This window comes from Desulfobacterales bacterium (assembly GCA_034520365.1).
Lineage (GTDB): Bacteria > Desulfobacterota > Desulfobacteria > Desulfobacterales > Desulfosalsimonadaceae > M55B175.
In genome coordinates, this window is the sequence record JAXHNP010000004.1 from 1 (window position 1) to 57,671 (window position 57,671).

Genomic DNA, 57,671 nt, shown 5'->3' on the forward strand with positions numbered 1-57,671 from the left:
CGGGGCATCATCGCCCTGGTGTTAAAAGTGGTGAATAACCAGTCCCCTGAAGCGGTGGCAGACGCCGAGCTTTATTTTCTGGATACCATCGGGCTGACCTCCAATTTGTCGCCCGCCCGGGCCAACGGCCTGGCCTCGATTCTCAAACGCATTAATCAACTGGCACATCAGCATACAAGTTGCTGAAAAAACCATAAACGGCCTTTTAGGCAGACCCGGGAGGCGTGCATGAATTTCGATTTTATTTATCATTTTCTGGCAGATTTGGGGTATACGCATCCCCTTCATCCGACGCTGACCCATCTTACCATCGGCCTTGTCATCGCTGCGGTGATTTTCCGGGCAATAGCGCTCTTGCCGGCATATGGCAAATATGGGCAAACCGCAAGGCACTGCAGCACCCTGGCTTTCCTGGCGATTTTTCCCACCGTGGTTCTGGGCTTGATGGATTGGGCCTACTACTATGGCGCCAATTGGATGTTTCCGATCAAAATGAAGATGATCCTGGCCGGCGCCCTTATGGTGCTCCTGCTTTTGGCTATCATCCTGAACCTTAAGCTTTCCAAGGGCTCCGGAGCACTGCTGGTGATTTACCTGCTCGCCTTTCTGACCGTGATCGGTCTCGGCTATTTTGGCGGTGAAATAGTGTACGGCAAAAGGAGTGCCCCGGGAGGTAATGGGGAACCGGCCGCCGAAAAATCGGCAGCCATCGGTACCCCCTCCGACGCTGCGGCCTTTGCAGAGGTGCAAACCATATTCCGGAATAATTGTACAAATTGCCACGCGGGCGCCAATCCGCCCAGCAGTCTGGATTTAACTTCATACGAAAATGTCATGAACGGCGGCCAAAACGGGCCGGTGGTGGTTTCCGGCAAGCCCGGAAAAAGCGAACTGATCAGGCGTGCAAGGGGCATCTCAACGCCTCAGATGCCGCTTGCCGGCCCTGCTTTGGCCGAAAGCGCCATCCGAACGCTTGAAAAATGGATTGCGGCCGGCGCGCCGGCGCCAAACAGATAAGGTACGGCGTTAAGTAACCTTAATCGATTTTATGAACACCGGGCGGTCAAACTTTAATACAAGAGATGAAAGGGCATATCATGCGACCGATTTCTTTTATAGCCATTATTGTGTGTTTTTCTGCTTGTGCGCCGTTGCTTTTCGCACCAATCGGCCTTTCAACCTACCAGGCCGGCAAGGCCATGGCCGAGGGCGCTGCCGCCCTGCCGTATCTGGCGCGATCCACGGTCGATATTAACGAGATCAATTTGAAGCAAGTCAACCAGAAGCTTAAGATCACCGTTGCCGACACCTACCGCTGGGCATATGGAAAAAATTTCGATGAAGTGCCTTCCGACGGCGATACCGGGCATCAATTCAAAAATATGCGCCAGGCCACCCAACTGCTGCAGAAAGTTCTGGCCGGTTATGGCATCGAAAATCCTGACAAGTATGTTTTCACCAGTATTGACACCGCAAAATCCGAAGGCCTGATTCTGTTTGCCGCGGTTAACCGGCAGAGGGAGAGATTTGCGGTGGACGGCGGCGAAGAGGGCAAAAAAGCAGTTCGCGTGACTAAGAATGATCCGGCATTCTATTCTCCTTATCAAAAGGATGCCGCCGGGAGGTCCCTGGATCGGGTCGTCGATTGGGCGGCGCTCACCACGGAGTGTTATCAGCAACAGATACACCAGGCGATGCTGCTGACCATGGAGGCCAACAAAATTATAACGGAGCAGGCCAAGCCCGGATTCTGGCAGGCCAGGGAAAAGTGGCTCGCCGGCGGATATATGGAAATTTTTGAAACGCAGGATCGGCAAACCTGCGCCGCCCTGGATATCGAAGCGGGGCAAGTCGAGCCGCCGCAGTAAATGAATAGGAACATCACTTTGAGCGGACAGGCAGGAAAAAAACACCGGTTTTCACTCTTATCCGTATGGTGCTCCTATCGGTCGCTGCCGTTATGGGTTCAAATATGGGTTGGGGCCATACTGGTTCCCGTCAACGGGGCCGCTTTTTTTCTTATAAAACGAGGAGGACCAAGTGAACAAAGCATTTGACGCTCACGAGCAGCTCAAAGCCTATTACGGAAAAATCCTTGAGAGCTCACAGGACCTGAAAACAAGCGCCTGCTGCTGCAGTGAGGAATCCGTGCCGGCTGAAGTGAGGGCCGCCCTGAAGGAAATAGACGATGAAATCGTTGCTCGGTTTTATGGATGCGGGTCTCCCTTGCCACCGGTTCTGGAAGGCTGCACGGTTTTGGATCTCGGATGCGGAACGGGCCGGGATGTGTATGTGGCCTCGAAACTGGTGGGCGAAAACGGCTTTGTCATCGGCGTTGACATGACCGATGAGCAACTTGCCGTTGCCAAACGGCATGTGGACTCTATGCGCGAAAAATTCGGCTACAAACATCCCAACGTGGATTTCCGCAAGGGGTTCATCGAGGATCTAAAGGCGCTTGATATCGCCGATAATTCCATCGACGTCGTAATTTCCAACTGCGTCATCAATCTGTCGCCGGATAAACCTTCCGTGCTCAAAGAAATTTTTCGCGTGCTCAAACCCGGCGGAGAGCTGTATTTCGCCGATGTTTTTGCCGGTTGCAGGGTGCCGGAACACCTCGCCGATGATCCGGTGCTGCACGGGGAATGTCTGGCCGGAGCCATGTATATCGAAGATTTCAGAAGGCTTCTATACAGCTTGGGGTGTCCGGATTACCGGGTGGCGGCCGGCAGAAAAATCAGCCTCGAAAATCCGGAAATTGAAAGTAAAGTCGGCATGATCGATTTTTATTCCATGACCATCCGGGCGTTCAAGTTGAGCGCGCTGGAGGATATTTGCGAGGATTACGGGCAGGTTGCCGTTTATCAGGGGACGATTCCGAATCACCCGCATGATTTCGCCCTCGATGACCACCACCGGTTTATCACCGGCAAACCCATGCTGGTATGCGGCAATACCGCTGCCATGATTCAGGAAACCAGATTTTCCAGGCACTTCAGCGTTTGGGGGGACCGGTCCGTCCATTACGGCCCGTTTGATTGCGCACCGGCATCTGTTAAAGCCGAAACTGAACAGGCGGGGGCCGGCGGCTCCTGTTGTTAAAGGGGTTCACCGTGTCTTTTTCGGTTGAATCCGCCAACCAAAAGCATCAAGGAGAAACGAATGGAGACCTATTACAACCCGGAGGACCTTTCCAAGTTTGAGGAAATCGGCAAAAACGCACCGGATCTGGCCAAAAAATTCTTCGACTATTATAACGCCGTGTTTGCCGACGGCGCGCTCACGGAGCGGGAAAAAACCCTGATTGCGCTGGCAGTGGCGCACGCGGTCCAGTGCCCGTACTGCATTGATGCCTACACGACAGATTGTCTTGAAAAAGGTTCCAATCTTTCCGAGATGACGGAAGCCGTACATGTGGCCAATGCCATCCGCGGCGGCGCCTCCCTGGTGCACGGGGTACAAATGCGCAATATCGCCGAAAAAATATCCTTGTAACGAAAATGGATCATTTCAATAAAACCCTTACCAGGCATGACCTCCGGTTGACACGGGATGAGACGGCGATTCTGCAGATCAATGTCGGCCTGCTGTGCAACCAGAAATGCCGTCACTGCCATCTGGATGCCGGGCCGCACCGATCGGAAAACATGGACCGGGCCACAGCCGAGCAGGTCATTGCCTATGCCGAAAGAAGCGGTTTTGACATCGTCGATATTACCGGCGGCGCACCGGAGTTGAACCCGAACCTCGAATATCTCGTCGAAAGGCTTTCGGAAATCGCCTCTCACGTCATGCTCCGCTCCAACCTTTCCGTGCTCGGCAACGGTCAAAAGGACCGATTGATCGAAAAGCTGGCATCCCGCCGGGTCGCCGTCGTTGGCTCCTTTCCGTCGATTGACGAATTGCAGGCCGATGCCCAGCGCGGGGAGGGGGTTTTTGCATCGAGCATTGCGGTGCTTCAGAAATTGAATCGGATCGGGTACGGCCAGGAGGGTACGGGGCTGGAACTCAATCTTGTGGTCAATCCCACCGGGGCGTTTCTGCCGCCTTCCCAGGAGCAGTCGGCGAAACGATACCGGGATGTCCTCAAGAGGCGATGGGGGATCACGTTTAACCAGCTCTTCAGCTTTGCCAACGTGCCGATCGGCAGATTTCGCCGGTGGCTCATGGATTCGGGAAATTTCGAAGCGTATATGGAAAAACTGGCCAGGGCCTTCAACCCTTGCGCGGTCGAGGGGGTGATGTGCCGCACACTGGTGTCTGTGGCATGGGATGGATATTTCTATGACTGCGACTTCAATCTGGCCAGGCGCATCCCCATGGGCGGGAAAAAAAAAGTGCATGTATCGGAGATGCCAGAAAAGCCGGCGCCGGGCATTCCCATCGCCACCGCCGATCACTGCTATACCTGCACCGCCGGCGTAGGGTTTACATGAGCCGGCGCGATTGAAACCTGAGTTCAGGTTTGCTTTTCTTTTGAACGGGAGTCCGGATGGATAAAGCCCAGTCACAAAATCAGAAACGAAGCTGGAGCAGATGGATCATACTCTCCCGCCGCCGCGGAATGGAAAAAGGCAGGTGCTCCCGAAAAGGTGCTTGGCTAAATGGGGCGGCTTTTCAAATGGCTGCGGTCATAGATGCAATAAGGAGAAACGCAGATGATGCCCAATCGACTCAAAATAATTTCCATGATCGTTTTTTCCGCAGTTGTTTTTCTGTCCGGTGCGGGAAACACCGAAACCGGGGAAAAAAACAGCGAGGTCCTTCATATTGGCAAATTTTCCGAGGCCGACCCGGGCGAAACGATCCCTTCCGGCTGGGAGCCGCTGACCTTTGAAGATATCGATCAACATACGGACTATCAGCTGGTCGAGGACGACGGCGCCACCGTCGTGCGGGCTGAAAGCGATGCTTCCGCATCCGGCCTGATTCGTAAAATACGTATCGACCCCGGAAAATACCCGGTCATCGAGTGGCGCTGGCGGGCCACCGGCGTTTACAAAGGCGGCGATGTCAGCCGAAAAGACGGGGACGACTATCCGGCCCGCATCTATATTGCTTTTGAATACGACCCGGACAATGTCGGATTCTTCGAGCGGGCGAAATTCAAGGCGATCAAGATGATTCATGGCGAATACCCCCCGATCGGGGCGATCAACTACATATGGGCCAGCAATGCACCCGTCGGCAAAATCGTGCCGAACGCTTATACGGACAGGGTCAGGATGATTGTCGTGGAAAGCGGCGGGGAAAATACGGGCACCTGGGTTTCCGAATCCCGGAATATTCTCGAAGACTATAAAACGGCATTCGGGCAAGACCCGCCGATGATCCGGGGAATTGCCCTCATGACCGATTCGGACAACACCGGTGAATCGACCGTTACCTATTACGGCGATATCGTGATGAAATCAGCCGAATAATCAATGCTTGGAGCATCATCATGCAAAATGCCGAACAGGAGCGACTCGCAGCGCATGGCACGCGAAGCGCCAACTGGAAAAAATGGGGGCCGTATGTGAGCGAACGGGCCTGGGGGACCGTGCGGGAGGACTACAGCGCCGACGGCAATGCCTGGGACTTTTTTCCGCATGATCATGCCAGAAGCCGGGCCTATCGCTGGGGCGAAGACGGCCTGGCGGGCATTTGCGACCGCTATCAGTATATCTGTTTGGCCCTTGCCTTGTGGAACGGAAAAGATCCGATACTAAAGGAGCGGCTCTTCGGTTTAAACGGCCATGAGGGCAATCACGGCGAGGATGTCAAGGAATACTATTTCTACCTGGACAACACGCCGACCCACAGCTACATGAAAATGCTTTACAAGTATCCCCAGGCCCCCTTTCCATACTCGGATCTGGTCGAAGAGAACCGGAAGCGGGGGCCGCAGGATTTCGAATACGAGCTCTGTGATACCGGGGTTTTTAATGAAAACAGGTCTTTCGATGTGTTCGTGGAGTATGCCAAGGCCGGTCCGGAGGACATCCTGTCCCGGATCACGGTTATCAACCGCGGACCGGACCCGGCGGATTGTCATATCATGCCGACGCTCTGGTTCCGAAATACCTGGTCCTGGGGCTATGAAGCCGGTCCCATGAAGGATGTCCCCCAAAAGCCGGTTTTAAAAGAAGTTCCCGGTCCGTCGGGGGCAGTCGCGGTGGCGGCCGAGCATCCGGCTGCCGGTGAGTATTTTTTCTATGCGCAAGATGCCCCGGAAATTCTGTTTACGGAAAACGAAACCAACAATGAGCGGCTTTTTGACACCGAAAATTCGGGGCCGTTTGTTAAAGATGCCTTTAACCGGTACCTGATTCAAGGGGACCGCCAGGCGGTCAACCCGGATCAAGCCGGAACCAAATGCGCCGCCCATTACCGGGCCCGGCTTGAAAGCGGGGCTTCACAGACCTTTCTGCTTCGTCTCTGCAATGAAGAAAAAAACCGGCCATTTGCGGATGTCGAAGAAATTTTGGAAATGCGCCGTACCGAGGCGGATGCGTTTTACGACACATTGATGCCGCAGTTCTCGGGCACGGATGCAGCCGATATATCCCGTAAGGCCCTGGCCGGCATGCTCTGGAGTAAGCAGTTCTATTACTTTGATATTGAACAGTGGCTGCTCGGGGATCCGGCGATGGCCGCGGTGCCGGAAGGTCGCGTACGGGCCCGGAACAGCGACTGGACGCATCTTCAGAATTTCGATATTATTTCCATGCCGGACAAATGGGAATACCCGTGGTATGCGAGCTGGGATTTGGCGTTTCACTGTATCCCCCTGGCAATGGTGGATGCGGCGTTTGCCAAGCGCCAGCTGGCGCTTTTGGCCCGGGAGTGGTACATGCACCCCAACGGCCAGCTCCCGGCTTATGAATGGAGCTTCGGCGATGTCAATCCCCCGGTTCACGCCTGGGCGGCCATGCGGGTCTATGAAATGGAACAGGAGCGCTCAGGTCGATCGGATGTTTCCTTCCTGGAAGACATTTACCATAAAATGCTGCTTAATTTCACCTGGTGGGTGAACAAGAAGGACGCGGAGGGCCACAATATTTTCCAGGGCGGTTTTCTGGGGCTGGACAATATCAGTGTGTTTGACCGGAGCCAGCCGGTGCCCGCGGGTGGCCACCTGGATCAATCCGATGCCACGGCCTGGATGGGGTTTTACTGCCTGGGCATGATCAAAATGGCCCTGACCCTTTCTGAAACCAACCCGGTCTATCAGACAACGGCCACTAAATTTTTCGAACATTTTCTGCGCATCGCCCGCGCCATGACCGCGGAAGTCCGGCACGGCATGAGCCTGTGGGACCCGGAGGACGGATTTTTCTATGATGCGCTCCATCTGCCGGACAACCGGGTGGTTCCACTAAAGGTCCGGTCCATGGTGGGGCTGATGCCATTGATCGCGGTGGAAATTCTGGATGCCGGGCAGCTGGACCGCCTGCCGGATTTCAAGCGCCGCATGCTGTGGTTTTTTGAAAACAGGATCTATTTGCGGGACCAGGGGCATATGGCCTGCGTCAAAAGCCCGGGCGTGGGGGAGCGCCGGATTCTGTCCATCGTCACCCGGGAGAAATTGATCAGCATTCTGGCCTACCTGCTGGATGAAGCGGAATTTCTTTCCCCTTACGGGATTCGGTCCCTGTCAAAGGTTCATGAAAAACAGCCCTACCGGTTGGACATCGGCGGCCGGACCCAGGAGATCAATTACCAGCCGGCGGAATCCGAAAGCGGGCTCTTCGGTGGCAACTCCAACTGGCGGGGTCCCATCTGGTTTCCGATCAACTTCCTGATCATCGAAGCCCTGCAGAAGTATCACCTCTATTATGGGGATGAATTCAAAGTGGCCTTTCCCACGGGCTCGGACCGGATGCTGACCTTAAAACAGGTCGCGGAGGAATTGTCCAATCGGCTGATTCGCCTGTTTCAGCAGGACGCTGACGGCCGGCGGCCGATATTCGGGGGCAATCATTTGTTTCAGAAAGATCCCCAATGGCGGGATCTATTGTTTTTCCCGGAGTATTTTCACGCTGATAACGGGGCGGGCCTGGGCGCCGGGCATCAAACCGGCTGGACCGGGCTGGTGGCGGAGCTTGTCCGCCAGCAAAACAGCTGAAAAAAGGATCGGTTTTTTCATGAAAACAGCGTTTGTTTTTGCCGGCGGCGGCAGTTTGGGGGCGGTTCAGGTCGGCATGCTGAAGGCCGTGACCGAGGCCGGAGTTTTTGCGGACATGCTGGTTGGCGCCTCTGTCGGGGCGATTAACGCGGGGTTTTTTGCCTCTGACCCAACCTACGAAGGGGCGCTGCGGCTCGAAAACATCTGGAAGGGCATTAAGCGAAGCGATGTATTTCAGGTGGCAACCATCACCGGCCTCTTGGGCCTCTTCTTGTGGCGGGAGTATATCTGCTCGCCGAAACCGCTTCGCCACTTGATCGAATCCAACGTAAACCGGGAATTGCTGGAAGACTTGCAGCTGCCCTGTCATATCGTGGCCACGGATTTGTTTACCGGCATCGAGGTGTCTTTATCGCGGGGATCGATTGTCTCGGCATTGCTTGCCGGTTCCGCTATACCCACGGTGTTTCCGCCGGTAAAAATCGGCAATCATTATCTGGTGGACGGCAGTGTGACCAATAATACGCCGATTTCCGTTGCCGTGGCCAAGGGGGCAGAGCGCATTATTGTTTTCCCAACAGGCATGAGCTGTGCGTTGAAGCGGCCGCCCAAACGACTGATCGAAATGGCCATGCAGACGCTGAACCTGGCGACATCCCAGCGGCTGGTCGTGGATATTGAAAATTACAGCCGAGATTATGAGATCATCGTGCTGCCGCCGTTGTGTCCGCTGGATGTATCGATTTTTAATTTTTCGCGCACAAGCGAGCTGATAGACCGGGCTGAAAGCAGCACCCACCGGTGGATTTCAGAGGGCGGGCTTGAGAGCCAGACGGACGCCATCGCGGCACTGCGCCCGCATTATCATTAGCCTGACCGGCACAATCCAAAAATCCGACCCCCGGCATTGCTGCCGAAAGGCAAGGATACCGGGACGGGACAATCAATATAGCATACATCGGCGGCGCCCCTATAGCGGTGGGTTACTGACCGCTGGCGGATTTAGCGGCTGTGTACAGCCGCCGGATCGACGGCCAGACGTTGACCATCGCCCCGTCCGGATGGACCTATGATGATGTGTTCGTCCTATACGACCGGGAAACCGGAACGCTCTGGTACCCTTACAGAAAAGGCCTGAAGGGCATCCAGGGCGAATACTTTGAACGGTGGCTTGAAAAATTGCCGTCAACCGATACCGAATGGGGGGAGTGGCAGGACAGGCATCCGAATTCATTGATTCTTGAGTAATACTTTTACGGGAGGGGGACATGAAAAAAATTATCATCCGAGCAGCCTTGTTAAAATACCTGGATTATGACTGGTCGCTGAATGATTAAGGCTCCCTTTATTTGACAGCTCACAGGAATGCCGTAATACTAAGTATTATTAATTTTTGGGATATAATTGAATAAGCCCGGGTGTCTGAGATGTATTCAGATGTTAAAGACTTCGGTGAACCGGCTAAACCGGCCTGGATCCGGGTCCGCCTGCCGAGTGGAGCGGCTTACGATGCTGTTCGGGATTTAAAACATCGCAAGCTGCTGCATACCGTTTGTGAATCCGCGCTTTGCCCGAATATCGGCGAATGCTGGCAGATGGGGCATGCCACGTTTATGATTCTGGGTGATGGGTGCACGCGCAACTGCCGTTTCTGTGCGGTGGGCGATCAACCGGAACCGCCGGATCCGGACGAGCCGCGGCGGGTGGCGGAAGCGGTTCGAAGTATGGGACTCAAGCATGCGGTGATTACCTCGGTGACCCGGGATGATCTGTCCGACGGCGGGGCCGGTCTGTTTGCGGAAACTATTGCCGCCATCCCCAGATTAGTACCGGAAACAACGGTTGAGGTCCTGATCCCCGATTTTCAGGGCAGCCGATCGGCCCTTGATAGCGTCATGGCGGCTGGACCGGATATTTTAGGCCATAACGTTGAAACCGTCCCAAGGCTTTATCCCCGGGCCCGGCCGAAAGCGGATTATCAGCAGTCCCTGACGCTTTTGAAAAATGCAAAAACGATCGACCCGGAAATGATAACCAAATCCGGCATCATGCTGGGGCTGGGGGAGACGGAAAGCGAACTTCTTGAAACAAGCGCGCAGATCCGCGCGGCCGGAGTGGATATTTTAACCCTGGGCCAGTATCTGAGGCCGGGGCCGGCCCATCTCCCGGTGCGGCGGTATTACCCGCCGGCCGAGTTTGAATCATTGAAAGCCAGGACGAAGGATATGGGGTTTTCATGGGTGGAGGCCGGCCCCCTGGTCCGCAGCTCCTATCGCGCGGAGCGGCAGGCAAGGGCGCTGTGCAAAGGAAAGCAGGGAGAGAGGAGGAAAGTATTAAATGACATACGCAGGGCCATGGAGCGCTGAATATATTGAATCCCAGTATGAACGCTGGAAAAATGACCCGGAACAGGTGAGCCGGGAGTGGCAGTTTTTCTTTCAGGGTTTTGAGCTGGGCTATGAACGGCCGCAGGCGTCGGCCGAAGAGATGACCTGCGATGAGGATATGGTCAGAAAGCAGTCCCGGGTGGAGGCCCTGGTCTACCGGTACCGGGATATCGGGCATCTCCTCTCCTGTCTGGATCCCCTGGTGGCGTGTCCAACTTCCCATCCTTTACTGGAGCCTTCCGCCTTCGGCCTGGCAGATGCGGACATGGATACCGCGTTCTACGTGCCGGGGGTCGGCGAAACCCGGACCATGACCCTAAAGGAGATCCTGCAGTGGCTGCGGCAGACCTACTGCCGGTCCGTGGGCGTTGAGTATATGCACCTGCAGGACCCGGATGAACGGGAATGGCTGCGCGAGCGGATGGAATCCGTAAGCAACCGGCCGAGCCTGGACACCGATGAAAAGGTAAGGATTTTAAACAAGCTCAGCCAGGCAAGGCGGTTTGAGCAGTTTATTCATAAGAAATACCTGGGCCAGAAGCGGTTTTCCCTGGAAGGCGCGGATGCGATCATCCCCATGATCGACAGCCTTTTCAATCATGCGGCGGGCTACGACTGCACGGATATCGTGATCGGCATGGCCCACCGCGGCCGTTTGAACGTGGAGACCAACATCCTCGGCAAGCTCTATGAGGATATATTCCGGGATTTTGAAAATCAGTACAACCCGGATGCCGAGGTGGGCGCGGGCGACGTGAAATACCACAAGGGGCACAGCGCCACAATCAAAACAAAAACCGGCGCGGAAATCGGGGTGACGCTGCCGAGCAATCCCAGTCACCTGGAGTCGGTGAATCCCGTGGTCGTCGGCATGGTCCGGGCGCTTCTGGATACCCGGGAAAACGGCAGCCACCATAGCGCCATGCCGGTGCTCCTGCACGGGGATGCGGCCTTTGCCGGTCAGGGCATTGTGGCGGAGACGCTTAACATGGCCCAGCTGGACGGCTATCGCACCGGCGGAACCATCCATATCATCATCAACAATCAGATCGGCTATACCACGCTGCCCGAGGACGCCCGCTCCACGCGCTATTCCACCGATATCGCCAAGGGATACATGGTCCCCATTTTTCACGTGCACGGCGAGGACCCGGAGGCGGTGATCCATATCACCAAGCTCGCCTGCGACTACCGGATGAAATTCGGAAAGGACGTGGTGATCGACGTGGTGGGCTACCGCCGCTACGGGCACAATGAGGGGGATGAGCCCTATTTCACCCAGCCTGAGATGTATGGGCGCATCAAGGCGCGGCCCTCGCTGGATGAAATCTACGCGGGGCAGCTCGCCGGCGACGGAATGATTTCCAATGAAGCGCGCGAAAAGATTGAGTCGGATATCAATGACTGCCTGCAGGCCGCGTTTGACACGGCAAAAGAGGAAAAGCAGGCCGCCGGAAAGTCCGATAAAACGGCCGGAAAAACCGATAAAACCGCGCCGGCTGAAGGGTTTTCAACGGATACCCCGGTTGAAAAGGATGCACTGCTGGAGATCTCCGAAAAACTCGTTCAGCTGCCCGAAGACTTTCACCTGCATAAAAAGCTTCAGAAGCTTCATGACAAGCGCCGGAAAGCGGTAGGCGCCGGCGAAGGCATTGACTGGGCCGCCGCGGAACTTCTGGCATTCGGCTCAATCCTGACAGACGGCATACCGGTGCGGCTGAGCGGCGAGGACAGCCAGCGCGGGACCTTCAGCCAGCGGCACAGCGTGCTGTTTGATGTTGAGAGCAACGCGGAATATATCCCGCTGAACCACCTCAGCGAAAATCAGGCGCCGTTTTATTCCATCAACAGTCCGCTCTCCGAGCCGGGCGTGCTCGGGTTTGACTACGGCTATTCCCTTAAACGGCCGGATGCGCTTACCCTGTGGGAGGCCCAGTTCGGCGATTTTATCAACAACGCCCAGGCCATGGTGGATTTATATATCGCCAGCGGCGAGACCAAATGGGGCAACCGAAGCGGGCTGGTGCTGCTTTTGCCGCACGGGTATGAGGGGCAGGGGCCGGAGCATTCAAGCGCCCGGTTTGAACGGTTCCTGCAGCTTTGCGCGGAAGACAACATCGAGGTCTGCTACCCCACCACCCCGGCCCAGTATTTCCATCTCCTGCGCCGCCAGGCTGTCGGGAAAATCCTGAAACCGCTCATCGTGATGACCCCGAAAAGCCTGCTCCGCCATCCCCGGGCGGTCTCCGTTATGGCCGATTTTACGGACGGCGGGTTTTATCCGGTGCTGGATGCCGGGCTTTCCAATAAAAAGGTGAAAAAGGCGATATTTGTCTCAGGCAAGCTCTATTACGAGCTCGCCCAGGCGATTTCTGAGAGCGAAACAAAAGATATTGCCCTAATCCGGATCGAGCAGTTCTATCCCTTTCCCGAAGAAGAGATAAAAGAGGTGATGTCCCGCTATAAGTCGGCGGAAAATTGGCTCTGGGTCCAGGAGGAGCCGGAAAACATGGGCGGCTGGTGGTTTATTGACGGGCGTTTCAGGAACCGGCTGGATACCCGGCTCAACTATATCGGGAGAAACGCCTCGGCCAGTCCGGCCACGGGCTATCCCCAGGTGTTCAAGCAGGACCAGGAGCGGATTGTCAAAGACGCCGTGTCCGGATCATAATCGACTGACCCCCAGGAGGTGTTATGCAGGTTGAACTGAAAGTGCCCGAAGTCGGCGAATCGGTGAAGGAAGCGATCCTTGCCGAATGGTATAAAAAAGAGGGCGACTACGTCAAAAAGGATGAGCCGGTCTTTGTCATCGAAACCGACAAGGTGACCCTGGAGGTGCCGGCGGATGACAGCGGCACTTTGCATATCCTGGTCCAGGAAGGTGAGACCGTGGACATCGGAAAAGTCGTCGGCACCCTGGACACGGAAGCGGCGGGAAAGGCGCCGGAAGCCGGGGAAAAGCCCAAGCCGGAAGCGGCTGAACCCAAAGCGGCAGAATCCGAAAAGCCGGCGGCAGCAGCGGAGAAGGCGGAAGTCCGGCCGAAAGAAAAGCCGCCGGAACCGAAGCCGGCCGAAAAGGCGGCGCCTGAGGAAAAAGAAACCGCTGAAAAGGCGCCTGCTGAGGAAAAGCCCGCTGAAGCGGCAGAACTGATGCCCTCTGTCCGCCGCCTGATCCGGGAACATGACCTGGATCATACCCAAATCCAGGGCTCGGGCCCGGGCGGGCGGCTTACCAAGGGCGATGTGCTGCTTTACCTGGAATCCGGCGAGGCGAAAGCCAAACCCGCGGCGAAAGCCCCGGCCGAACCGGAAAAAGCACCGGCCGGTAAAGCGCCGGCAGGGGCCGAGGAAGTGACCCGCAAACGCATGTCGCCCATCCGCAAGCGCATTGCCGAGCATCTGTTAAACGCCAAGCAGAATACGGCCATGCTCACCACCTTTAATGAAATCGACATGAGCCGGGTGGCCGAGGTCCGGAGCCAGTTCAAGGACGCTTTTTTCAAAAAATACGACACCCGCCTGGGCTTCATGTCCTTTTTCATCAAGGCGGTGGTGGCGGCTCTCAAGGAGTTTCCCGAGGTAAACGCCCGGATCGAAAATGAGGAGATCGTCTATCACCACTATTACCATATCGGCATTGCCATCGGCGCCAAAAGGGGCCTCGTGGTGCCGGTGATCCGGCACGCGGATCAGAAAAGTTTTGCGGAGCTTGAATCCGAAATCATCGCGTTTGCCGGCAAGGTCAAGGAAAACAAGTTAGACATCTCGGAGCTTGAGGGCGGGACGTTTTCCATTACCAACGGCGGCATATACGGCTCGCTTTTAAGTACGCCGATTCTCAATATGCCCCAGAGCGCGATTCTCGGCATGCACAAGATTGAGGACCGGCCGGTGGCGGTTGACGGCGAGGTGGTCATCCGGCCGATGATGTATGTGGCGTTAAGCTACGATCACCGCATAGTCGACGGCAAGGACGCGGTCACCTTTCTGCGGCGCATCAAGGAGTTCATTGAAAACCTGGAACGTATCATGATGGAGATATAAAATGGCGGATGAAAAACAATATGACCTGGTCATCATAGGGGCCGGCCCCGGCGGCTACGTGGCCGCGGTCCGCGCGGCCCAGCTCGGCATGAAAACCGTCTGCGTGGACAAGGAAGCCCGTCTCGGCGGTATATGCTTAAACTACGGCTGCATTCCGAGCAAGGCGCTCTTGGATTCCAGCCATTATTATGCCATGGCAAAAGATTCATTTGCCGAGCACGGGATTCATGTGGGGGACATGGATCTGGATATCGCCCGAATGATGGCGCGAAAGGACGAGGTGGTCAAAGGCCTGACCGATAACGTCCGCCAGCTCCTGCAGGGAAACAAGGTGGAGATTGTTCACGGCACCGCCAAAATTGCCGGCCAAACCGAGGTGGAAGTAACCGATGAAAACGGCGGCGCCCGGACCCTCAAAACCCGCTATATCCTTTTGGCCACAGGCAGCAAGCCGGTTTCCCTGCCGGGGCTTTCCTTTGACGGCCGCCGCATCGTGAGCTCCACCGAAGCCCTGGCTTTTGAAGCGGTGCCTGAAAAACTGATTGTGGTGGGCGGCGGCTACATCGGGCTTGAATTGGGCTCGGTCTGGGCCCGGCTGGGCTCGGAAGTGACGGTCCTTGAAATGCAGGGCAATGTGGCCGGCCCGGTGGACGGGCAGATCGCCCGGATGCTCTTGCGCTCGCTTAAGAAGCAGGGGCTTTATTTTGAATTGAACACCAAAGTGGTGGGTGCCGAAGTCAAGGATGACGCGGTTAACGTCACGGTTGAAGCCGACGGCAAGGAAAATACCCTGACCGCGGACCGGGTGCTGGTGGCCGTGGGCAGAAAGCCCCTGACCGAGGGCCTGGGCCTTGATACCGTGGGGGTGGAGCTAAATGACCAGGGTATGGTGGCCGTGGATGCAACCTATAAAACCAGTGTCGACTCGATTTATGCCATCGGCGATTTGATTCCCGGGCCCATGCTTGCGCACACGGCGTCTGCCGAAGGCCGGGCCGCGGTGGAATGCATGGCCGGACAAATGGGCGAGGTCAATTACGATGCCATTCCGGCCGTGATTTATACCCATCCCGAGGCCGCATACGTGGGATGGAACGAGGAGCAGTTAAAGGAGCGGCAGATCCCTTACTGCAAGGGGACGTTTCCGTTTACCGGCGCGGGCCGCGCCCGCTGCATGGGCGATACCGAGGGCTTCGTCAAGGTGCTCTCCCACACCAAGACCGACCGAATCCTGGGCGTTCACATCATCGGCGCCCGCGCCTCGGATATGATCCCCGAAGCGGTGCTGGCCATGGAAACCGGCGCCTCCTGCGAGGATATCAGCCGGGTGGTCCACGGCCACCCGACATTTTCCGAGGCCTTCCAGGAAGCCGCCATGGTAGCCCAGGAGTGCTCGATTTATATCGGCTAGTTGCTCAGTTCCGCTCCTCCATGGGCACAAATGCGCACTCCTCGGGCCCGCAGTATTCGCCGATATATTCGGAGGCCGGGCGGTAGAGCACGGGTTTGGGGGCGGCGCCGGCAAACTGTTCTTCGATGACATGGGCGGCCCAGCCGGCAATGCGGGAGATCGCGAAGACCGGTGTAAACAGGTCAATGGGAATGCCCATGGCGTAATAGAGGGAAGCGCTGTAGAAATCCACGTTGGCAAAGATATCCGCTCCCTTTTTTTCCTTGAAGACCTCTTTCCCCTTTTTCTCAAGCGCGTCGGATAACTCGTACCACTTGGTGTTGTTTACCTTCTCGCCCATCCGCTTGGACATGGGGGCCAGAATCGCGGCGCGCGGATCGCCGTTTTTATAAACCGCATGTCCCAGACCCATGATTTTTCCGCCGCTGTCCAGTTTTTTGCGCACATAGTCGTCAATGGCGTCAATAGAGCCGATTTCTTTAAGCATCTGCATAACCCGGGCGTTCGCTCCGCCGTGGAGTTCCCCGGACAGGGAGCCGACCGCTGCGGCCACGGCCGCGTACATATGGGCATGGGTGGAGCAGACCTGACGGGCCGAAAACGTGGAGGCGTTGAAGGAATGCTCGGCATGCAGCACCAGGCAGGTATCCATAAAATGCGTCATATCTTCATCCGGCTTTTCACCGGACATCATGTAGAGGAAATTGCCGGCATGGCTGAGATCCGGGTCCGGCGCCACCGGTTCTTGGTCCTGTCTTATCCGGTGCCAGGCGGCCACAATGGTTTCAAACTGGGCGATTAACCGGGTGGCGATCCGGCCGGCGTTTTCAATTTTCAGCTCATCGGGATTGGGGTCGTGATTGGCCAGCATGGGCACGGCGGCCTGGAGGATATCCATGGGCAGCGATGTTTTGGGCCGGGTTTTAAGGGCGGCGATCACTTCATCCGTAATCGGCCGGTTTTTGGCCAGCTCTTGCCTGAATTGTTTGAGCTCTTCCGGATTCGGCAGTTTTTCGTAAAGAAGCAGATAAACAACTTCTTCATATGTGGCTTTTTCCGCCAGGTCGGTAATCAGGTAGCCGCGGTAGATCAGTTTGCTGTTCTCGCTATCCACGTGACAGATTTTGGTGCTGGCCACGGTGACACCTCGTAAGCCGGTATTTATGATTTCCTTGCTGTCTGCCATGGGTATCCTCCTTTAAACAAAAATTTGTTAACTCTTGTCTGGCTTGCCGTAAAGCACCCGGCGCAGATCTTCCGGTGCCATGAGTTTTTCTTCAAGCGCCACATCTTCGATATTTCGATTGTTTTCATACGCTTTATGGGCCAGGGCCGCGGCCCGGTCATAGCCGATATGCGGGACCAGGTTGGTGACAATGGCCAGGCTTTTTTGAATATTTGCCGTGCACTGCTCCTTGTTTGCCGAAATCCCGGCCACGCATTTATCCGCCATCAGGTCCGCCGCATTGGCCAGGAGTTCGACGGACTGGAGCAGGTTGTAGGCAATCAGGGGCAGCATGGTGTTCAGCTCAAAGTATCCGCCCTGGCCGCCCAGGGTAATCGCCGTATCGTTTCCGATGACCTGCGCGCAGACCTGGATCACCGACTCCGGGATCACCGGGTTGACTTTGCCCGGCATGATGGATGAGCCGGGCTGGAGCTCCGGCAGGTTGATTTCTCCCAGGCCGCACCGGGGGCCGGAAGCCAGCCACCGGATGTCGTTGGCGATTTTGTGAAGGCTCACCGCGATGGTTTTTAAATTGCCGCTGGCCTCGACCGCCGCATCGCATCCCCCCTGCGCCTCAAAATGATTGGGCGCCTCGGAAAAGGCGATGCCGGTTTCCTTTCCGATCATGGCAATGACCCGGGGCGCAAAATCCGGATGGGCATTCAGGCCCGTGCCGACAGCCGTACCGCCCAGGGCAAGCTTGGAAAGCCGCTCCTGAAGCCCTTCAAGCCGCCGGATACCGCGCTCCATCTGGCCGGCATAGCCGGAGAACTCCTGTCCCAAAGTCATCACCACCGCATCCTGGAGATGGGTGCGCCCGATTTTTTCGATATCCGCAAATGCCGATGCCTTTTCGTTCAGTTTTTCGAGCAGCCGGGTCAGGGCCGGCAGCAGGGCCTCGTGAATGGATCGAAGCCCGGCCATGTGAATGGTGGAAGGGATGACGTCGTTGCTGGACTGGCATTTATTGACATGGTCATTGGGATGGATCTCGCCCTTTGTCTTCCGGACCCCGGTTAATATTTCATTGGCCCGGGTGGCGATCACCTCATTCATGTTCATGTTGGTGGAGGTACCCGATCCGGTTTGAAATACATCCACGATAAAATGATCGTCCAGTTCGCCGGCGATCACTTCGTCCGCCGCCCGGCCAATGGCCCGGGCGTGTTCATCGTTTATAAGGCCTAAAGACTGGTTGATCCGTGCCGCGCATTTTTTAATCAGCGCCAGGTTGTGGATGAAAACCGGCGGCAGTTTGAGCCGGCTTATGGGGAAATTCTCGCTGGCCCGCTGGGTCTGGGCGCCGTAATAGGCATCCGCGGGCACATGGATTTCGCCCAGGCTGTCTGATTCCGCCCGTGTGTTCATTTATAAAGATCCTGCAACAGGTTGGCTTTTAGTTAAATTCAAAAAAGACGTTGTCATCACTATTAAATATAATCCTCACACAGGGATGTCCAATAAATCGGTGCATTTTTCCATTTGAATCATCAGGCAAATATGATGATAATACATATAGATTCAAAGTCATGCCATCGCATTATAACCTTAACTTGCTGCTTGAGGGGGATTAGATGAAAGGAACGGATTCCTTTAACACCCGGTCAGCGCTTGAGATCGGTAACCAGTCATACACTTATTTCAGCCTGCCAAAGCTCGCCGAACAACTCAATGTGGATCTGGACGGCCTTCCGGTCAGCATTCGCATCCTGCTTGAAAATCTGCTGCGCAACGAAGACGGCAAACACATTGAAAAGGCCCATATTGAAGGCTTAAGCCGCTGGTCCCCGGCCCCCGACGTCAAGGGCGAGGTGCCCTATATGCCGGCGCGGGTTTTAATGCAGGACTTTACGGGCGTTCCGGCGGTCGTTGACCTGGCGGCCATGCGCGATGCCCTGGCCCGCCTGGGCGGGGACCCCAAAAAAATCAATCCGCAGATTCCGGTGCACCTGGTCATCGATCATTCCGTGCAGGTGGATAAGTTCGGCTGCAAACACGCCTATGAGATCAATGCGGAAAAAGAGATGGAGCGAAACCGCGAGCGCTATGAGTTTCTTAAATGGGGCCAGAAAAGCTTTGAAAATTTCAGCGTTGTGCCCCCGGCCACCGGCATATGCCACCAGGTCAACCTCGAATACCTGGGCCGGGTGGTGATGACTGCTGAGGCAGACGGCGAAACCCTGATTTATCCGGATACTCTGGTGGGCCTTGATTCCCATACCACCATGATAAACGGCATCGGTGTGCTGGGCTGGGGTGTGGGCGGCATTGAGGCCGAAGCCGTCATGCTGGGCCAGCCCTATTACATGCTCACCCCTCAGGTGATCGGATTTGAATTGACCGGCCGGCTTCCGGATAGCACCACCGCCACGGACCTTGTGTTAAGCATTACCCAGATGCTCCGCCAGAAAGGGGTGGTGGGTAAATTTATCGAGTTCTTCGGCGAGGGGTTAGGGGAATTAAGCCTTCCGGACCGGGCCACCATCTCCAACATGACCCCGGAATTCGGCGCCACCACTACTTATTTCCCGGTGGACCAAGAGACTTTGAACTATCTGAAGTTTACCGGCCGAGCGGAAGACCACGTCGACCGAATCGAGAAATACCTCACCGAACAGGGCCTTTTCTGGACCCCTGAGATGCCGCCGCCTAAATTTACCGACACCCTGCAGCTTGATTTAGGCACGATTGAGCCCTGCCTGGCCGGCCCGAAGCGTCCGCAGGACCGGATTCCGCTAAATCGGATGAAGGAAACCTTTGCAAAGGATTTTGAGGAGATTTTTGCCGCTGACCAGCCACCGGACGTGAGCCGGGAACGATGGGAGGAGGAAGGCGGCGCTGTCACCGACCCCGACTATCTGGATGGCAAGATGGTCATGCGAAAGCCCTTTGACGAGGAAGGGGTGCCGGTGGACCGGCCCTATCAAAGCTTTTACCTGGACCACGGCTCGGTGGTGATTGCCGCCATCACGAGTTGCACCAACACGTCAAACCCCACGGTGCTTTTGGGGGCGGGCCTTATGGCCAAAAAGGCGGTAGAATTGGGTCTTCAGATCCGGCCCTGGGTCAAGGCGAGCCTTGCGCCCGGCTCCAAGGTGGTCACGGATTACCTTGAGGCCGCGGGCCTCGTGCCCTATTTAGAAGCGCTGCGTTTCCATCTGGTGGCCTACGGCTGCACCACGTGCATCGGAAACAGCGGGCCGCTGCAGGAAGATGTGGCCAGGGTCGTCGAGGATACGAACCTCGTGGTCTCTTCGGTATTATCCGGCAACCGAAACTACGAAGGCCGGATCAATCCCCTGACCCGGGCCAATTACCTGGCCTCGCCCATGCTGGTGGTGGCGTATGCGTTGGCCGGCACGGTGAACTTAAATATGGAAAAGGAGCCCATCGGGCACAATGCCAATAATGAGCCCGTCTACTTAAAGGATATCTGGCCGGGCAAGGCGGAGATCGAAGCGGCCATGAACGCACTGGACCCGGAGATGTTCAAGCGGCAGTACAGCAATGTCTACGAGGGGGATAAAAACTGGAAAGAGCTCCCGGTTGCGGAAAGCGAGCAGTACCAGTGGCAGGAGGCCTCCACATACATCAAGAATCCCCCGTTTTTTACGGGTATGACCGCCGAGACGCCCCAGTCGTCGGATATTGAATCCGCCCGGGTGCTCGCACTTCTGGGCGACACCATTACCACCGATCACATCTCACCCGCCGGCGCCATTCCTGAGGACAGCCCCGCGGGACGCTACTTGATCGAACAGGGGGTCGCCAGGGAGGAATTCAACTCCTTCGGCTCCCGCCGGGGCAACCACGAGGTGATGATGCGGGGGACCTTCGGAAATGTTCGGTTAAACAACCATCTCGTGCCGGATGTCGAGGGCGGCTTTACCCATCATTTCCCCGGCGGCGAGAATATGCCCATCTATGATGCGGCCATGAAATACCAGGAAGCGGGAACCCCGCTTTTGGTAATCGCCGGAAAGGAATACGGCTCGGGGAGTTCCCGGGACTGGGCGGCCAAGGGAACGCTTTTGCTTGGGGTGAAGGCGGTGATTGCCGAGAGCTTTGAGCGCATCCATCGGAGCAACCTGGTGGCCATGGGGGTTCTGCCGCTTCAGTTCAAGGAGGGCGAAAATGCCGAATCCCTGGGTTTGACCGGCACGGAGGTTTTCCACATAAAAGGTATCAAGGACGGCCTGTCCCCGCACCAGGAGCTGACCGTGCAGGCGGCCCCCGAGGGCGGGGAGTCCAAGGAATTTCAGGTGACCACGCGGCTGGATTCGACGGTTGAAGTCGAATATTACGAGCATGGCGGAATCCTGCCGTATGTTTTAAGGAATATGATTAAGAACTTCCAAGGAGCTAAATAATATATTTAGTTATTCCAGACTCTTCCGCTACTGTCATTCCGAGGAACGATAGTGACGAGGAATCTTATTGTAAAGATTTCTCGCTGTCGCTCGAAATGACAGTATGGACGGATTTTGAGGACCCTTTTGAGTTACTTTATGCAAAAGCGGAATAAATCGCTTTCAATAAGGAGATAAAAATTGATTCACGATTTCGATGTGGTGGTTGTCGGGGCCGGCGGCGCGGGGCTGTATGCCGCGCTTGAGGCCGGCAAAAATGCCAAAACCGCTGTTCTTTCCAAGGTGTATGCCATCCGCAGCCATACCGGCGCGGCCCAGGGCGGCATCAGCGCGGCGCTGGGCAACGTGGAGGAGGACCGGCCCGAGTGGCATGCCTATGATACGGTCAAGGGCGGGGACTATCTGGTGGATCAGCAGGCGGCGCTCATCATGGCTAAAGAGGCCGTTCAGGCGGTATATGATCTTGAAAACCGGGGCCTGCCGTTTAACCGGACCCCGGAAGGGCGGATTGACCAGCGCCGGTTCGGCGGCCACACCCGAAATTTTGGCGAATCGGCCGTTCGCCGGGCGTGTTATGCGGCGGACCGTACCGGGCATATGATTCTGCAGACCCTTTATCAGCAGTGCATCAAAAATGACGTGAAATTCTATGACGAGTTTCAAATCGTCGACGTGATATTAGACGGCAGCCGATGCGCCGGGCTGGTCACAGTGGAGCTCGCCACCGGAGAGATTCACATCTTCCGGGCCAAGGCCGTGTTTTTCGCCACCGGGGGGTTCGGGCGCATTTTCAAGATCAGTTCCAACGCCTATGCAAACACCGGGGACGGACCGGCGATTCTTAGCCGGCGAGGGGTCCCCTTAGAAGACATGGAGTTTTTCCAGTTTCATCCCACCGGCATCAGGGGGATGGGCATTTTAATTTCCGAGGCCGTGCGCGGGGAAGGCGGCATCCTGCGCAACAACTCGGGCGAGCGCTTTATGGAGCGCTATGCCCCGACCCTTCTGGATCTTGCTCCGCGGGACATGGTGTCCCGGGCCATTTTATCCGAGATCAAGGCCGGCAACGGCATCCGGGGGGACAAGCGAATCGATGATTACGTGCATTTGGACGCCACACAAATCGGCCGGGAGACGCTTGAGGCCAAGCTGCCGGATATTTCAAGCTTTGCCCGGACCTATCTGGGCATTGATCCGGCAGAAGAATCCATTCCCGTGCAGCCCACTGCGCATTATGCCATGGGCGGCATCCCTGCGGATGTGGACGGCCGGGTGCGAAAAGACGGTCAGGGCAATTTCTACGAAGGCCTTTATGCCGCCGGCGAATGTGCCTGCGTATCGGTTCACGGGGCCAACCGGCTGGGCACCAACAGCCTGCTGGATCTCGTGGTCTTCGGCCGGCGAACCGGCATGAAGATTGCGGAATATGTCAAGGATGCGGATATGCCGGAGATAAAAGGGGATGCCGCGGAATTTGCCCGAACCCGTATGGAAACCCTGACCGACGGCCGCAAAGGGCCTGACGCGGCAGATATCCGCGAGACCATGCAGGCGGAAATGATGGCCCATGTCGGCGTCTATCGCACCGAAGCGGATATGGCCGGGACGATCGACAAACTGGCCGAACTCCGGGAAACAGCCCGGGGTCTGCGGATTCAGGATCAGAGCAAGGCGTTTAACACCGAGCTCCTGGAGACACTGGAACTGCAGAACATGCTTGATCTGGCCTATATCACGGCAGTCTCCGCCAATAACCGCAAGGAGTCCCGGGGCGCCCATGCCCGGGATGACTATCCGGACCGAAACGACGATGAGTGGCTGAAGCACACGCTGGCGTATCTGGAAGGCGATGCCGTGCGGATCGACTACATGGCCGTGGATACCTCCAAGTGGACCCCCAAGCCGCGGACGTATTAGGAGGAACTGCGATGCAAATTACCCTGAAAATCAAACGATTCAATCCGGAAACCGATCAACGCCCCTATGATCAGGAATACACCGTTTCCGCCGAGCCCACCGACCGGGTGCTGGATCTCCTGATGTATATCAAGCAGCATGATGACGGCACCCTGGGATTTCGAAAAAGCTGCGCCCACGGGGTCTGCGGATCAGACGCCATGCGGATAAACGGCAAAGACCGCCTGGCGTGCAAAACCCTGGTCCGGGACGTGGCGGAATCCGACGGCGCGGTGGTCGCCATCGAACCGCTCCGGTATTTCACGGTCCAGCGGGATCTGATTGTGGATCAGGAGAAGTTTTTCGAAAGATACCGGTCGGTCAAACCATACCTGATAAATGATGAGCCGGTGGCGGAAAAAGAGCGTATCCAGTCGCCGGAGGAGCGCAAGGCCTTTGATAATCCAACCAACTGCATTCTATGCGCCGCTTGTTTCTCCGCATGCCCCATCCCCCAGGATAATCCCCGGTTTCTGGGGCCGGCAGCCATCGCCCAGGCCGCCCGGTTTAATAAGGACAGCCGGGATAAGGGATTTGAAGAGCGTCTGTCGGTGTTAAATGCGCCGGATGGCGTCTGGCCGTGCCAGAACCATTTTGAATGCACGAAAGCTTGCCCCCGGGGTATCAAAGTCACCAAGCTGATCAATGAAACCAAGCAAAAGATCACTGCCTATCAGGACCCGGAATAAATCGTAATTCGGGTAAAAGTTCAGAAGGAGATGATTGGTGAAACCGAAAGCAATATCTTTGAAATTTGTCTCGGAATCAGATGAACCGGTGGGATACTTGATAGTCGAGACGGATGATGAAAAATTTGCCAAAAAAACCGGCTATCAATGGGGTGAGAGCAAATTGGACATACCGTTCAAAAGAGTGGAACTGCATCAAGGGATAATGGATTCGCCAGATCTAGATTCAGAAAATTTCAATGGAGTGCGGGTCTGGGAATTGCCCTTTTGATCTGATTTTCTATATCCTTTCTCTATTCAGATTCAATGAAAGAAAATGAAGCAAATTACAGTCAATACTTACAGGAAGGACAAATACTACCCTCGCGTAGTGAAGGCGGTTGGGGAAATCTTGGCCTGTGCAGATGTAGTTGCCCCCTCGGACATCCTTATTGAAATGGGCAATCTTTCCAAAAAAAATTATGAAGCGTGGCGAAAAGGGCAAGTCCCTTATCTTGAACAAGTTTTTGAGGGCAGTCTTTCTAAAGCCAATCGAATTCTTCGCATTATCGGCTTTCACCTTCATGATCTTAATATGGTATCACGTCAGACTGTATATTATCAGAGGGGAAAAGGAAAAAATAGAGTACTGAGATTTTCAAAATCAGGCAATCCAAATCTTGAAAAAGCCTATTCCCGCTATTATGTATGGAACCAGTCGCAGGAAAAGAAACTGAAAGCTATTAATAAATTCATGCCCGAACATATTGATGCGCCTGACCACTATTCCGCTGGCGCTCCATAAAGGCAAGAGATCATATCATTCTGCGGGAAGAGAGATGACTGACTGGCCACAGTGGAAACGAATCGAGCTTATCGTGAGGAAAGTGATTCACGGGTGGGACCCGTACCACCTTCTTGAGGGCGGTGCCCCCGATGACGAATGGGATCGGGAAATCCTCCAGATCGTCGGACGGGTTGGCCGGATTCACTCTGCCTTCGACGCGTCAGCGGTCGTTTCTGAAGTGTTCACGGAGGCATTTCATCCCGAGGGTTTCGGACAAGACGACTGCGCGGAGGTCGGGAGCAAGCTGTTTAGCGCATTGCAGGAAGCAGGCATAATCGAGGCCGTAGAACAAGCCGATGCAGGCGATTGAACGCAAAAAAGGAAGATTCAGGTGAGATTGCGATATATATCTTTGCGGTGACCGATTTTCACAATCAGAATTAAGAGGACATCTTCTTGGATTTCATAGATTATTCGATAATTTCCAACACGGATTCTGTGAAAAGGATTATTGCCCTTCATTTTGGTTGTATCAGGATTTGGCATATCTTCCGCCAAGCTGTCGATTTTATCAGCTATGCGTTTTTTATCAGCTTGTGGTATTTTCTTAAGCGCTTTTGCCGCAGACCTCTTGACCTCAATACGATAATTCAAAATCCGAGATCCTTTTTCAACTCATCCCAGGGGATTGGCTCTCCAGGCTCTTTTTTTGCCTCCCACGCATCCTCAATGTCAATCTGGTCCTCTATCTCCTGCAAAAGTTTAAGCTCCTTCAAAGAAACAAGAGCGGCAATCGGCTCTCCCCTACGGGTTAAAACAAAGGATTCATCCCCAAAAGCGACTCTATTGATAATGTTGGAAAATTTTTTCCTAGCCTCAGCAGTTGTGATTTTGTTAATCATAATAAGTACCTCAAATGTATAAAATGTTCATTTTGTACATATTGTAAAAATAAAAACATATAATGTCAAAAAAACAATGATCATATTGCACTGGCGTTATAACCATTCGCTTGTGGTGGACCGGGAAAAGCCGTCGGTTTTTCCCGAAGCATCGGCTGATGAAGGTTTATAGCTTTAAAGATTAGCTTGGAACTCTTGTTTCCCGGCTCCACAGCTCACACGTTCGCTTCCAAAAGATTGACGCTTAAGCATTATGATGTTATAATGTTATACAAACAAATTGGAGGTGAAAATATGGCGACACTGTCAAAACGCTCAACCATCTATTTAGATCCGGTATTACATAAAGCATTGCGCCTTAAAGCTGTTGAAACATCACGGTCAATGTCTGAGATAATTAATGAAGCTTTGAAAGAAGTATTTGCCGAGGATGCTGAAGATCTTGCCGCATTTGATGAAAGAGCTGATGAGCCATTGATCAGTTATGAACAAATGATCAAGAGCCTTAAAAAAGATGGCCGCATATAAAATATTTTTCAAAAATTCGGTTTGGAAAGATTTTAAGCAGCTACCGGATAAAGATTTAACAAAAATACTCGCCTGTATTGAATCTCTCGGTGATAACCCTCGTCAGCCTGGGTGTAAAAAGCTCAGTGGTCAGGAAAAATATCGTCTGCGATATGTCAATTACAGGATATTATACTCAATTCAGGATGACGAACTTACTATTTGGATTGTGAAAGTTGGTCATCGTAAAAGCGTGTATATCTGACGCGAACCAGCAAATTCACTCGGGTCTGAAATGGTGAAATGGGGTCGGGCCACGTTAACTGATTCGAAAAATTTGATATTAACAATAATGTGCCGCTTATATGAGTGCTATATTGCACTTTTGGAGGCCAAAAAGGGCATTATAGATATGGCGAGAGCAAAACGGCACTGATCCTATATCGATTGTTTTGGGGCCAAAAAGAGCGAAATAGAAGCCGTAAGTACCTGTGTTGGGAATTAAACTGTCAAAAATGCAGCAAGTTAGCTTGGCCCGACCCCAAAATCAACAAAATCACGGGTCATTGGCAGAGGGGATCTGTCATGACCGCCAGCGGAAAAATGGCCGGGCAGGGGATGAAAAACATCAGAAGGCGGTTGGGAACCAAAATGTTAAAAGCCAAGAGAATGCGTAATCTGAGTGCCAGAAAGACGATTCTGGCATTTCTTTTTTTGTGCCTGTTTGCCGCCGGTAGCGGCCAGATGGGGGCAGCGGCCCTGGCAGCCGATCCGGTTCCGTCCCAACCGACGGCTTCCGCGTCTGAAAGCGGTACGAGTGATATCGACCGGCTGGTGGAAATATTAAAGGATGACCAGAAACGGCAGGCGCTGATCGATCGGCTGGAGTCCGCGGAGGCGGGTTCTCAGCCGGGCGAGACGCCTGCTGAGGAGAGCGCCGAGAAAGCGCCCTTGGCGGAATCCTTGTGGGCGGAGATCACCGAGACAGGGCAGCAGGCTGCGGCCTATGTGGAGAGCACCCTGACCTCCCCGACGGCCCTGTTGACCCTGGCAAAGCGGGTGGGCATCAGCCTGTTTTTGATTGTCGCCGTATATTTTTTTTGGCGGCTGGTGAAGGGTTATATTCTTCCGCGGGTACGCTCCGGCTGGGCGCTAAAGCTGCTTGCGGGAATTATTTTCGGGCTGGCACTGGCCTCAGGGCTGCTCTTCACCTGGGGAGTCGATATGTATGTCCTGTTGTCCACCGGCCCGGGCCGGACAATCCTGGCAAGCCTCTTAAGCATCATATTCGTGGTGACAATTGCCTATGCGGCCTGGGAGGTCATCAACCGCATGCTGTACCGGCATATGGCCAAATTTAATCTGGGCGGGGTATGGGACCGGCGGCTGCAGACCGTGCTGCCGCTGATTCGAAGCGGGCTTTGGGCGGTGCTCTGTGTAATAACGGGGCTGGTCATTCTTGCGGAGTTGGGAATCAATATCGCCCCGCTGCTGGCAGGGGCCGGCATTGTCGGCCTGGCTATCGGGTTTGGCGCCCAGACCCTGGTCAAGGATGTGCTGACCGGTTTTTTTGTTCTTCTGGAAAACACCATTAACCTGGATGACTGGGTTATTCTGGGCGGCCATGACGGTCAGGTTGAGGGCCTGACGATTCGGCACGTCATGGTGCGCGATATCTACGGCAACCTCCACACCGTGCCCTGGAGCTCCGTGGTCTCAATCACCAACCAGACCCGGAATTTCGGATATGCGGTGGTGGAGGTGGGGTTTGCGTACCGGGAGAATATCGACGAGGTCGTCTCCGTGGTCAAGCAGGTGGCAGACGAGATGCGGCAGGACCCGGAGATAAACGCAGGCATCTTGGGCGAGCTGCAGATACTGGGGTTGATCGAATTGGGCGACTCGTCCGTAGTGGTGCGAACGCGTTTCAAGACCCAGCCCTTCTTGCGCTGGCGCCTGGAACGGGATTTCCGCCGGCGAATCAAAAACCGGTTTGACGAACTGGGCATCGAGATCCCATACCCGCACCATACGGTCTATTTCGGTGTCAATAAGCAGGGCGAGGCCCCGCCCGCCCGGATCGAGGTCAAGGATGAGAACCGTAAATTTGATTAGAAACCGCGAACCAACGGCACTTTGCGGACGGCGGAAAAACTTCCGGCGTTGGGTCTTTCGCATTTAAGACTTGATTTATTATATCGGGTAATTACAATGTGTATACATTGAATGGCGAAGGAGGAGAAATCCAATGAGAGCACGTGTAATTAAAATTGGTAATTCCCAGGGCCTGCGTATACCAAAGCCCATTCTTGATCAAACCGGCATTATGGAAGATGTTGAAATTGAGGTCGAGGAGAACAAAATCATCATTCGACCCGTCAAAAACGTTCGTGCGGGATGGGATGCCGCTTTCAAAATGATGGGGGAAAGGAGTGATGACGAACCGATAGTTGATGAGCACATTTCGCATTCATGGGATGAAGAAGAATGGCAATGGTAGTGAATCGTTTTGATGTTTATTTGGTCAATCTTGATCCTACCATAGGCTCAGAAATTAAAAAGACCAGACCTTGCCTGGTGATCTCTCCCGAAGAAATGAATCGCAATATTCGGACTGTGATTATTGCCCCGATAACCTCTGCCACGAAAGAATATCCCACCCGTGTTTCCTGCACTTTTCAAAAGAAAAAGGGACAAATTGTATTAGATCAGCTTCGAACAATAGACAAGGCACGGCTTATGAAGAAGCTTGGCACAATAAAATCAAAGGACCAATTGGAAGTTATTTCAGTACTTCAGAGGCTTTTTGCATTTTAATTTACAGACCCAACCCGGAAAAAGAGGATATGGCTGCAAACATCCCGGTGCGAACTCCACGGTTAACGCAGCCGGCGGTGCAAAAAAATATGCGGCAGTCGAAATTTTGATGTGCTTCTTAACAGTTTTTAAGGCTCTGGCTGAGGTAGTCCGCAAATACGGATACCGCCTCAACCGCCCGGGTTTTCGACACGTGAAGCGAAATGTCCACCTGGGGAAGGGCGGGCAGCCCCGAATCCGGAAAGGACCGCAGGCATTTCAGGCGTATATGGCGAGATGCCATGGAAAATCAGAGGAAGGGCTTGAATCATTGATACAGCTTACCGTCACCCACCGGCCCGGCCGCCATTGTGCGAGCACCGGGATCCGGGATCTGGTCAATTATCACGGGGTTCAATTTTCCGAGGCCATGTGCTTCGGCCTCGGCGCGGGACTTGGCATCTGGTATCTTGATTTTGAGGGCCTGCCCGCCTCCCGGATGATCCATGTTCGGTCACTGGATATTGAGGCGCGGTTTTTCAGCCGCATGGGCCTGCCGTTTGAATGGGAGCAGACCGATGATCCGGCGGCGGGCGAGGCGGCCCTGTGCCGCCATCTGGACAACGGCCGCCCGGCGGTCATCCAGACGGATATCTATTACCTTCCCCATTACAGCGGCAACCCGCATTTTCCCGGACATTTGGTCACCGTGTGGGGCTATGATCCGGGTGAAAAAGTATTTTTCATCACAGATACCGGGTTTTCCGACATTCTTTTGGTCCCATTTGAAGATATGCGCAAGGCCCGGTTTTTCCGAAATCCCATATTCGACCTTCGCGGCAACTTGTATGCTCCGGGCTCGGTTCATGTGCCGCCGGATATGCCCGGTTTGATCCGGGGGGCGGTGCTTGAAAACAGCCGGGCGCTTACCCAGGATATATCCGATAATATGGGGCTCCGGGCGCTTGAGAGGATGCGGGCGGAATTGCCGCTTTGGCGGAATTTTGACGACTGGCCCTGGACCTGCCGGTTTGCCTATCAGGTGATCGAGAAGCGGGGGACCGGGGGCGGGGCATTCCGGCTGATGTATGCGGATTTTCTGGCGGAGGCCGCCCGATACGTCCCGGAAATCATGGATCTCGGCCTGTCCGAGATGATGCGCGGTACAGGCCGGGCCTGGCAGGAACTGGCTGCGGCCTTTAAATCCGCCTCTGGAAAAGATGAACCGGATTTTAGCGGGGCGGCAGAGAAAATTGATGCGGTGATTCAGGCGGAATCCGCCTACCATCAAACGGTTTGTCAAAAATTATCCAATAATAGATGAAAAGAGGAGCGAATACCATGTCCATTGACATCACCGTAACCATCGGCGGATCCGCCGGCCAGGGAATCCAGACGGTCGGCGATTTACTGGCCGGCGCCTGCCACCAATCCGGCCTGTATTTAATGGCGGTCAATGATTTTGAGTCCCGTATCCGCGGGGGCCATAGTTTCATGCAGATCCGGATAAGCGATCAGCCGGTGGCAGCGCCGTATCACCAAATCCATCTCCTGGTGTGTTTGAATCAGGAAACTTATGACCGGCATCGCGAGGCAGTAGCTGAGAATGGCAAAGTTCTTGTGGACCAGTCAGAGGCGACCGGTGAAGAAAATGTGCTGGCGGTTCCCTTTACCCGGATGGCCAAGGACGCGGGCGGGAAAATCATGACCAACGCGGTGGCGGCCGGTGCCTGCCTGGCGCTCATGGGGGCGCCGGAATCGATTCTTGAGGCGGTGTTAAAGGAACGCTTCGGGCAAAAGGCGTCGGTGCTGGAAAACAACATCAACGCCGCCCGCAATGGCTATGACGCGGTCCGTGAGGAAACCGTCGACTGGCGGATCGACTGGCCGGATCAGGCGCCCAGGGGGCAATTGCTTTCCGGTGCCCGCGCGCTTGCTTTGGGGGCGTTGGCGGCTGACTGCCGCCTGGCGGCATTTTATCCCATGTCCCCGGCTACAGGGATTATGGTCAATCTGGCCGAATTCACGGATCAGCTGCCGCTCGTGGTGGAGCAGGCGGAGGGCGAAATTGCCGCCATGAATATGGTTATCGGCGGCGCCTTTGCCGGCGTCCGATCCATGACCGCGACCTCGGGCGGGGGTTTTTCGCTTATGACCGAAGGATTGGGCCTTGCCGCGATAACCGAAACACCGATAGTGATGATCAATGCCCAGCGGCCCGGCCCGGCCACCGGCCTACCCACGCGGACCGGCCAGGGGGATCTCCAGTTTGTGATCCACGCCTCACAGGATGAATTCCCCCGGTTCGTTTTGGCGCCCACATCCATCAATCATGCCTTTGACACGGTGGTCAGGGGATTTCACCTGGCGGAAAAATATCAGGTGCCGGTGATTATCCTGGTGGATCAATACTTCAATGATTCCCTGTTTATCGCCTCCGAGCCCATGACCGCGCCGGAGCAGGTCGAGCGGTTCCTGGTAAGTGATGCGGACATGGCGGAGCCTGCCGCATATAAGCGCTTCGCCCTCAGCGAATCCGGGATTTCACCCCGGGCGCTTCCCTGCCGGGGCAAGGCCCGGGTCACGGTGACCGCCAATGAGCACAGCGAGGACGGTCACATCAGCGAGGCCATTTCGGATCGGAATCACATGGTGAACAAACGAAACGGAAAAACTGCGGCCATGCTTGAGGAAATGACCCCGCCGGCCGAATATTTTGGTGACAGCGAGACGCTTTTGGTGGGGTGGGGCTCAACTGACGCGACCATTCGGGAGGCCGTGGATATGCTGCGGAATGAAGATTATGATGTCGGCGCCCTGATATTTTCGGATTTGTGGCCGTTTCCAAAAGCGCATGCGCAGAAAGCGCTTTCCAAAGCGGATCGGTTTTTCACAGTGGAGTTAAATGCTTCCTCCCAGCTGGGCCGGCTGATCCGGGAGCAAACCGGGTTAACCTTTGAGCGATCGATTGTGAAATATGACGGCCGACCTTTTATGCCGATTGATATTGCGGCAGAAGTAAAAAATATGATGGAGGATCTGTAATGACTGATGTCAAGACATATGACTGCGATTATGAAAACAAGTGGTGCCCGGGGTGCGGCAATTTCGGCATCTTAAATGCCATGAAAAAGGCTTTGGCGGAACAGGATCTGCCGCCGGAGCAGTTGCTGATTGTCTCCGGCATCGGTCAGGCCGGCAAAACCCCGCATTTTCTGAAATGCAATTATTTCCACGGCCTGCACGGCCGGGCCCTGCCCGTGGCCACCGGCGCCAAGCTCGCCAGCCATGATCTAAATATTCTGGTCAGCATGGGCGACGGGGACTGCTACGGCGAAGGCGGCAACCACCTGCTCGCCGCCATCCGCAGAAACATCGATGTCACACTTCTGGTGCATAACAATATGGTCTACGGGCTTACCAAGGGGCAGGCGTCGCCGACTTCCGTCCACGGGTTTGTCACCAAAGCCCAGCCGCATGGGGTGACCGGCGAGGGTTTGAATCCACTGGCCCTGGCCATATCCCAGGGCGCGGGGTTTGTGGCCCGCGGCTACAACGGAAAAATGGATCACTTGAGTTATTTGATCCAGGAAGGGATGCGCTACCGGGGCTTTGCCTTGATCGATATCCTGCAGGTCTGCGTGTCTTTTAACCGTGTAAACACCACCGAATTTTACAATAAGCGGGTGTATGAAATGGACGCGTCCGAATATCCGAGGGATGACTGGCACCAGGCCCTTGAAAACACTCAGATTTGGGGCGATCGGATCCCAATCGGCATTTTTTACCAAAAAGAGACCGAATCCTTTACGGACCGGCTGCCGGAATTGAAATCCGGGCCGCTTCTGGATCGCCCCCGTGATGCGGGGAGAGTGCAGGGGGTGATTTCCGGTGCGTAAAAAAAAGAAAAAGCCCTGTGCGTCCAAAATTGGAAGCACAGGGCTTTTAAACCGTTCAGCAGATGCTGCTGGTTTCTAAATCAGAAGTTCCGCCGCCTGGAGTTGCGTTTGGGCTTTTTTTTGCCGCCCGGGTCCGCGGGATTGACTTTGATGGTAAACCCGTCCAAGCGGCTGCCATTCAAGGCTTTAATGGCCTGATCGGCTTCCGAATTGCTTGGCATTTCCAGAAATCCGAAGCCTTTAGACCGGCCGCTGTGACGGTCCTTGATGATTTTTACATTCTCGACTTCGCCGAATTCATCAAACAGGGATTTCAGGGCATCTTCCGTGGTGCCATAGGATAAGTTGCCGATATAAATATTCATACAAAACTCCTTGCCTCTTTCCGAGGCGAATGGCGATATCGCTGCAAGCAAATGACCGCGGCCATTTGCGCAAATTGCTGCTTTGTGTGGGGCTGGAAATGTGACCGGATAAGTAAAAGGGCATGCCGCTGTTTGCCAGCGGCATGCCCTTCTTAACAGGAAAATTAGAATTTAGCTGACAGTGACGTTGACCGCAGCTGGACCTTTTTGCCCCTGCTCGATGTCAAAGGTCACTTTGTCGCCTTCGTTCAGGCTTTTAAAGCCGGTCGCGTTGATTGCTGAATGGTGAACAAAGACATCGGGCCCGTCTTCCTGCTCGATGAAGCCGAACCCTTTTTGATCGTTAAACCACTTAACTGTTCCGTTGGCCATGAAACACATCCTCCTTTCTATAAAATGCTCAAATTTTTATTCTGGAGGATGTCACATACTGAAAAGATATGTTCCTTCAGAAAAAAACCGCCCCGCCAATTGCCCGCGGGGCCTGACTGAGTTCAACCTACAATAACATATTTCAGAATGAAAGCAAGATAATAATTAGGGCTTTCATGAAAAAATCATTGCTTTAGTAGATCTGCCATTTTTACCTCCCCGGTTAAATGGTTTTAAGCTTTTCCGTATGCATTTTAACCTATTGATTCATGATCGAAAATGATAAAAAAAAGGAATGAATTTAAAAAGGCAGGGGATAAACCATATGATCATTATCGATTTCGAGGCCTCCAGCCTGCTGAAAAATTCTTACCCCATTGAGGTGGCCTGGGGGGATGGGCCGGATTCCATTAAATCCTTTCTGCTGAATCCGGATTACATGGCCGGCTGGACGGACTGGAACCCTCAAAGCTATGAATTCCATGGTATCACGCGGGAGGAGCTGCGGCGAAACGGGATGGATCCCCGGCAGGTGGCCGCGCAGATGGTTGAAGCGCTTTCCGGCCGGGATGTCTACTCTGATGAGCCGAAATATGATACCCGCTGGAAGAACCGCCTGCTCTCGGATTCCGGATATGATCCGTCAGTGATCCGCATCCAGGATTTAAATGTCTATCTAAAGCACATGATCAATGCCGCGGCCCACTGCCAAACTTACAACGAATTCGTCTGCTCATTTGAGTGCTGCGAAACCCGGCAGCACCGGGCCGGGGTGGATGTCTACTGGCTGTTTAAGCTTATGGAATATATTGAGGAAAATATCTGCAGGAATTCGCCTTGAGGTTCTGCGAAGCCGTCAAACCTGGCGGAAGGTCATGAACGGCCCAGCACGCGGTCCAGTTCGGCCAGGGCCTGTTCCGCGGAGGCGACCTTAATGGTGGTCATCCCCATCTGCCGGGCGGGTTTCAGGTTTCTGCCGATGTCATCCAGAAAAACGGCGGCTTCGGCCCGCACACCCAGTTCCCGGAGCACCATTTCGTAGATATTCGGATCCGGTTTGGCCACGCCGGCCCGGCTTGATTCAATAAATACATCGAATTCGGCTTTAAGCATCTCCAGGCCGGTGGAGGTTTTGCCATCATCCATAAGCCAGTTGTTAGTTAGCGCGGCCAAGAGATACCCGGATTTGCGAAGCTGCCGGACGGCCTTTAGCATTTCGGGCCTCACATTGGCAAAATTATTTACCGCAGCCATTAGCTTGCGGCTGGAAATATCTGCGCCGGCATTGCGGATTTCTGCGTCAAATGCGTCAAAAAACGCATCCAGGGTGAGTTCCCCACGTTCCAGGCGCGCCCAGGGGCCATCCTGGCCGCTTTCCACAATCAGGCGGTTTAAAAAGTTTTCCGGCAGTCCGTGCGCTTTTTCAAACGCGGCAAAAATTTCCATGGGCGAGTCGAGAATCACCCCGCCCAGATCAAAAATAACGGCTTTGATTGGCATATAAATGCACACCTTGGGTTTAAAACGGATTGACGGTCTTGTTTCAAATGTGGCTCAAGCATTCATAGCCGATTCGCCCGCCATTTGCAACCGGAGCTTAAGTTCGATCCAAGGTAAATTTGTTCTGTCTTTTTTAGGCAGGCACGGTGGCCTGCCCTACGGCGACATGCGTCGTAGAGTCGGCCACCGTGCCGACTGTCTGTCCGTTAACAGGACTGTGGTGATGGGCTTTGCGGTTAGAACAAATTAGCCGTGAAGTTCGATCGCCGGCGGAGTTTTGGAAAGGGCAGCCTTTTCAGAAAGTAAAATTTGAGTCGTCTTACTCTTAATCTTAATCTTACTCTTACTCTAAACAAAAGACTGCCCGGCAAGGCCTGTTTTTAATGCACAAAATTATTTCTTCCTGTATGATTTTGGTGATAAAGTGCGCAATATTCGGATCTTGGGGCAAGTGTCGATTTTTTTTTAAACACTTAGGCGCATGATCGCGCAACCACTTAAAATATTAAATTTATTATTAAATATAGTCCTGATGCAGAGTAAGATTAAGATTAAGACGGAATTATGGGATCAAGGGGCATGACGCATATTCGCAGAAAAGCCATTGATGGATTGGCTGCCGGCGACCGGTTTTCCATTACACGAACCTTCACTGAGGATGATGTTAAGCGGTTTGCTGACATCACCCGGGACTACAATCCGGTCCATTTTGATAACCGGTTCACCACGGTCAAGGGCTACAATGGGCCGGTCTGCCACGGCCTGCTGGTGGCGGCCATGATCTCGGAAATCGGCGGACAGATCGGGTGGCTCGCCTCGGAGATGCGGTTTAACTACAAAAAGCCGGTCTATTTCGGCGATACCATAACCTGTGATTTCGAGATAACCGATGTTGACGAGAAGGGCCGGGCAAGAGCCACCGCCGAATACACCAATCAGAATGGTGTGGTCGTGATTCAGGGTGTCTTAAAAGGCATTCTGCCGGGCGGGCCAGAAAGGGAGATCATGCAAAGCCTGGTATAGTTTGCATACAACTCAGGCCGAACGGCTGAGGCGCTCACGCCTTTGCCCCGCCGGCAGCACCGTTTTACGGATTCGGATCGATTTTGGCGTAATTTCGACCAATTCATCATCACGGATAAAATTGATGGCCCGCTCAATGGTCATCGGCCTGACGGGGGTTAGAATGACCGCGTCATCTTTTCCGGCCGCCCGCACGTTGCTCAGCTTTTTCTCTTTGCAGGGATTGACGTTGACATCCACCTCGCGGTTGTGCTCGCCAATTACCATGCCTTCATAGCAGGCTGTTCCGGGCGTTATGAAAAGCTCGCCGCGCGCCTCGAGATTAAACAGGGCAAACGGCACCGCATATCCCTGCCTGTCAGCAACCAGCGAGCCGGTAAACCGGCTGAGAAAATCGCCCCGGTATTCATCGTATCCGGCAAAGTTTGAATTAAGGATCCCCGTTCCCTTGGTATCGGTGAGAAATTCGTCGCGGTAGCCGATAAGCGCCCTTGCCGGCACCGAGAATTCCATTTGCACTCTGCCTGTGCCGTTATTGATCAGATTGATCATTTTGCCTTTACGGATGGATAGCTTTTCGGTCACAATCCCCATGAAGTCCGCCTCGCAATCCACGTACAGATGCTCCACCGGCTCCAGAAGCCTGCCGTTTTCGTGTTTATAGATGACTTTGGGCCGGCCCACACAGAATTCGAAGTTTTCGCGCCGCATGGTTTCAATCAGGATGGCAAACTGGAATTCACCCCGGCCCTTAACGGTAAACCGGTCCCGGGTGTCAGTCAACTCAAGCTGGATCGCGACATTCTTAAGTGTCTCCTTGAGAAGGCGCTCCTTTATCTTGGCCGCCTGAACGTATTTCCCTTCTTTGCCGCTAAACGGCGAGTCACTGATGGTAAATTCCATGGATATGGTCGGCTCATCCACGTTAATCCGGGCAAGCGCCTTGGGCGAGGCATCGGTGCAGATGGTGTCTCCGATTTCCACATCTTCAATGCCGGAGAGGATAATAATGTCGCCCGGTTCTGCCGATTCGACCGGCCGCAGGGAGGTGCCCTGGTAGGTCTGGAGCTTGGATACCTTGAGCGGGATCTGGCGGTTCTCCTTGTTGATGCATATCAGGCTGTCCCGGGATTTCACGTGGCCGTTGGTGACCTTGCCAACCGCCAGGCGGCCCAGGTAGTCCGAATAGCCGAGATCCGCCACCAGCATCTGGAAGGGCTCCTTTAAATCATAGACCGGGGCCGGGATTTCTTCAAGGATTGTGTCAAAAAGAACATGGAGGTTGTCGCTTTTCTCGTCCAGTTCCTTTTTAACAATGCCGTCTCTGCCGATGGCATAGAGGTAGGGAAAATCAAGCTGTTCGTCGGTTGCCCCGAGATCGATAAACAGGTCATATATTTCATCAAGCACCGCCTCCGGGCGCGCATCTTTTCTGTCGATCTTGTTGATCAGCACAATCATGTTAAGCCCGGCTTCCAGGGTTTTTTTCAGCACAAAGCGGGTTTGCGGCAGCGGGCCTTCCGCAGCGTCCACCAGCAAAAGGGCGCCGTCGGCCATGGAAAGGGCGCGCTCTACCTCGCCGCCGAAGTCTGCGTGGCCCGGGGTGTCGATCATGTTGATGGTGATCCCGTGCCAGGCCACAGAGCAGTTTTTGGCGGCAATGGTGATGCCGCGTTCCCGTTCGAGGTCCATGTTGTCCATGATCCGCTCGTCAACCTCCTGGCCGTCCCGGAAAAGGCCGCTCTGGCGAAACATGGCATCCACCAGGGTGGTTTTGCCGTGATCCACGTGGGCGATAATGGCGATATTTCTTAATCGGGCATTTTCTTTCTTCAATACTTTTTTCCTTGCAAATAATTTTCTACTGAAAGTCTGGGTGATAGCTGATTGAAGGGAGGAATATAACCCTTTTTTAATTTAAGACAAGGGGTTTTTTGAATCGTCTATCGTTTAATCTAAAAAATGGGGAAACAACAGCAATTCCCGGTGCTAAATTAAAGATTTAGTATTTTTTAATTCTGAAGGACCTTGATCGAAATTTATTGGAAAATTACAAAATCCCGGGCTGTTCGCTCGCCTGAAGAAGGCAAACAGTAGGTTAATAAGTGCATCAAAAAATTAAACGCCGCCTTTAACAGTGGTGGGCCGCACCATGAATACCGGCACGCTTGCCGAGCGAAAAACTTTATCTGCCACGCTGCCCATTATCCAGCGTTTTATTCCGGAATATCCGTGGGTTGCCATAATAATAAGGTCGATATCGTTTGAGTCAGCATAATCGGCCAGGCTGTCTGCCGCGTTCCCGATCAAAACCTCCGTATGCATCGCGGTTCCTTTATGCTCGAGATGATCGGAGACTTTGTTCAGGTAGTTTTTGGCTGAAGTCTTTCCCTGTCGTTCTACATCCTTCCAGATTTTCTGGGCCTGGCGGATAAACTCGTCACTGAAAGTATTATCATAAATTCTTGGATCGGGTTTAACCGGTTCTATCACACGCACCAAACGCACATCAGTGATACTAAATCCATTGATGAAAGCCTCCAAATGGGGCAGCACGCACTCGGCGAGTTCCGAGCCATCCAGCGGAACCATGATTTTTTTATACATTTTTCTCGCCTCCTTTTTGGTTTAATAAAAACTTCCGATTATCATTTGCCTACCAAGCAATCTGATAAACGCTCCCACTGATTGTTTTTGACCCAGTTGTACTTTTCCTTAAAGTGTTTGTCCGTCTTGTAGAATCGACCGGTCTGACGGCGTTTCAGGTAGCCGCTGAACTGGCTTGGCCCCCCGTTGTACATGGCGTAAATACTGGCGGCCAGGCCATCTTTGCCGAGTGAAGCCACGGTCCGGCTTTTGGGCAGGGCATATTTCGTAAAATAATTATCCAGAATATCAATCCCCGCCTTGGCATTGTAATGGATATTCCACCTCAGATGCTGAATATTATACATTCCGCGCCAGACACGTTCATTAATCTGCATGAGGCCCACTGAGGTATTGTTGTAAGAGCGGATAAATGTCAGTTTTCCGTCATCGACAATAAACTGACGGAAACAAGTCTCCTGCCAGGCAGTGGCCAGGACCACCTGCTGGAATAAGTTGTGATATCTGGCGGGTATGGCGCTTTTCCGAAGATTTTTTTGATTCGTTTCAACAAGTATAGCCTTAACTTTTTGAAAATAAGGCTCAATGGATTTTTTGGGCGGCAGCCATTGCCGTAGCTCTTTAATCCCCGGCAGGGCACCAGGAGTTGATGCCCAGCATTGTCGAGGCGACAGCATGTTCTTAACGGCGGATATGAGTGATCGCTGCGCATCCAAATCCGTGGGCTTTCGGTTTAGCTTTAATGGTTCCTTCCCAGCAGCAAAACTGGGGATTTCCAGCGGCGGCCCCAACCCCAGTATGTTTCTCAGCATAGGGATAACGGCGGGTTTGTAGTGTAAAATCAAGTTCTCGTCCTGGGATACCATTCGGGCCAGCCGGATGAGTCCGTCCCGGCTTATATCGATTCCCGTGGCCGGTCCCAGCTTGTCCATGACTGAGAGTGCATCCGAGGCCGTAAAGAAAGCCAGGTAAGCCCATGGATCGCCGTCGGGGTTTTTGGTCAAATGATTTCTTAAGATCGGCGCAAGCCGCTGCCACGCCCAAACAAATTGTTCGCGGACAAAGTCGTTAGGTCGATGTTTATCTGTTGAAAGCTCCGCCACAAACCGGTAACGGGTGCCGAGCAGGACATCCAAGAGCACCTGCCGCTCCTGCGAGGTTAAAGGCTCGCCAGACAGGGAAAGCAGGGTATTTACCAGAAATGCGTCCCATGTTTCCCAGATATCCAGGAAAGCCTTCATCTCTTCCGGGGAAAGCTGCTCAGGGGCTGCTTTGCTCCCGGCTGGGTCGGGTATCGTTATATCCCCCAAAATATTTAAGGTCAGGGCTTTCGGGGTGACCCTCATCTCTCCGGGTTTCAGGCTATTGACAAGTTTTTTAATGCGGGCGCGGTATTCCGGAGCCGCCATGTCTAACAAGAACGCCGGGAGTTCGGCGACAGGCGGATTCAAATCAATGGAAAGCGAATTAAGATGTTTTAAAACCGGTCCTTCAAACACCCCCCACAACTGGTTCATCATCCGGGCGGGTTCCCGGTTTTTTTTCAACAGTTCCGTGTCCTGCCAATCAAACATCAAATGCCAATTGGGGCGATTGATATAGGGGCGCGGATGGGTCTTGATATATCCTGACCACTTCACCGGAAACATGCAATTGTCGCCAACCCCAGTCCCCCCCTGCACATTGACGGCCATTTCAAGTTGAAGCTGATTGTTTTTCCAAGACAGACGAGGATCTGAAAGGGTAATATGCCGGCAGGTATCTGCCGGATCCACCAGGCGCAGTACCGATCCTTCATCGGTAAACAAACTGTTTACCATGAGGGTTTGGAGCAGCGGATAATCAATCCTTAACGGAAAATTTAAAGTCTTACAGCTTGCATTGCCCTGGAACCCAAAAAGGCATACAAGCATGATAAAAAGCGATAATAGAAGATGAAGGGCTTTATTCATTAAGTTTGGTTTCCTCAGTTTTTGCCGTTCCGGGGCTAAATATTTGTTGATATGAAGAATACGCTCCTGAGAGGGCAAGACAAAAAACAAGTTTATTCAGAATAGCTTTTATTCCGGTTATTTTCAATTGATGTATGCAGCTCACCGCAGTCCGCTTCCCCGGACATGAACTCGGGCACACCGCTTTTCATAACCTGGCCGGGCAGGGGATGGCCGAGGATGCGTTCGAGCATGCGGGCGGCCCCGATCAATTCGGGAAGATCCAATCCCGTATCCACCCCCATGGCTTCGAACATGAATACGACATCTTCGGTGGCAAGGTTTCCGGCGGCTTGGGGTATGTTGGGGCATCCGCCGATGCCGCCAAGGGATGTGTCAAACATATCGATTCCGGCCAGATACCCTGCATACAGGTTGGCCATGGCAATCCCCCGGTTATTGTGCAGGTGAAGACAGAAGGTCACGCCGGGCATACGATCCCTGAAGAAAGCTGACGTTTCGGAAATCTGCGCCGGGTTGGCCAGTCCGCTGGTATCGGCCAGGGTGATCCGGTCCGCCCCCCGGCTGACGAAGTGCTCGGCGATGTGGTGCACATCCTTAACCGGTACCTGTCCCTGGTACGGACACCCGAAGGTCACCGCAATGGCTGCCCCTACGGGAACCTTGTGCTTGTCCGCCAGTGCGAAGATGGCATCCGTGTCGGCAAGCGATTCGTCGATGCTGCGCCGGACGTTGGCCCGGTTGTGGGCCTCGGATGCGGAGACGAATACGATCAGGCGGTCGGCCCGGGCAGCGATGGCGCGCTCGGCCCCTTTACGGTTGGGGACCATGACTTCGTGGGTGAGGTTTTTCCGTTCTACTTGCGCCATCAGTTCGGCGGCGTCTTTTAGCTGCGGGATGGCGGTGGGGCTGACAAAGGATGTGGTTTCCAGGTACCGTACCCGGGCCCGGGAAAGGGCCTGGACCAGTCTCAGTTTGTCTTCGGTGGCAACGAATGCGGACTCGGACTGGAGCCCGTCCCGCAATGCCACTTCACGGATGATGATCGGCCGCTCTGTTGGTATGTAATCCCCCTATCTTTCAGCTGTTTCTTTTAATGCCTCATCCAGGGTGCCGTCCGGGAGCATCCAGTCCGGGTGGTATTTGCCCTGCTCTTCCATATGGTACCTGACGCATTGATGCCAGTCTCCTTTGCAGTAAGCATCGATCCAGGATTTGCTCAGCAGCCCCTTTTTGTAAAACCGGCGCATGGGGCAAAGCGGATACCATTTGCAGTGGCTTTGGCGCATAGGGCGTCCGGTTAATTGGATTCGGGTTTCGATTTCGAGCCGGATGTTTTTTTCTTTTTTTGTCCGGGCTTTCGGGCCTTAAGGGCGTTTTCCCGCACCCGCTTGAAGTCTTCCTCCGAAATCGGCCCCGCAAGACCGGAAATTCCGGCCAGCTGCATATCATGCTTCAGGCCCAGCTTGTAGATTTCACTGACTTTTTCCCATTCAATATTTCGGCCCACACTGAAATTTTCAAACCGGCCTTCAAGGGCAAGCACAATGGTTTCCGCCAGACTGGCATAGGCAACCCCGGACGGCAGGCCGATTTCCCGCATTTCCGGCTCGCCGGGCAGGGTGATCTCGCCGGAGGCGATCACTAAAACATCCGGCCGTTTTTTAACCTGCTTCATGGTGAAATTAAGCGGCCGGTTCACATCGGTGATCACGCATCCGGGCTTTACGGCCTCAATATCAATCGCATTTTTCTCGGTCATGGCAGAGGCCAGGATGATCACATCCATATCTGCCAGATATTTATCCGCACGGGTGGATACGGTTAATTTGACATCCGGGGTTTCATCGGCAATCCACTCCTTTAAAGCCAAAAGCTCCGCATGATGGACATCGATCATATAAATATCGGTAAATGCGGTGGCCAGAAGGCGGCAGCAAACCGAGCCCACGGCGCCGGTGGCCCCGATCACCATGGTTTTGGCCTTCATCTTTTTACCCTTTTCCATTTTGATCAGGCCGAGCTTTCTGACCCCTTCAGCCGCGGCCCACATCACCGCCGATGCACTGTAGCTGTTGCCCGTGGTCACCGGAATGTCCGAGAGCTTGGCCACGGTTTCGCCGGCATCCCCCAATGGCTTGGTCAGCGTGCCCAAACCGATGATCTGGGCGCCCATGTTTTTGGCCATTTGAGTGGCTTTTAAAAGGCGGTTATTTAGAAATTCCGGACCGTGGGCCAGCATCTGCCGGGGGGTGGCGCCAAGGGCAATCAGCCATCCTTCGGCTTCGGTGCCGGTGGGGGATTTGATGCCGGTGACCCGGGAATAAATAAACGGCGGGGAATAGGCGGCAAGCTTTTCTATAGCATCCATGCCGCGTTTGGGCGCAAACCTGGCCGCCAGTTGAACGGGTTTGAATTTTTTCAGATATTCCCGGGAAAGCGGATAGACCACAAATGCAAAGCGATTGACCCGTTTGGGCTCTCCGGTGGGGTATATCACGCGGGGGTCCATTCGCAAATCCGTGATCACTTCAAGCAGGTCATCGCTGGCAAGGGTCTCCGGCGTTTTATCCAAAGCGACCATGATCATGGCCTCAAGCACGCTCACGCCCACCACCGTTTCCATGATTTTCGGGGTGGTATCGATGATCAGGTCAACGCCGCGCTCCTTGAGGAAATTTACCCGGTCATCGTAGGCAGTGGAGGTGATCACGACTTTGCGGCCCAGTTCTTTAAGTCCGCAATTTTCCAGATAGCTGTAGAATCCATAGTAGGGCACCACAATCACCTGGGCTTGCTCCATGGCCCTGGAGATGAGGTATTTGTTGTAATTTTTGAGGGGAAATGCATAATCCGCGAATTTTTTGCTGGGCACCCACTCCAGGATGCTGTGCATACCCTGGGCGTAGAGCTTCAAATCGCTGATTGACTTTAAGAATTTCGGAATGCCGCTTTCAATGATCGGGTCGCAGAAATGCAGATTATCGGTATATTCAGACAGGATGCGGGCCAGCGGGGTGTTGATCATCCCGGAGACAAACAGGATTTTTTTGTTATTAAAATAGTTGTTGCCGAATTTGTGCTGGATGTGCCGGATGCTCCATTCATGGCCGACTTCCCGGAGAGTGTCGCCCGTTGTCAAGGGGCTGTGGATTTGCCTGCAGAGCTGATTGAGTTTTTCCGACTGCTTTTCTTTCAAGCCGGTCATGCCCAACTCATAGGGGGCCTTGAAGCTGCCCAGTCCGATGGCATCCGCCCGGGCATCCCATTGCTGAATCAGGTCGGCGGCTTTATCCGGATCCCCGTTGGCCCCGAATCGCAGCAAACGGAAGTCGTGTCCCATAAAGTGGGTGTTTAAATCATAGTCATCTTTATCCGTGGCCAGGCTGATATTGACAATGGTCTTCATAACCGTCCTTTCGTAAACCCTGCGGGCTGTATTATAGCTGTTTGCGGATTGGCGGCGGTGGAAAATCGGCCGCCTTGTGTACAAAGTATAGGTTCGTTTTTTTCTTATATTTTTCTTATATATTGATAAATTCAGCGGCGCATGTCAAATGTTGTTTGGAAGTATTACCCCCGGGCCCGTGCGCCCGGGACCGAGCGTATAAGTAACTTTAAAGGCACTGAGGCACTAAGGGAAAAAGATGGAAGCACCGCCCCAAAAAGTCATAGGCAACTGTCGGATGCGTCATGAGACCATCCGGGGAGTGGGCTGCATTTTTCTGCATCCGTCCAATGAGCTGTCCGGCCGGAAGCTGATTTTTCTGCACGGCGGGGCATTTACGAGCGGCCCGATTATATGCCACTGGGGGATGCTCTCCCGGGTGTGTGAAAAGACCGGGATTGCCGCCATAATGGTGGATTATGGATTGGTACCCGCGCATCGGTACCCCGGGCCGTTAAATGATGTCCTTCAGGTGTTTCGGCAATTAAGACTGGAAAATCCTCCGGATCGGATTTTTCTCATGGGCGATTCCGCGGGCGGCGGACTCGCCCTGTCCGCCGCCCTGGCCCTCAAAGACAATCAGGAGCCACTCCCGCAAAAGCTGGCCCTTTTATCGCCCTGGCTGGATCTGACCATGAGCCACCCGGATATTGAAAGGCTTAAAAAATTCGATCAGCTTTTGACCAAGGAGGATTTGATCGCTGCCGGCCGGGATTACGCCGGGGACCATAACCCCGGCCATCACCTGCTATCCCCGATTAACGGCGATTTTGCCGGCCTGCCGCCCGCCCTGGTCCTGGTGGGTACCCATGAATTATTCCTCTGCGACTGCCGCCGGTTTAAGGAAAAGGCGGCGGCTGCGGGCGTACCCATCCGCTACCGGGAATGGAAGGGCATGTTCCATGATTGGATGGCGCTTACTCCGGCCATGGCCGAAGCCAATGAAGCGGTGGATGAGATCGTGGATTTTTTCTTCAAAGCTTAGGTCATTGAGAGCAGGCATTCGGCCAGCCGGTCGGCGGCAATACTCGGGGCGCTTTCTTTTGTGATCAGGGGATAATCCATTACCTCGATGCCCAGGGCATTCAGCCGCTCCTCGTCAATCGGGCAAGCATATCTGCCGTGTTTTTTATCCACCAGCACCAGATTCAGCACCGCCTGATTCTCGATTTTCTCCGGGTCATCCGCCTTTAAGTAGGAGAGCAGAATTTCGGTCTGCCGGGTGGGATCCAGCCCATAGGATTCCGGGTCCTCTCCCGTGTTGGGAATATAGATTTTGGGGCAGTGCACCCGGCTGACGGCATGGCCCACCCCTTTGGGAAGCAGGTTGGCGATGATGCTGGAATAAAAACTGCCCATGGGATAGCAGATCAGTTCGGCGGACTGGATCAAGCTGCGTATGCCGGAATCTATCTCCACTTCCGCCGGGTCGCCATCCGTGCTGCTGTGGCAGAGATAGAGCCGATGGATTCGGGAGGCGATGGGGCGGCTCTCTTTGCCGGTTAACTGATGCTGGCCGATAATCAGCTCCCCGGAGTCCATCTCAGCGGCCAGATGCCGGTCGTCGGCGACAACCGGCCGAACCGTGCCCCGGGCCTGGACAAGGTTTGAAATTGTGTAGATAATCGGGTCAAGCAGGTGGTGGTTGTCGAGATACCCGGCGGCCAGGATCAGGTTGCCGATGCTTGCGCCCTTCAGGCTAAATGAGGCCGGCATGTAATTCAGGAAGGTGTGCAGGTGGCTGCGGATGATTTGGCACATGGGCTCGGGTATCCGGGAAACCAGGGGGTGCGTGCCGCGGGCCATCCGGGCAAGCTCCGCCGCCAGGCGCTCTTCGGCCGCATCTTTTGCCAGCCGGTGGACGAACAGGTCAAATATTTCCGGCTGGCCCTGAAAACTCTGATCCGCCAGCGCCATCAGGCGATTGCGGATATCCCCCACCGCAGGCATGTGAAAGACCTTACGCAGTTCCGCCGAACTGCCGCCGGAATCAAACGGTGTGATGATGTGAATCGAATTGCGGGTGTAGCGGATCAATTCCCGGCTAAGCGCCCGCAGGGCCGTGCCGCCGCTGAAAAACAGCGGCCGCGGGCCCAAATCCGGAGACTTTTGATACCGGGCCAGCTTAAAAGGGTCCGGCAGCCGGGCCGTTCGGCTCATTTGAAAGTAAAGGGGCGCCCCGCCGGATGGCTGTATTTTGTCATTCATCAAATCCGATCCACGTAGTTATTTGATCCACCGGCGCCCGGGGGGTTTTAAGCTGGTTGGCCGCATGATCCCGGTCCGGATAACCCACGGCGATGCCGATGATGAGCCGCTTGGTTTCCGGTATACCGGCCAGGTTTCGAATGACTTCCGGGTAAAAAATGCCCTGATCCTCAATGCATGTGCCAAGCCCGCGGGCCACAGCCGCAAGGCAGATATTTTCCACGACCATGCCGATATCAAGGAGAGGGCCGGATTCTGAAAGCATCTGATCGGTCATGACGATGATCGCCGCCGGCGCGTCAAAAAACCGGAACCCCCGTTCCTGCCAGGCGCTTCGGTTTTCCTTATCCTCCCGGGCGATACCCATCAAGTTGAAAATCTGTTTGGCCAGCTCCACCTGGCGTTCGCGGTAGACACTCTCCTTCGGCCAGAGCGCGGCCACATGATCCGGCGCCATGGGGGCGCCGTTTCGCAGCTTTTCCACATTGGCCGCCCGGATCTGATCAAGCACCGGGCCGGTGATAACCGCAAATTCCCAGGGCTGTGAATTTAAGGCGGATGGCGCCCGTGTGGCGGTTTCAAGGATTTCCTTTAACAGGACCCCGGGCACCGGGTCCGCTTTAAATCCGCGGATGCTGCGTCGCGTGTTTATCGCATCGATCACATTCATAAAATAATTGCTCCCCCGTCGCGAAATTTTACCGGAATTGCGTCAATCTTATGTTTTTTCAGGCTTTTTCAGCTTCTTTCAGCCGATAATCCGCCGGCCGCCGTTTAGCCGGCGATTTTCCGGTACTGGGCGATCTGCCGGGATACGGCAATCAGTTCATCGTTTTCATCCCAGATATCCCCGTCCTCTTCAAGCAGTCCGCAGTTGATAAACCGCGTTCTAAAGCGGCATTTCAGCCATTCGGTATCCGTTATGTTGCGGATGCTTATGGTGAACTCAAGGGTCGGCACCCAGGCGGCCATGCCCTGGGTGGAAAATACCGCCGGCGGAAAGGCATCCGCCGCCAAAGTGACGGCCAGGATATCCAGCGGCCGGTTGTCCGTAAATTTGATCCATCCCTTGTGCTCGGATGCATCCGAGAGTTTATTCTCCATCCATCCCGCACACATCGGGTCCAGGCGAACATCCATGTTATCATAGAGGGTATATTTCGGCATTTGGGGAAACCGGACGCACTGATCCAGCGGCGCGATTTCCGGCGGATCGGCTTCGTAGCGTTTGATGAAGCACTCATCGGTTTCAATGGCAAAGGTGCCGAACGCCCGGATTTTCTCGCTGCCCTCCTGCAGGAGCCGCGTTTGAAACCGGTTAAACTGTTTGGACTGGGCGATGGCCTCAACCCCCAGTTCCACTTCCCCGGGCAGGCAGCGGGCCAGGTAATTGGCGGTTAAAATCGGGGTGGCGGTTTTGTCGGAATGCGTCATCATGGCATTCGCCACGATCGCCAGAAGATAGCCGCCATTGGGATTGCCGTTAATCGACCAGTTGTCGGACACGTTGGCCTTAAAGAAATAGGGCGCTTTTGGGGTGACCGAGATATCCTTATTAAATAGATGCATGTATGCCTCGTCTTTGGGATGACTGGATTGTTAGAAAATAATACCTAAATTTAATATATTAATTTAGCCTTAGCGAGGGGTATGTTCAACTTTCGTCTCAAACGGCTTCCAGTAAAATTTTTTGAGCAGTCCATATTTTTCGGCAAACCATCCCGGGGCGGTGGCAAAAACCGCGTATAAAGTGGGGACAACCACGAGTGTTAGTATGGTGGCCAGCATCAGCCCGAATATGACCACGATGGACATGGACTGCCAGTATTGGGAGGTTTCGCTGACCAGCGAGATGGAAAGCTTCCGGAAATTGATGGAAATCCCCGTGGCCATGGGAATCAGTCCCAGGATGGTGGTGATGGCGGTGAGCATCACCGGGCGCAGGCGGGTGGCGCCGCCGGCGATGATCGCCTCGTGAAAATCCATACCGCGGCTTCTCAGTTTATTGATGTAGTCAATGAGGACGATGGCGTTGTTGACCACCACGCCGGCAAGCGAAATTACGCCCACACCGGACATGATGATGCCAAAGGGAAACCGCATGACGGTAAGCCCCAAAAAGACCCCGCCCAGGGACAGGATGACCGAAGTCATGATAATCAGGGGCTGGCCCACGGAGTTGAAAATGGTCACCAGGATTAAAAAGATCAGGAAAAGGGCGATGATAAAGGCCTTGGACAAAAAGGCCTTGGATTCCTCCTCATGTTCGTGCTGGCCGGTGAACTTGATATGATAGCCGGGGGGCATCGTGAAATCGGCAAGCAGTCGTTCCGCCTGCATTTTGGCAACTGAGCCGGGGATTTTGGTCTCATCCACATCCCCTTTGACGGTGACCACCCGTTCATGGTTGATCCGGTTGATGTCTCCAAGGCTTCCCGAAAATTTGATGTCGGCCAGGGTGGTCAGCGGCACCATCTGCCCGGACGGGGTGGAAAGCATGAGTTTTCGCAGCACATCCGACACCTTCCGGTCGCCTTCGGTGAATTTGACGGTGATATCGTAGTCTTCATCTTCTTCCCGGAAAGTGGACACATTGAGCCCGTTATAGGCGGTTTTTAAGCCGAACCCGATGGCATTGGTGCTAAGCCCGAAAAGCGCCGCCTTCTGCCGGTCGATATCCACCTGGACCGATGGCAGGGCATCCATGAAGTCGTCTTTGACGTCCACCACGTGCGGGATTTTAGACACAATCGCCCGGATCTGCTTGGCGAGATCCCCCAATACACGAACCTTTTCCCCGGAAATCTCAATGTTGATCGGCGCGCCGGTGGGCGGTCCGCCCTGGGCTTCGGCAACGGTGATCCGGGCGCCGGCAATATTCTTGATCCGCTGGCGAATAACCTCGATATCATCCACGGACGGGGTTTTCCGGTCTTCGAAGTCGATGAACTGAATCCCCAGGCGGTTGTCGGCATATTCGGAAAAAAGGGAGCTGCCCGCCTTTTTCTTGGCCGTGGCATAGATGTGTTCAATATTGTCGATATCCGTGGGACCTTTGAATGTATCGCCGCCCCTTTTTTCATGCACCCGGGGGATATACGCCCGGGCGTATCGCTCTTTAAAAGATGCCGACGGATTTTCGGCCCCCGCATTGGCCACCGCCAGTTCGATTTTTTTAATGATCCGGTCCATGTATTCAAGGTCCGCGCCTTCCGGGGGATCGACATTCACATAGGCGCTATCCGGATCAACACTCGGAAAAAATTCCACCGGTTTTTCCAGACCGATAACCAGCTGCCAGATCTGTATCAGCGCAAAGAGCAGGAGAAAAGACGTGGCCACCACGGTGAGGCGGTGCTTGAGCGAATATTCAAGCATGCGCCGGTAGGTACGCAGTATAATGCCTTGGATTTGAACCGGTTTTTCACCCATGGCCTGGATGTCTGACGCATCCGTTGCCAGGCGCCCCGGGTCATTCTTTTGCTTGACCCGCATGAAAAAAGCGGTGAGCGCCGGGTTGATGACCAGGGCCACGAAAAGACTCGATGTCAGGGTAATAATCAGGGTGATCGGCAGATACTTCATGAATTCGCCCATAATGCCCGGCCAGAACACCATTGGGAAAAAGGCGGCGAGCGTGGTCAGGGTGGAGCCGATCACCGGGTAGGCCACTTCGGAGGTGGCTTTTTTGGCGGCCTCGATCCGGGAGACGCCCTGTTCCATATACCGATAGATATTTTCGACAATCACAATGGCATTATCCACCAGCATGCCGAGGGCCAGGGTCAGGGAAAACAGCACCACCATATTCAGAGTGATGCCCATGGCATAAATCACCATAAAGGAGAGCAGCATGGAAAACGGGATGGCAAGCCCCACCAGCGTGGCATTTCGTACCCCCAGGGCAAAAAAGAGCACCAGCACCACCAGCAACAGACCGGACAGAATATTGTTTTCAAGGTCCGCCAGCATGAGCCGGATGCCCTTGGCCTTGTTCATGAGCTTGGTGATTTCGACCCCGGCGGGCCACCCCGGCTTCTGCTCATCGATCAGGCGGTCCACGGCTTCAACAATGTCGATGATATTTTCACCCGCGCGTTTTTTAACGGCAATATTGACCGCATCCCGGCCGTCTAAGCGGGACCGGGATTCTTCATCCTTGAACCCGTCCACCACCCGGGCCATATCCTTTAAGTAAACCGGCTGGCCGTTGAAATTGTCCACGACCAAACCGTATATTTCATCCGGTGTGTTGAATTCGCCCGGTACCCGCAGCTGATAGCGCCCGTCGCCCAGTGTAATGGCCCCGCCCGAGGTGTTGGTGTTTTCATTGGCCACGACCTGCTGGAACGCGGTGATCGGGATGTTGTAATAGGCCATTTTATCCGGATCAACCTCGATGATAATCTCGCGCTCCCGGCCGCCGGTGACATCGACCTCGAGCACGCCGGGAATCGATTCGATGTCTTCTTCCAGGTCATTGGCGATTTTTTTAAGCCCCGCCATACCGGTAGCCCCATGCAGGGAATACACCACGATCGGCAGCTCCGACAGATTCACCTCAAATACAGCGGGGTCGTCCTCCAGGTCCGTCGGCAGGTCGCGTTTGGCTTCATCCACCTTGTCCTTTACCTTCTGAAGCACATCATCGATATCGGTTCCCGGGATAAACTCGATATTGATATTGGATTCGCCCTCTGAGCTGACAGACTTGACGCTTTTGACCCGTTCCAGCCCTTTAAGCTTCTTCTCAATGGGCACGGTGATGGCGGTTTCAATATCGGCCGCTGCCACGCCCTTATAAGGCGTGTAGACAAACACATAGGGGATGGTGACGTCGGGCTCGTCTTCCCGCGGGATTTCATTGTAGCAGTAGAATCCCATGATCAGGATGATGACCGCCAGAACCAGGACGCTGACGCGGTTATTGACCGCTGTATCGGATATGATCAATTCATGATCTCCTTCATATCCGAAACCGTCCGGACCAGGTTCACCGCCTGGCCGTCGCTGACGCGCCGATGGCCAACCACAATAACCCGGTCGCCGGGTTTTAGGCCGTCTGTGACCTGGATCTGCCAGCCTTCCTGGATGCCGGTTTGAATGTTTCTGGCATGGGCGGTCTCATCGTTTATCACATAGACCGTCTGCCGATTGTTTAGGGAAATGATTGAATAGAGCGGGATGGACAGGGCCTTGGAAACTTCCCTTTTGACAATATCCACCCGGGCGAACATATCCGGCAGGATTTCATGGTTCGGATTATCGATTTCGAGTTCCAGTTTGTAGAGCCGCGCCTGCGGATCGCTGGCAATGGAGAGAAAGTATTTTTTAGCCGGGAAGGCCTTATCCGCCAGGGCATCAAAGCGGACCATGTAGTCATTTACACTTCGGACGGCGCTGACATCGGATTCCGGGATGCCCACATTCACCTTGACCCGGTCCATCTGGATGACTTCGGCAATCGCGTCGGCCGTGTTAATATATTGGCCCTTTTCGATATAAAGCTGATTCAGGGTCCCGGTAATCGGGCTTTTTATAGTGCAGCGGTCGAGATTGAGCCGGGCAGCGTCCCTCTCCGCCTTGAAGCGCTCGACCTGCGCCGTGATATCGTCCAGTTGCGCGCGCGGGGCCAGCTGCTGGGCGTATAGTTTTTCCACCCGGTTTTTCGAGGCAAGCGCCGTATCATAGGCGGCTTTTGCCGCCTTAAGGGCGATTTCGTAGTCGCTTTTATCCAAAACCGCGATGATATCGCCCTCTTTGACCGGTGTGCCCTTTTCCATATGTTTTTCGATGACTTCGCCGCGGACCTCGGCGATCACATTGAATTTTATCCAGGGCTCCACCACGCCGGGCAGATTGATCCGGTCCCGGATGGTTTCCGGGGCGAGCTCAAGGGCCACGACATTCACATCCGGCCGGTCCATGCGGATATCAAGTTTATTTTCCGCCATCTGCTGTTTGATGTCGGCAATCTGGCGGTCAAGCTTTTCCTGCTGGTTCTTGACGAGCTCGGATAGGGGCATGTGGAGAATGGTTTTTACCTGATCGGCAGAGAGGCCGAGTTCGGCCTGCATGCGCTCGGCGGCGGTTTTCTGGTCCGCGGATGTTTTTAAAATCGCTGCCACGGTATCGATCTTTCCCGCTGCCAGCTGCATGCTTTCAAGCGCGCTTAAGCCCTTTTTGACCGCCTCCAGCCGATCCTTCTTGGTGTTTACCATCTGGCCCAGGACAATAACGGCGCCCAGCAGCAAAAGAATCGGAAGGGCGCCCCACAGGCGCATTAAAAGCTTTTTCCCCCGGGATGTTCGGGGGCGGCTATCCGGTTTGGGGTTCATGGCATGGGGTCTCCTGTTCGGATTGTATCAGCGGAGTTTAATACACCGGAATTGTTACCGGATCAAATTATTTTTAGGCCGGCGGCGAAATTTCTTCCAGGGCCATGCGCGCCTGATCCCCGTCTGCTTCAATCCATTGGCATTTGACCAGGCAGTCGCCGTAAAAATCGCATCGGTCTTCTTTAATATGGGAATTCTCCTTTAAAAAACGGCTATGGGGAATTATGATGTAGATGGTATCTGGTTTGAATAATCAACCTGTCTATATCATAACAAAATCGAATTTGGATATTATTTTTAAGGGCATTGCATGATGCGGAAAAAGACCTGGGCGCTGATAGCAGTTGTTATTATTCTATTGATCGTAGTCAGCGGCGTAGGGCTTTATTTTGGCCTTACTGCGCCGGGCTTTTTGACGCCCCGGATTGAAAAAGCCATGGGCGAGCGGCTGAACGCCGATGTCCGGATGCGGGGGGTTGATTTCAGCCTTTTATCCGGTGTCCATATTGAAGAATTGGCGCTTTCGCCTGCGGAAATCAGGGGTAAACCCGGGGCAGAAGCCCCGCTGGCACTTACGGACATCCGGATCCGGCATTCATGGCTGTCCTTGCTCCGTGGTAAATACCGGCCCACCCGGGTGATCGTTGAAAAATTAAATGCCCGTATGGCGCCGGAATATGTGGATTGGCTCTCCGGAATCGAGCCGCCTGACCCGTCAAGGCCAAAGCCGGAAATCGATATAAAAAACGGACGTCTCAAACTGCAATGGCCTGTCTTTACGCGGCCGGTTCAGATCAACAATTTAAATTTTTCCGTCTGGCCCGAGGCCGGCGGAAAGAAGGTGACGGGCACATCGCGTTTTGAATTCGGAAAAAACCGCGTACGCATGGGCTTTGAGGTGATGCCGGAGAGCGGTGAGATCAACACCCGCTTTACCCTTCACGGCTTTGATTTGTCCGCCCTGCCGGCGGTTGAATCAGAAAAGGCCGTTTTTGAACCGGAAAAACTGGAGATGGCCGGGATTCTGTCCGGCACCCTCGCCATACACCTGGCGTCCGAGGGCCGCCGGCCGGATTTAAACGGAGAGATTACGGTATCCGGGCTTTCCGCCCGGTATCCGGGGGTTCCGTTTGAATTTGAAAACGGATTTGCCAAACTGAGCGTCACGGATAACACGGTGGCTATTCGGGATGGAGCGATTAACTGCGCCCAGGGGGGGGTTGAGATTCCGGCGGCAGGCCTCCGGTTTGAGAATCAATCTCTGACGTGTGCCTGGCTTCGGGCCAGCGTGAGCGGCATTGATGTGCCGGTAATCGCCGATGAAAGGCTTTTGGCGTTTTTGCCGGAGCATTACCGGCCCCAATTGGACGGCGGCAAAGCCACGGGCGGAGTCTATTTGCGGTGGCAGCCGGGCGATGATTTAAGCTATTCCGGTGATTTTATGCTGACCGGCGTTTCCGGCAGTATGCCGGCGTATGAAACCGATTTTTCCGAATTGGATGCCAATGTCAGTCTTTCCGCACCCGGCCGTATCGTGATTCGCCAGGCCCGGGCCCGGGTGCTCGGCGGGCGCGCGGAGGCGGCCGGGTCCTGTCAGTTTATCGGGGGTAAAATTAAAAATCCGGCATTGGAATTACGCCTGGCGGATGTCACTGAGACTTCCCATGTGGTGTCCCGGCTGCCGGCGGGGGTCCGCAATGTCATCGACAAGGCGGGCTTTAAGGGCTCGGAAATTGACGGCTTAATCGCATTGCAGCCCGGTCATACCAAGGTGGATCTCTCGATTGCGGCGCGTCAGGCAGAACTTCCGGATCTGCCCATTCAACTGACCGATCCGCATCTGGATGTGAGGTGGACATCAGAGGCCAGGCGGGTGGTCTTTGACAATGTGCGGGCCAAATTCAACGGGAGCCCTTTGGCTGGCTCCGGCACCCTGGTATTTGGCCGGAAGTCCCCCTATTTAAATTTTTCGATCTTGGGGCGCTATCTGCCGGTAAATAATCAGGTTCTGGAATGGGCCGGGCTTGAGCTGAAAAACTGGCGCGCCGGCGGAAGGTTTGACATTGAAATGCGGGCCAAGCAGTGGTGGCCTTCCGGGACCGGCGCCGCCGAATTTCTGGATAATATGCGGGTGCAGGTCGATATGCGGGATGGGGTGCTTCACCATCCGGAAGCCGGCAAACTGGCGGAAAACATCAGCGGCCATTTGATGCTTGATAGGGAAGGTGTGCACTTTTCCAGTCTGATCGGGGATGTATATGGTATCGGTCTGCGGGGCAGCGGCCGGGTTCCCTTTTCTGAGGACTCGGAAAACGCTTATTTTCGCATGGAATCGGAAAATATTTCCCTTGATGAAAAACTTTATGACCGCCTGCCGTTTGATATCGGCCTGAAGGAGCTGGGCCTGGCCGGACAGTGCGAAGTAAAGGGCGAGCTTCAGGGGATCGGCCTTAAGGACAAGCCGTTTTCCGGTAACATGACCATGTTGATGCATCATGTGGAAATGCAGCCAAAAGCGACCAGGATCAACGCCAGCGGCACCGCCCGAGTAACGGTTAGCGCCCCGAACTGGCAGGAATTTGAAATTTCGGGGGTGATGGAACTGGATGGCCTCTCCTACGGCAACCTGGACGCGGAGCGGGTGTCCGCAGATTTTGCCTATAAAGATCGTATGCTTGACATCCCGGAGTTGGTGGTTGGGGCTTACGGCGGCAAATTGAATTTTAAGGAGACCCGGATCGATACGACTGCCGGATCATGGCAGACCCAAGCGCACATGGCGCATTTGGATCTGGAAAGCCTGGTGGGGGCATTCGGTGTAGAGGGCCGGAAGGCGCCGTCCGGCGTGATGCGCGGGGATATAGAGATGAGCGGCCGTGGTCTAAACCCCGGGACATTCTCGGGCGAGGGCACCATAAAAATCGGCCGGGGCCGGCTTTACAGCTTCCCTGTGCTGGTTTCGGTGTTTAACGTGCTGGATTTGAAGCTTCCGCGGCAAAGCCCGGTGACCGATGCTTACGGGGACTTTCGCATCGATGAGGGACGGCTCGCGATCCGGGATCTGCTTTTCTCCGGCGGCTCGGTCCCCGCCCATATGGAGGGCGAGATCTCCCTGGATTCAGCCGGCAGCCTGAAACAAATGCCCATCGATCTGATCGTCACCGTGGCCAAGCAGGAGGGCATCCTGGATCAGATCCCTTTGCTTAACTGGGCCAAACATTATACGGTGGATTATTTGCGGCGGCTTGTACTGCAGGCCCGGGTCAAGGGCACCTTCGGGGATTATAAAGTCGACACCCTCTCAAGCCCGCTGACCAGTCCGATCCGGAAAATGTTTTCCCTGCTGGAGCGGTTTACCCCGGCACCGCCGGGTGGCAACTGATGGCTTCCTCATAAGTCCAATTTCTGCGTTGCGCTGCATCCCTCGGAATTTCACGTACGAGCAAGTACGCTGCATTCCTCGGGATTTGCGCGCCTTGAACTTGAACTTATGACTTTGCCATCCCTAATCGATATGATTCGTTTATTTTACTGGGAGGTTTTTATGTCCCATACCGTCAAATCCTATCATCGGTTTACCGGTTATGACCGGTATAACATGTCCCCGCATTATCTGGACTGGGCCAGTCAGCCTGCCCAGTTTAAAAATTATCCGGGGGTCACCACGGTTTCCCTGCCCGAAGCTTCCGATATTTACCGAATGCCCCTGATCGAGGCCTGCCAAAATGCGGCGGAAAAACCGGCCGCGGTGCTTCCGGGTGCGGCGGCGCTTGCCCGGGTTTTTACCCTGGCCTGCGGACTAACCGCCAAGGCCCGGCAGCCGGGCGGTGATTTTTGCTTTCGCAGTGCGCCCTCTGCCGGCGCCCTTTACCCCAATGAGCTCTACCTGATCTGGCCGGGTTCATCGGAGTTGGATGCGGGGGTCTATCATTTCGGTTTCCAGCATCGCAAATTAGCGCCCCTTCGCACCGGCGATTTTGCCCGCGTCTTTGAGCAGGCGTTTGGGTCGAAGGATGAAACTCCCGCCGCTCGGTTTCTGGTTTCCGGCATCTTTTTCAGAAGCGCGTGGAAATATCGCAGCCGGGCGTATCGCTATGTTTTAATGGATGCCGGGCACCTGATCGAGAATTTGCGGCTGGCCATATCAGCGGCCGGGTTTCCGGCGCGGCTGGAGCTGGCATTTGATGATTTGGCAGCGGATCAACTCCTGGGGGTGAACCCGGATCGGGAGGGATGTCTCGGCGGCCTGAAAATTCCGGTTACAGATACCGATTCAGGCGCCGCAGCCGAGCCCCGCATTGACCCGCTGCCGGAAACATTTGCCGAAGCCAGCCGGGTATCTGAAAAAGAGATCGAATACGAAGCCATTCTGGATATTCATCGGGCCGGCCGTAAATTGACGGATCGCGGCCCATCAACGGCCGACCCGGCTGAAGTGTTGGGCCTGACTGCAGATGACTGGACACCGCTAACAGCCATCGCCTCTGATGATCAGATTGCCGGGGCCCCGGTAATGGATTATGCGGAAGCTTCGCTGCGGCGGCGCTCCCGGCGAAACTTTGTCAAAGACCCCATGACAGCGGCCCAGTTCGCCTATTTGCTCAACCTTGTGAGCGGGGCCAGGGGCAGGGCTGTTCAAAATCAGCCGGATGGCGCCGCGCAAATCGTCTGTGGATGCCTCGTGGGGAATGTGTCGGGAATGGCTCCGGGGTTTTATCTGTTGGACATGGAAAAGCGGCAATTGGGCCGGGTCTATACGGGGGATAAACGGGGGAATATGACCGCCATAT

The 57,671-nt window shown here is 54.5% G+C and carries 52 protein-coding genes (1 of these 52 running past the window's edge); 33 read left to right on the forward strand and 19 right to left on the reverse strand.

What is annotated here, in order from left to right; translation table 11 throughout:
* The 14 genes from U5L07_07040 to lpdA all read left to right on the forward strand — a co-directional run.
* A partial coding sequence (locus tag U5L07_07040; GenBank protein MDZ7831490.1) for a SufE family protein occupies positions 1–186 on the forward strand: 186 nt, incomplete at its 5' end.
* A 42-nt stretch (positions 187–228) separates the two neighbouring features.
* Positions 229–1,017, forward strand: a complete 789-nt coding sequence (locus tag U5L07_07045) for a c-type cytochrome domain-containing protein (GenBank protein MDZ7831491.1) — start codon at positions 229–231, stop codon at positions 1,015–1,017.
* A gap of 80 nt (positions 1,018–1,097) precedes the next feature.
* Positions 1,098–1,868, forward strand: a complete 771-nt coding sequence (locus tag U5L07_07050) for a hypothetical protein (GenBank protein ID MDZ7831492.1) — start codon at positions 1,098–1,100, stop codon at positions 1,866–1,868.
* Between the two features lie 172 nt (positions 1,869–2,040).
* Positions 2,041–3,105, forward strand: coding sequence for a methyltransferase domain-containing protein (locus U5L07_07055; GenBank protein MDZ7831493.1), 1,065 nt, complete (start codon positions 2,041–2,043; stop codon positions 3,103–3,105).
* Between the two features lie 60 nt (positions 3,106–3,165).
* Complete coding sequence (locus U5L07_07060) at positions 3,166–3,498, forward strand: arsenosugar biosynthesis-associated peroxidase-like protein (GenBank protein ID MDZ7831494.1); 333 nt, start codon at positions 3,166–3,168, stop codon at positions 3,496–3,498.
* A gap of 47 nt (positions 3,499–3,545) precedes the next feature.
* A complete protein-coding gene (gene arsS / locus U5L07_07065; protein MDZ7831495.1) occupies positions 3,546–4,439 on the forward strand; it encodes an arsenosugar biosynthesis radical SAM (seleno)protein ArsS in 894 nt (297 codons plus the stop codon).
* A gap of 222 nt (positions 4,440–4,661) precedes the next feature.
* The gene (locus U5L07_07070; GenBank protein MDZ7831496.1) at positions 4,662–5,426 is read left to right on the forward strand and encodes a DUF3047 domain-containing protein; all 765 of its coding nucleotides are present in this window, start codon (positions 4,662–4,664) and stop codon (positions 5,424–5,426) included.
* Positions 5,427–5,446: 20 nt separating this feature from the next.
* Complete coding sequence (locus tag U5L07_07075) at positions 5,447–8,113, forward strand: hypothetical protein (protein ID MDZ7831497.1); 2,667 nt, start codon at positions 5,447–5,449, stop codon at positions 8,111–8,113.
* A gap of 19 nt (positions 8,114–8,132) precedes the next feature.
* Positions 8,133–8,984, forward strand: a complete 852-nt coding sequence (locus tag U5L07_07080; protein MDZ7831498.1) for a patatin-like phospholipase family protein — start codon at positions 8,133–8,135, stop codon at positions 8,982–8,984.
* A gap of 122 nt (positions 8,985–9,106) precedes the next feature.
* Positions 9,107–9,361: a DUF3179 domain-containing (seleno)protein gene (locus U5L07_07085; protein ID MDZ7831499.1), complete on the forward strand. Its 255-nt coding sequence runs from the start codon at positions 9,107–9,109 to the stop codon at positions 9,359–9,361.
* Positions 9,362–9,540: 179 nt separating this feature from the next.
* Positions 9,541–10,479 (forward strand): lipoyl synthase, encoded by a 939-nt coding sequence (gene lipA / locus U5L07_07090; protein ID MDZ7831500.1) that lies wholly within the window; start codon positions 9,541–9,543, stop codon positions 10,477–10,479.
* Positions 10,451–13,171: a 2-oxoglutarate dehydrogenase E1 component gene (locus tag U5L07_07095; GenBank protein ID MDZ7831501.1), complete on the forward strand. Its 2,721-nt coding sequence runs from the start codon at positions 10,451–10,453 to the stop codon at positions 13,169–13,171. The genes lipA and U5L07_07095 overlap by 29 nt, the downstream gene beginning before the upstream one ends.
* 23 nt (positions 13,172–13,194) lie before the next feature.
* Entirely contained in the window at positions 13,195–14,544 is a 1,350-nt protein-coding gene (gene odhB, locus U5L07_07100; GenBank protein MDZ7831502.1) for a 2-oxoglutarate dehydrogenase complex dihydrolipoyllysine-residue succinyltransferase, read from the forward strand.
* Between the two features lies 1 nt (position 14,545).
* A complete protein-coding gene (gene lpdA, locus U5L07_07105; protein MDZ7831503.1) occupies positions 14,546–15,955 on the forward strand; it encodes a dihydrolipoyl dehydrogenase in 1,410 nt (469 codons plus the stop codon).
* A gap of 4 nt (positions 15,956–15,959) precedes the next feature.
* On the opposite strand, the gene U5L07_07110 is transcribed toward lpdA, so the two are convergent.
* Positions 15,960–17,141: a citrate/2-methylcitrate synthase gene (locus U5L07_07110; protein MDZ7831504.1), complete on the reverse strand. Its 1,182-nt coding sequence runs from the start codon at positions 17,139–17,141 to the stop codon at positions 15,960–15,962.
* Positions 17,142–17,168: 27 nt separating this feature from the next.
* Positions 17,169–18,551, reverse strand: coding sequence for a class II fumarate hydratase (locus U5L07_07115; protein ID MDZ7831505.1), 1,383 nt, complete (start codon positions 18,549–18,551; stop codon positions 17,169–17,171).
* Between the two features lie 206 nt (positions 18,552–18,757).
* Between U5L07_07115 and acnA the strand changes: the two genes are divergently transcribed.
* From acnA to U5L07_07145, 6 genes are all read left to right on the forward strand, one after another.
* On the forward strand, positions 18,758–21,553 hold the full coding sequence (gene acnA, locus U5L07_07120; protein ID MDZ7831506.1) for an aconitate hydratase AcnA: 2,796 nt from the start codon (positions 18,758–18,760) through the stop codon (positions 21,551–21,553).
* Between the two features lie 180 nt (positions 21,554–21,733).
* Complete coding sequence (gene sdhA / locus U5L07_07125; protein MDZ7831507.1) at positions 21,734–23,470, forward strand: succinate dehydrogenase flavoprotein subunit; 1,737 nt, start codon at positions 21,734–21,736, stop codon at positions 23,468–23,470.
* A gap of 11 nt (positions 23,471–23,481) precedes the next feature.
* Positions 23,482–24,198, forward strand: coding sequence for a succinate dehydrogenase iron-sulfur subunit (locus U5L07_07130; GenBank protein ID MDZ7831508.1), 717 nt, complete (start codon positions 23,482–23,484; stop codon positions 24,196–24,198).
* Between the two features lie 37 nt (positions 24,199–24,235).
* Positions 24,236–24,469 (forward strand): hypothetical protein, encoded by a 234-nt coding sequence (locus U5L07_07135; GenBank protein MDZ7831509.1) that lies wholly within the window; start codon positions 24,236–24,238, stop codon positions 24,467–24,469.
* Positions 24,470–24,514: 45 nt separating this feature from the next.
* The gene (locus U5L07_07140) at positions 24,515–24,982 is read left to right on the forward strand and encodes a hypothetical protein (protein MDZ7831510.1); all 468 of its coding nucleotides are present in this window, start codon (positions 24,515–24,517) and stop codon (positions 24,980–24,982) included.
* Between the two features lie 34 nt (positions 24,983–25,016).
* Positions 25,017–25,334: a hypothetical protein gene (locus U5L07_07145; protein ID MDZ7831511.1), complete on the forward strand. Its 318-nt coding sequence runs from the start codon at positions 25,017–25,019 to the stop codon at positions 25,332–25,334.
* 17 nt (positions 25,335–25,351) lie between these two features.
* On the opposite strand, the gene U5L07_07150 is transcribed toward U5L07_07145, so the two are convergent.
* Positions 25,352–25,618, reverse strand: coding sequence for a type II toxin-antitoxin system RelE/ParE family toxin (locus U5L07_07150; GenBank protein MDZ7831512.1), 267 nt, complete (start codon positions 25,616–25,618; stop codon positions 25,352–25,354).
* Entirely contained in the window at positions 25,615–25,866 is a 252-nt protein-coding gene (locus tag U5L07_07155; GenBank protein MDZ7831513.1) for a type II toxin-antitoxin system Phd/YefM family antitoxin, read from the reverse strand. The genes U5L07_07150 and U5L07_07155 overlap by 4 nt, the downstream gene beginning before the upstream one ends.
* A 294-nt stretch (positions 25,867–26,160) precedes the next feature.
* On the opposite strand from U5L07_07155, the gene U5L07_07160 reads away from it, so the two are divergent.
* From U5L07_07160 to U5L07_07180, 5 genes are all read left to right on the forward strand, one after another.
* Positions 26,161–26,394: a CopG family transcriptional regulator gene (locus U5L07_07160; protein MDZ7831514.1), complete on the forward strand. Its 234-nt coding sequence runs from the start codon at positions 26,161–26,163 to the stop codon at positions 26,392–26,394.
* The gene (locus tag U5L07_07165; GenBank protein ID MDZ7831515.1) at positions 26,381–26,638 is read left to right on the forward strand and encodes a type II toxin-antitoxin system RelE/ParE family toxin; all 258 of its coding nucleotides are present in this window, start codon (positions 26,381–26,383) and stop codon (positions 26,636–26,638) included. Before U5L07_07160 ends, U5L07_07165 begins: the two co-directional genes overlap by 14 nt.
* 320 nt (positions 26,639–26,958) lie before the next feature.
* Positions 26,959–28,488 carry a mechanosensitive ion channel gene (locus U5L07_07170; GenBank protein MDZ7831516.1) on the forward strand — a complete coding sequence of 510 codons (1,530 nt, stop codon included), beginning with the start codon at positions 26,959–26,961 and terminating at the stop codon, positions 28,486–28,488.
* 133 nt (positions 28,489–28,621) lie between these two features.
* Positions 28,622–28,873 carry an AbrB/MazE/SpoVT family DNA-binding domain-containing protein gene (locus U5L07_07175; protein MDZ7831517.1) on the forward strand — a complete coding sequence of 84 codons (252 nt, stop codon included), beginning with the start codon at positions 28,622–28,624 and terminating at the stop codon, positions 28,871–28,873.
* Positions 28,861–29,190, forward strand: coding sequence for a type II toxin-antitoxin system PemK/MazF family toxin (locus U5L07_07180; protein ID MDZ7831518.1), 330 nt, complete (start codon positions 28,861–28,863; stop codon positions 29,188–29,190). Before U5L07_07175 ends, U5L07_07180 begins: the two co-directional genes overlap by 13 nt.
* 118 nt (positions 29,191–29,308) lie before the next feature.
* Here U5L07_07180 and U5L07_07185 read toward each other — a convergent pair whose 3' ends face one another.
* Positions 29,309–29,473: a hypothetical protein gene (locus U5L07_07185; protein ID MDZ7831519.1), complete on the reverse strand. Its 165-nt coding sequence runs from the start codon at positions 29,471–29,473 to the stop codon at positions 29,309–29,311.
* A gap of 27 nt (positions 29,474–29,500) precedes the next feature.
* On the opposite strand from U5L07_07185, the gene U5L07_07190 reads away from it, so the two are divergent.
* The 3 genes from U5L07_07190 to U5L07_07200 are packed head-to-tail and all read left to right on the forward strand — an operon-like array spanning position 29,501 to position 33,068.
* Entirely contained in the window at positions 29,501–30,493 is a 993-nt protein-coding gene (locus U5L07_07190) for a BtrH N-terminal domain-containing protein (protein ID MDZ7831520.1), read from the forward strand.
* Positions 30,494–30,510: 17 nt separating this feature from the next.
* Positions 30,511–32,214: a 2-oxoacid:acceptor oxidoreductase subunit alpha gene (locus tag U5L07_07195; protein ID MDZ7831521.1), complete on the forward strand. Its 1,704-nt coding sequence runs from the start codon at positions 30,511–30,513 to the stop codon at positions 32,212–32,214.
* Positions 32,214–33,068, forward strand: coding sequence for a thiamine pyrophosphate-dependent enzyme (locus U5L07_07200; GenBank protein MDZ7831522.1), 855 nt, complete (start codon positions 32,214–32,216; stop codon positions 33,066–33,068). The genes U5L07_07195 and U5L07_07200 overlap by 1 nt, the downstream gene beginning before the upstream one ends.
* An 80-nt stretch (positions 33,069–33,148) precedes the next feature.
* Here U5L07_07200 and U5L07_07205 read toward each other — a convergent pair whose 3' ends face one another.
* Together U5L07_07205 and U5L07_07210 are read right to left on the reverse strand one after the other, a co-directional pair.
* Positions 33,149–33,433 carry an RNA-binding protein gene (locus U5L07_07205; GenBank protein ID MDZ7831523.1) on the reverse strand — a complete coding sequence of 95 codons (285 nt, stop codon included), beginning with the start codon at positions 33,431–33,433 and terminating at the stop codon, positions 33,149–33,151.
* Between the two features lie 171 nt (positions 33,434–33,604).
* Positions 33,605–33,805, reverse strand: a complete 201-nt coding sequence (locus U5L07_07210) for a cold-shock protein (GenBank protein MDZ7831524.1) — start codon at positions 33,803–33,805, stop codon at positions 33,605–33,607.
* A 325-nt stretch (positions 33,806–34,130) separates the two neighbouring features.
* Here U5L07_07210 and U5L07_07215 point away from each other — a divergent pair, with 325 nt between their 5' ends.
* Positions 34,131–34,646, forward strand: a complete 516-nt coding sequence (locus U5L07_07215; protein MDZ7831525.1) for a hypothetical protein — start codon at positions 34,131–34,133, stop codon at positions 34,644–34,646.
* Between the two features lie 32 nt (positions 34,647–34,678).
* Here U5L07_07215 and U5L07_07220 read toward each other — a convergent pair whose 3' ends face one another.
* Positions 34,679–35,305, reverse strand: coding sequence for an HAD family phosphatase (locus U5L07_07220; GenBank protein ID MDZ7831526.1), 627 nt, complete (start codon positions 35,303–35,305; stop codon positions 34,679–34,681).
* A 579-nt stretch (positions 35,306–35,884) separates the two neighbouring features.
* Between U5L07_07220 and U5L07_07225 the strand changes: the two genes are divergently transcribed.
* Entirely contained in the window at positions 35,885–36,328 is a 444-nt protein-coding gene (locus U5L07_07225; protein MDZ7831527.1) for a MaoC family dehydratase, read from the forward strand.
* A 12-nt stretch (positions 36,329–36,340) separates the two neighbouring features.
* Here U5L07_07225 and typA read toward each other — a convergent pair whose 3' ends face one another.
* The 6 genes from typA to U5L07_07255 all read right to left on the reverse strand — a co-directional run bounded on the left by typA (position 36,341) and on the right by U5L07_07255 (position 44,296).
* The gene (gene typA, locus U5L07_07230; protein MDZ7831528.1) at positions 36,341–38,164 is read right to left on the reverse strand and encodes a translational GTPase TypA; all 1,824 of its coding nucleotides are present in this window, start codon (positions 38,162–38,164) and stop codon (positions 36,341–36,343) included.
* 282 nt (positions 38,165–38,446) lie between these two features.
* Positions 38,447–38,935: a universal stress protein gene (locus U5L07_07235; GenBank protein ID MDZ7831529.1), complete on the reverse strand. Its 489-nt coding sequence runs from the start codon at positions 38,933–38,935 to the stop codon at positions 38,447–38,449.
* Between the two features lie 41 nt (positions 38,936–38,976).
* The gene (locus U5L07_07240; GenBank protein ID MDZ7831530.1) at positions 38,977–40,887 is read right to left on the reverse strand and encodes a hypothetical protein; all 1,911 of its coding nucleotides are present in this window, start codon (positions 40,885–40,887) and stop codon (positions 38,977–38,979) included.
* Between the two features lie 92 nt (positions 40,888–40,979).
* Positions 40,980–41,951: a hydroxymethylglutaryl-CoA lyase gene (locus U5L07_07245; GenBank protein MDZ7831531.1), complete on the reverse strand. Its 972-nt coding sequence runs from the start codon at positions 41,949–41,951 to the stop codon at positions 40,980–40,982.
* A 9-nt stretch (positions 41,952–41,960) separates the two neighbouring features.
* Positions 41,961–42,176, reverse strand: a complete 216-nt coding sequence (locus tag U5L07_07250) for a hypothetical protein (protein MDZ7831532.1) — start codon at positions 42,174–42,176, stop codon at positions 41,961–41,963.
* 11 nt (positions 42,177–42,187) lie between these two features.
* Positions 42,188–44,296 carry a hypothetical protein gene (locus U5L07_07255; protein MDZ7831533.1) on the reverse strand — a complete coding sequence of 703 codons (2,109 nt, stop codon included), beginning with the start codon at positions 44,294–44,296 and terminating at the stop codon, positions 42,188–42,190.
* Between the two features lie 277 nt (positions 44,297–44,573).
* Between U5L07_07255 and U5L07_07260 the strand changes: the two genes are divergently transcribed.
* Positions 44,574–45,320 (forward strand): alpha/beta hydrolase, encoded by a 747-nt coding sequence (locus tag U5L07_07260; GenBank protein ID MDZ7831534.1) that lies wholly within the window; start codon positions 44,574–44,576, stop codon positions 45,318–45,320.
* Here the strand turns inward: U5L07_07260 and U5L07_07265 are convergent.
* From U5L07_07265 to U5L07_07285, 5 genes are all read right to left on the reverse strand, one after another.
* Positions 45,317–46,543, reverse strand: coding sequence for a GAK system CofD-like protein (locus U5L07_07265; protein MDZ7831535.1), 1,227 nt, complete (start codon positions 46,541–46,543; stop codon positions 45,317–45,319). The two genes, U5L07_07260 and U5L07_07265, sit on opposite strands and share 4 nt — an antisense overlap.
* Positions 46,536–47,213, reverse strand: coding sequence for a nitroreductase (locus U5L07_07270; GenBank protein MDZ7831536.1), 678 nt, complete (start codon positions 47,211–47,213; stop codon positions 46,536–46,538). Before U5L07_07270 ends, U5L07_07265 begins: the two co-directional genes overlap by 8 nt.
* A gap of 104 nt (positions 47,214–47,317) precedes the next feature.
* Positions 47,318–48,112 (reverse strand): thioesterase family protein, encoded by a 795-nt coding sequence (locus U5L07_07275; GenBank protein ID MDZ7831537.1) that lies wholly within the window; start codon positions 48,110–48,112, stop codon positions 47,318–47,320.
* Between the two features lie 69 nt (positions 48,113–48,181).
* Complete coding sequence (locus U5L07_07280; protein ID MDZ7831538.1) at positions 48,182–51,496, reverse strand: efflux RND transporter permease subunit; 3,315 nt, start codon at positions 51,494–51,496, stop codon at positions 48,182–48,184.
* A complete protein-coding gene (locus U5L07_07285) occupies positions 51,493–52,881 on the reverse strand; it encodes an efflux RND transporter periplasmic adaptor subunit (protein MDZ7831539.1) in 1,389 nt (462 codons plus the stop codon). The genes U5L07_07280 and U5L07_07285 overlap by 4 nt, the downstream gene beginning before the upstream one ends.
* 310 nt (positions 52,882–53,191) lie before the next feature.
* Between U5L07_07285 and U5L07_07290 the strand changes: the two genes are divergently transcribed.
* The gene (locus U5L07_07290; GenBank protein MDZ7831540.1) at positions 53,192–56,263 is read left to right on the forward strand and encodes an AsmA-like C-terminal region-containing protein; all 3,072 of its coding nucleotides are present in this window, start codon (positions 53,192–53,194) and stop codon (positions 56,261–56,263) included.
* A 162-nt stretch (positions 56,264–56,425) separates the two neighbouring features.
* Positions 56,426–57,671: the 5' portion of a SagB/ThcOx family dehydrogenase gene (locus U5L07_07295; protein MDZ7831541.1), read on the forward strand. The gene runs 287 nt beyond the window's last position; only the first 1,246 of its 1,533 coding nucleotides appear in the window; its start codon is at positions 56,426–56,428; its stop codon lies off the right edge, out of view.

Coding starts and splice junctions, on each gene's coding strand:
- U5L07_07045 (MDZ7831491.1), top strand. CDS start 229: ATGAATTTCGATTTTATTTATCATTTTCTGGCAGATTTGGGGTATACG.
- U5L07_07050 (MDZ7831492.1), top strand. CDS start 1,098: ATGCGACCGATTTCTTTTATAGCCATTATTGTGTGTTTTTCTGCTTGT.
- U5L07_07060 (MDZ7831494.1), top strand. CDS start 3,166: ATGGAGACCTATTACAACCCGGAGGACCTTTCCAAGTTTGAGGAAATC.
- U5L07_07070 (MDZ7831496.1), top strand. CDS start 4,662: ATGATGCCCAATCGACTCAAAATAATTTCCATGATCGTTTTTTCCGCA.
- U5L07_07075 (MDZ7831497.1), top strand. CDS start 5,447: ATGCAAAATGCCGAACAGGAGCGACTCGCAGCGCATGGCACGCGAAGC.
- U5L07_07080 (MDZ7831498.1), top strand. CDS start 8,133: ATGAAAACAGCGTTTGTTTTTGCCGGCGGCGGCAGTTTGGGGGCGGTT.
- lipA (MDZ7831500.1), top strand. CDS start 9,541: ATGTATTCAGATGTTAAAGACTTCGGTGAACCGGCTAAACCGGCCTGG.
- U5L07_07095 (MDZ7831501.1), top strand. CDS start 10,451: ATGACATACGCAGGGCCATGGAGCGCTGAATATATTGAATCCCAGTAT.
- odhB (MDZ7831502.1), top strand. CDS start 13,195: ATGCAGGTTGAACTGAAAGTGCCCGAAGTCGGCGAATCGGTGAAGGAA.
- lpdA (MDZ7831503.1), top strand. CDS start 14,546: ATGGCGGATGAAAAACAATATGACCTGGTCATCATAGGGGCCGGCCCC.
- U5L07_07110 (MDZ7831504.1), bottom strand. CDS start 17,141: ATGGCAGACAGCAAGGAAATCATAAATACCGGCTTACGAGGTGTCACC.
- U5L07_07115 (MDZ7831505.1), bottom strand. CDS start 18,551: ATGAACACACGGGCGGAATCAGACAGCCTGGGCGAAATCCATGTGCCC.
- acnA (MDZ7831506.1), top strand. CDS start 18,758: ATGAAAGGAACGGATTCCTTTAACACCCGGTCAGCGCTTGAGATCGGT.
- U5L07_07130 (MDZ7831508.1), top strand. CDS start 23,482: ATGCAAATTACCCTGAAAATCAAACGATTCAATCCGGAAACCGATCAA.
- U5L07_07140 (MDZ7831510.1), top strand. CDS start 24,515: ATGAAGCAAATTACAGTCAATACTTACAGGAAGGACAAATACTACCCT.
- U5L07_07145 (MDZ7831511.1), top strand. CDS start 25,017: ATGACTGACTGGCCACAGTGGAAACGAATCGAGCTTATCGTGAGGAAA.
- U5L07_07155 (MDZ7831513.1), bottom strand. CDS start 25,866: ATGATTAACAAAATCACAACTGCTGAGGCTAGGAAAAAATTTTCCAAC.
- U5L07_07160 (MDZ7831514.1), top strand. CDS start 26,161: ATGGCGACACTGTCAAAACGCTCAACCATCTATTTAGATCCGGTATTA.
- U5L07_07165 (MDZ7831515.1), top strand. CDS start 26,381: ATGGCCGCATATAAAATATTTTTCAAAAATTCGGTTTGGAAAGATTTT.
- U5L07_07170 (MDZ7831516.1), top strand. CDS start 26,959: ATGACCGCCAGCGGAAAAATGGCCGGGCAGGGGATGAAAAACATCAGA.
- U5L07_07175 (MDZ7831517.1), top strand. CDS start 28,622: ATGAGAGCACGTGTAATTAAAATTGGTAATTCCCAGGGCCTGCGTATA.
- U5L07_07180 (MDZ7831518.1), top strand. CDS start 28,861: ATGGCAATGGTAGTGAATCGTTTTGATGTTTATTTGGTCAATCTTGAT.
- U5L07_07185 (MDZ7831519.1), bottom strand. CDS start 29,473: ATGGCATCTCGCCATATACGCCTGAAATGCCTGCGGTCCTTTCCGGAT.
- U5L07_07195 (MDZ7831521.1), top strand. CDS start 30,511: ATGTCCATTGACATCACCGTAACCATCGGCGGATCCGCCGGCCAGGGA.
- U5L07_07200 (MDZ7831522.1), top strand. CDS start 32,214: ATGACTGATGTCAAGACATATGACTGCGATTATGAAAACAAGTGGTGC.
- U5L07_07205 (MDZ7831523.1), bottom strand. CDS start 33,433: ATGAATATTTATATCGGCAACTTATCCTATGGCACCACGGAAGATGCC.
- U5L07_07210 (MDZ7831524.1), bottom strand. CDS start 33,805: ATGGCCAACGGAACAGTTAAGTGGTTTAACGATCAAAAAGGGTTCGGC.
- U5L07_07215 (MDZ7831525.1), top strand. CDS start 34,131: ATGATCATTATCGATTTCGAGGCCTCCAGCCTGCTGAAAAATTCTTAC.
- U5L07_07220 (MDZ7831526.1), bottom strand. CDS start 35,305: ATGCCAATCAAAGCCGTTATTTTTGATCTGGGCGGGGTGATTCTCGAC.
- U5L07_07225 (MDZ7831527.1), top strand. CDS start 35,885: ATGACGCATATTCGCAGAAAAGCCATTGATGGATTGGCTGCCGGCGAC.
- U5L07_07235 (MDZ7831529.1), bottom strand. CDS start 38,935: ATGTATAAAAAAATCATGGTTCCGCTGGATGGCTCGGAACTCGCCGAG.
- U5L07_07240 (MDZ7831530.1), bottom strand. CDS start 40,887: ATGAATAAAGCCCTTCATCTTCTATTATCGCTTTTTATCATGCTTGTA.
- U5L07_07250 (MDZ7831532.1), bottom strand. CDS start 42,176: ATGCGCCAAAGCCACTGCAAATGGTATCCGCTTTGCCCCATGCGCCGG.
- U5L07_07255 (MDZ7831533.1), bottom strand. CDS start 44,296: ATGAAGACCATTGTCAATATCAGCCTGGCCACGGATAAAGATGACTAT.
- U5L07_07260 (MDZ7831534.1), top strand. CDS start 44,574: ATGCGTCATGAGACCATCCGGGGAGTGGGCTGCATTTTTCTGCATCCG.
- U5L07_07265 (MDZ7831535.1), bottom strand. CDS start 46,543: ATGAATGACAAAATACAGCCATCCGGCGGGGCGCCCCTTTACTTTCAA.
- U5L07_07270 (MDZ7831536.1), bottom strand. CDS start 47,213: ATGAATGTGATCGATGCGATAAACACGCGACGCAGCATCCGCGGATTT.
- U5L07_07275 (MDZ7831537.1), bottom strand. CDS start 48,112: ATGCATCTATTTAATAAGGATATCTCGGTCACCCCAAAAGCGCCCTAT.
- U5L07_07285 (MDZ7831539.1), bottom strand. CDS start 52,881: ATGAACCCCAAACCGGATAGCCGCCCCCGAACATCCCGGGGGAAAAAG.
- U5L07_07290 (MDZ7831540.1), top strand. CDS start 53,192: ATGATGCGGAAAAAGACCTGGGCGCTGATAGCAGTTGTTATTATTCTA.